Source organism: Micromonospora sp. CPCC 205554, from assembly GCF_036902745.1.
GTDB classification, from domain to species: Bacteria; Actinomycetota; Actinomycetes; order Mycobacteriales; family Micromonosporaceae; genus Micromonospora; species Micromonospora tulbaghiae.
Genome location: NZ_JBAKHP010000002.1, coordinates 56108 through 113778 on the forward strand (window position 1 = coordinate 56108; position 57671 = coordinate 113778).

The following is a 57671-nucleotide window of genomic DNA, read 5'->3' on the forward strand; positions in this document are numbered from 1 at the left end:
GCCGGTCGTGATGACCGACCTGGATCAGTCCCGGGTGGACAAGGGCGTCGGCTACGTGCACACCCAGATCGAGAAGGCCGTCAGCAAGGGCCGGATGGACAAGGGCACCGCGGCCAAGCTGTACGGCCTGGTGTCCGGCTCGGTCGACAAGTCCGTCTTCGCCGACGCCGACTTCGTCATCGAGGCCGTCTTCGAGGACCTGGGCGTCAAGAAGCAGGTCTGGGCCGAGCTGGAGAAGATCGTCAAGCCGGAGGCGGTGCTCGCCACCAACACCAGCTCGCTGTCCATCACCGAGATGGCCGCCGAGCTGGAGCACCCGGAGCGGGTGGTCGGCTTCCACTTCTTCAACCCGGTCGCGGTGCTGCCGCTGCTGGAGATCGTCCGTGGTGAGCGGACCGACGACGCCACGCTGGCCACCGCGTTCGCGGTCGGCAAGCAGCTCAAGAAGTCGTCGGTGCTGGTGAAGGACGCCCCCGCGTTCGTGGTGAACCGGCTGCTGACCCGCTTCCTCGGCACCGTGTTCGCCGCCGTCGACCAGGGAACCCCGCTGGACGTGGCGAACAGCGCGCTGGACCCGCTGGGCCTGCCGATGCGTCCGCTGGCGCTGCTGCAGCTCGTCGGCCCGGCCGTGGCGTACCACGTCGGCGGCACCCTGCACGAGGCGTTCCCGGACCGGTTCGGGGTCAGCGAGAACCTCAAGCGGATCGCCGACTCGGGCCAGCCGATCGTGGTCGACGACCAGATCAACGACGAGGTGGCGAAGCTGCTCGTGGTCGGTGACGAGCCGCTGACCGCCGAGCAGGTCCGGCAGAACGCGCTGGACGCGCTGGCGCAGGAGATCCGGCTCATGCTCGACGAGGGCGTCGTCGCCGAGGCGCAGGACATCGACCTGTGCATGATCCTGGGCGCCGGCTGGCCGTTCCACCTGGGCGGCGTCACGCCGTACCTGGACCGGACCGGCACCTCCGAGCGGGTGACCGGCAAGCGGTTCCTGCCGCGCGGCGTGGCAAGCCTGCGCTGACCGGCCGCGACGCATCGATCGCGGTGGTCGGGCTGTCCGTTCCGGACGGTCCGGCCACCGCGATCGGCGTCTGCGGCCCAGGTCACGGGTAGGTCGCAGTTTCCCGTCGTCGCCCTTGGGCGGGACAGCGGACCGTCGGTGGTGCTGGCTACGATCACGCGTCCAGTTTTCTCACAGGAGCTGCCTACATGTCCCAGCCGCCGTCCAGTCCCTACTCCGGCAACTACCCCTCCCCCCAGCAACAGCCCGGTGGCTACCAGCCGCCGCAGCAGCCGCAGTACGGCGGTGACTACCCGCAGACTCCGCAGCAGCCGCAGTACGGCAGCCAGCTCGGTGCGCCGGTCCCGCCGAAGAAGAAGTCCGGCGTCGGCAAGATCCTGCTGATCGTCCTCGCCGTGGTCCTGGTGCTCTGCGTCGGTGGCGGTGTCGCCGCCTACTTCGCCACGAAGGACACCGTCGACGAGGTGGTCACCGCCACCAAGACCCGCGTGGTCGAGCCGCAGACGCTCGGCGGCCGGGCGAAGGTCACCGACCCGCAGCTGCAGACCGCCGCGGCGCAGATGAAGTCCGAGCTCAGCAAGGACGTGCCGGACGCGACCAGCACCGTCGGCGCGTTCTACGGCGACCCGGCCAAGAAGGACCTGGTCATGATCGTCGCGGTGTCCGGCGTCATGGCGGACCCGAAGAAGGAGCTGGCCGACGCCACCGCGGCGGTCACCCCGGATCTGGCCACCAAGGACTTCAAGACGGTCGACGCGGGCCCGCTGGGCGGCGACGCGAAGTGCTCCGACGGCAAGGCGTCGGACGTGCCGGTGGCCGTCTGCATCTGGGCCGACCGGGGCAGCCTCGGCATGGTGGTGGTCTACTTCAAGTCCGCGGCCGAGCTCCAGTCGGAGTTCGTGACGATGCGCGGCGAGATCGAGAAGCAGGACTGACACCCGTCACGCACCGGGCCCCCGCCGTCACGGCGGGGGCCCGGTGTCGTTTCCGGATCAGGCGGCCGCGGCCCGTTCGGCGGGGCTCCGGCAGACGCAGAACTCGTTGCCCTCGGGGTCGGCCAGCACCACCCAGCCGGTCCCGTCCGGCCGGCGCCGGTCGGCCACCAGCGTGGCGCCCAGCTCACGCAGCCGCGCCACCTCCTCGTCCCGGGTGCCCTCGGCCGCGTGCAGGTCGAGATGGAACGCGCCCTTGCCGTGCCGCTCACCCACCTCGACGAACAGCAGGTCGGGGCCGTGCCCGCCGGGTGCGGCCAGGACCGCCTCCGGGTCGCCCGGGTGGTCGTCGTCGGCGAGCCGGCGGTCGAGCACGCGGGCCCACCACCCGGCCAGGGTGTACGGGTCGTCGGACTCGACGGTCACGCAGTGGATCTGTGCACTCACAGTGATTCCTCCTGGGGGGAGCGCGCCCCGGCACAGTGGGAACGTCAGCGGGGGACGCGGGGCGCGGGACGGTTCACGACGGACATCGACCACACCCCCTTCCACCTCTCGGGCTGACCCGATGATCATGCCATTGCCGGCCGGCCGGAACAAGCCGCCGGCCCGGCCCCGCGGATGCGGGACCGGGCCGGCGGGCACTGCCGGGTCACGGGCCGACGAAGACCGCCTTCGCGCGCCAGTCGACGCCGTCGACCGCCGGGCCGCTGCGTACCGTGAACGTGCCCGACGGAGCGCCGTTCACCCAGTCGGCGGCGGACAGGTCACCGGTGTTCCGGTTCACCTTGTAGAGCGTGGAACCGGCCACGAAGAGCGCGCCCGCGTCGGAGAACCCGCTCGCCCCGGACACGGAGAACCGGTCGGCGCCGACCACGCCGCTGTCCGGTGTGAACCAGCGCCAGAACAGGCCGTTCTGCCCGGTCAGCGAGTAGTAGAGCCGCCCGCCGGTGTAGAACATGCCGGTCACGTTCGGAATCTCGGCGTAGAAGCCGGTGGTCGCGCCGACGTACGTCTGCCCGGCCGGGCCGGAGTTGGTCACCACGGTGTCCCAGTACGGGTCGTGGTACGGGTCCACCAGTTCCGGCGTGCCGAACGTGGTGCCGTCGAACGTACGCCGGTACAGCGCGCCGTCGGCGCCGTAGAACAGCGTCCCGCCGACCCAGAACGCGCCACGCGCGCCCGCCCAGACGGTCCCGTCCGCGTCGGCCACCGGGTCCGGCGCGCCGACTGCGCTCTGCCCGTCGTACGAGCGCACCTGCACAGGCGAGCCGGCGCCGCTGGGCGGGGGCCCGGTCTTGACGATCTCGATGGCGTTCACCAGCGGGTTCTCCCGCACGTGGCGGAACTCGATGTCGATCGAGCCGTCGCTGACCACCGTGAACTCCCGCATGGTGCCCACGTTGTGCCCGGCGGTGGCGGAGAGGTCGAGGTCGTCGAGGACGACGGCGCCCTCCAGCGCGACGTCGAAGATCCGCGTTCCGGCGTTGGCGGTGCCCGCGTACCGGTTGGCCAGGTAGAGCCGCACGTGCACCTCGGTGCCGGTGGCCACCGGGAACTGCCAGGTCATCTCCGCCCCGCCGGACGGGTCGTAGCGCTCGTCGTTGTAGAGCGCGGCCGGGGTGCCGGCCGGCACCGTCGGGTCCACGGTGGGGGCGGTGGTGTAGCTGGACGTGCTGCTGCCGGTGTTGCGGTACGGGCTGGGGCTGGAGTTGGTGTCGGCCGCCCAGTCCGGCCCGCCGTCGGTGGCGGCGACGGCCGAGCCGCCCGCGTTCACCCGGTGCAGCACGTTCGTCGGCTGCGGCAGGCCGGCCTGGTACACGTTGCCGGGCAGCGTCGCCGTGGTGGTCGGGTGCGGGGCCTTGCCGCCGGCGAGCGGGAAGAACGCGATCCGCTCCCGGCGGTACTGGAAGTTGCCGATCCAGAGCGTGTCGCCGCCGATCCAGAGCCCGGACTCGGTGACGAGCATCTCGGACGCGCCGATGCCGCGCGGGTGCCGGCCCGGGTTCCAGGACAGCGGCAGGCCGTTGACCGGGTCGAGCGCGGCGATGCTGGCCCGGCCGACCGCACCGGCCCGGGCGTTGTCGGTGCCTGTGGTGTTGTTCAGCCAGCGGAGGTGACCGCCGACGTAGACCGCCTGCTCGCTGATGCCGACGGACAGGAACGTGTCGCCGCCGCTGTAGTCGACCCAGGTCGGCTGGAGAGCGGAGCCGGTCGCGCCGGCCTCCCAGCGGGCCGCGGTGTCGCAGAGCGTGCCGCTGTACGGGGCGCCGGTGGTGACCACCACGAAGTAGCTGTTGTCCGGGGAGAACGCGACGTCGCGGACGTACGAGTCGAACGACTGCCACTTGCAGCGCGGCGTGTACCGGGCGGTGTTCCAGTCCGCGACGGTGGCGGCGGTGGCGCCCAGGTCGAGCTTGACGATCTGGTCGTGCAGGACCCCGTCGGCCTTCTTGAAGTTGCCGATGACGACAAGCTGCGTGTTGTCCGGGGATACCGCCAGCTTCTCCGCGCCCACGCCGGCCTTCGCGCCGCTGACGCCGTCCCAGTTGTGGTTCTCGGTCAGCGTCGTGGTGAGGTAGCCGTCGACCGCGCCGGTGGTGGCGTTGAGCGAGGCGAGCCCGCCGCGCGGGTTGGGGTTGCCGGCCGTGGTGAAGATGCCGCCCACCAGCAGCCGGTCGCCGACCAGCGCGATGTCCTTGATCAGCCCGTTGAACGCCGGCGGCGCGAAGCTGGTGACGACAGCGCCGGTGGCGACGTCGAGCAGGGCCACCTTGCGCCGGGTCACGCCGTTGACGGTGTTGAACTTGCCGGCGACGAAGACGGTGCCCGCCGTGGGACCGCCGACGACGGCCGTCACCTCGTTGTCGAGCGTGGGCGCGAACGCGGTGTCCACCTGCCCGGTCGCCTTGTCGAAGGCGAGCAGGTAGTCACGGGGGATGTCGACGTCCGAGTTGCGGTTCTGCACCCGGGTGAATGAGCCGCCCGCGATGATCTTCGTACCGGCGTCGTGGATCGCGTCGACCGAGCCGTCCTGGACGTCGGGCGAGGCGGCGGAGGGGACGGTGTGGACCACTTTGTCGTGGCCGGGCGCGGCGTTGGCCGACGCGGGCGTGGCCGGGGAGAGTCCGGCGACGGTGAGGGCGCCGGCGGTGAGGACCGCGAGGAGACGGCGGCGGCGCGGGGCCGAGGGGTGGGTCACGGGCAGCTCCGGTGGGTGAGCAGGGTGAGGCGTCGCTGCGCTCACTCTCCGTTGATCCACGCCTCCGCGTCCAGCGGGAGCGGCGCATTCTGCCCGACCACCGGGCCGCCGCGGCCGACCACCGTCGGGTCCGGGCAGGACAGCCGAGGCCGCCCGCACGAAAAGGTGAGGTCGTCTCACCGCCTGGTCGGCGTGAGGTGGGCGGTCAGGTGGACGCCGGCGGGTCGGCCGACGGAAGCGTGACGGTCACCTCCAGGCCGCCGCCGGGCTGGGCGACCGCCTTGACCGTGCCGCCGTGCGCGTCGCTGACGGCCCGCACGATCGACAGGCCGAGACCGGAGCCGCGCGCGCCGGTGCGTTCCTGGCCGCCGCGCCGGAACGGCTCGAACAGCCCGGGTACGTCGGCCGGGGCGACCTCGAAGCCGGTGTTCCCCACCACCAGCCAGGACCGTTCCCCGTCGGTGCCGGTGCGGACCCAGATCCGGCCGTGCAGGTGGTTGTAGCGGACCGCGTTCTCCACCAGGTTGCCGGCGAGCCGGTCGAGCAGGCCGGGGTCACCGATCACCGGCGCCGGGCGCAGCGAGGTGTGCACCTTGAGGCCGATGCGCTCCACCTCCCGGGAGACCGCGGACAGCGCGTTCGCGGTGCCGATGGCGAGGTCCGACTCGGCGCGCCGGGCCAGCCGCCGGCCGGTCTGCGCCTCGCTGCGCGCCAGCACCAGCAGCGCGTCGACGAGGCCGTTGGCACGCTCCGAGGCGTCGCGCACCACGCCGGCCATGCGGCGGTACTCGGCCAGGTCGGCGTCGTCGTCGCTGAGCGTCACGTCGATTTCGGTACGCATCACCGCCAGCGGGGTCCGCAGCTCGTGCGAGGCGTTCGCGACGAACCGTTTCTGCGCCTCGAACGCGCCGCTGATCCGGTCGAGCATCGCGTCGAACGTCTCGGCCAGCTCGGCCACCTCGTCGTCGGCGCCGGACCAGCCGATCCGCTCGTCCAGCGTGGCCTCGCCCAGCCGGCGGGCGGTGGCGGTGACCTGGTGCAGCGGGCGCAGCGCCCGGCCGGCCACCAGGTACGCCCCGGCCACCCCGACCACGCTGATCGCCACCAGCGCGAGCAGCCCTTTGACCAGCAGTTCCTGTGACGCGGCGTCCACCAGTTGCCGCTGCCACTGCCCGGCGTCGAGCGAGCGCCCGTCGGTGAGCACCACAGTGGTGCCGGGCAGCAGTTCGTCGGTGGGGCGCAGCGCGTCGCGGACCAGCAGCCAGGCGAGCAGCACCAGGATCGCGCCGGCGCCGACCAGCAGCACGCCGTTGAGCAGGGTCAGCCGCAGCCGCAGCGTCGGCCGCACCCGGCGCGCGCTCCGCGCGTTCACTGCCGTACCCCGCCGATGCGGTAGCCCGCACCCACGACGGTGTCGATGAGCGGCGGGTCGCCGAGCTTCTTGCGCAGTGTCATCACGGTGACCCGGACGATCGTGGTGAACGGGTCGGTGTTGGCGTCCCAGACCCGCTCCAGCAGCTCTTCGCTGGACACCACCGCGCCGCGCGCCTTGAGCAGCTCGGCGAGCACGCCGAACTCCTTGTTGGTGAGGTCGAGCGGCACGCCGCCCCGGCTCACCACCCGGCGGGCCGGGTCGAGCACCAGATCGGCCACCTCCAGTACCGGCGGCGCGGCCGGGGTGGCGCGGCGGCCGAGTGCCTGCACCCGGGCCACCAGCTCGTCGAACGCGAACGGCTTGGCCAGGTAGTCGTCGGCACCGAGCTGCAACCCCTCGACCCGGTCGGCGACCGTGCCGCTGGCGGTCAGCATCAGCACCCGGGTCAGCGCGCCGGAGGCGGCCAGGTCGGCGCAGATCCGGTCGCCGTGCACGCCGGGCAGGTCGCGGTCGAGGATCACCACGTCGTAGCGGGTCACGAACGCCGCCTCGTGCCCGGCGTCGCCGTCGTAGGCCACGTCCACAGCCATCCCGCGCTTGCGCAGCCCCCGCGCGATCGCGTCGGCGAGGTTGCGCTCGTCCTCGACCACCAGTACCCGCATCCCGGCCTCCCGCCTCGTGACCCCTGACAACCTAGTGCGGCAGGCAAAACCCGCCGCCGGAGGAGGCGATCCTCGAGACGGCCCGCCGACGAGCGCATCACCGGGAAGCCCTCCTGGTGCGCACTCGCGCCACCCCACCCGACCCGGAACCCAGGACTGTGACGCTTCGTAACGTTGACGCGGATTCACGGCCGCGTCACGCACCGTGATGGGCGCTCGCTCGCCCGAACGGAACGACCGGCAGGCCACATCGTCCTGAACAGCGAAGACTCCGAACCCGCCTTCGCCGCGAAGATACCCCTCCGCGCCCTTTGCTCTGCACCCACATGCGCAGCGGTAGCCGTGGGTCACCGATGCGCCGAGGGCTGCAGAGCAAAGGGCGCGGGGGTGACCATGCCGCGGGCGCGCTGCGGCTACGCTCGGTGACGGCACGCCAGGTGGAGCGCCGTGTGCGGTGGCACGGTCCGCCGTTGCAGAAAACCTTCGGGTACGCGATGCTCGGCGGCGATGATCGACACGCGCAGCAGCCACTGGTCACGGCCGTGCCCGGGCGGGTTCCCGATGAGCGGCCGCGACATCGCGTACCACCGGTTCCGCTTCCCGGCGGACCGGGACCGGGGTCGTGCGGACGGGCTGCGCGCCGGGACGGACGGCCTGACGCCCGACGGCGATGCCGCCCGGGTCACGCACACCGACCCGCACTCCGGGACCACGGCCGAGTACGCCGCCGGCACCTGGACCTCCCCCGTGACGCCCGCCGGGTTCGCCCTCACCGAGCTGGTGCCCTCCTGGACCGCCGACACCCCGCCCGGCTGCTGGCTACGGGTCGAGCTGCGCGGCTGGGCCGACGGCACGGCCACCACCGGCTGGTACGAGCTGGGCCACTGGGCCGCCGACGAGAGTGCGGTGCATCGCGCCTCCGTACCCGGGCAGGAGGACGACCGGGCGCGGGTCGCCGCCGACACGCTGCGGGTGACCGGCGCGGCGGTGACCGGCTGGCAGGTCCGGGTGACCCTGCTCCGACGGCTCGACGCGCCCGCCGGCCCGGTACTGCGCACTGTGGGCGTCGTCGCCTCCACCGACCCGACGGGCGGCGCGGAGGCCACCGGCGCCGGAGATGCGGGCGCGTGGGGACGGGTGCTGGACGTGCCGCGGTACGCGCAGCGGCTGCACGCCGCCGGGGAGACCCGCTGGGGTGGCGGTGGCGACTCCTGGTGCAGCCCCACCTGTGTGTCGATGGTGCTCGACTTCTGGGGTGCCGGACCCGCCCCGGACCGGTACGCCTGGGTGGCGCCGCCCGGTCCGCGCCCGCAGGTGGTGCACGCCGCCCGGCACTGCTACGACCACGCCTTCGGCGGGCCGGGCAACTGGCCGTTCAACACGGCGTACGCGGCGACGCACGGAGTGGACGCCTTCGTCACCCGGCTGCGCTCGCTGGCCGAGGCGGAACGGTTCGTGGCCGCCGGCATCCCGCTGATCGTCTCGGCCGCGTTCACCGCCGGTCAGGTTCCCGGCCTGGACTACGACACCCGGGGACACCTCATGGTGCTGGCCGGCTTCACCGCCGACGGCGACCCGGTGCTCAACGACCCGTACGCGCCGGACGACGAGCGGGTCCGCCGCACCGTGCCGCGCGGACCGTTCGAGAGCGCCTGGCAGGCGGGCAGCGGTGGGATCGCGTACGTGCTGCGCCCGGAGTCGGCACCGCTGCCGCCACCTCCGGCGCAGGCCAACTGGTGATCAGCGGCCGACCGGCCAGATCGCCATGCCGCCGGTCGGGCGCAGGCACACCAGTTCGGTGCCCGTGTCCGCGCACTCGGACCAGGCGCCGGGCAGGATCCCCCGGATTCGTACCTGCCCGGCCGCCACGTCCAGCGCGCCGACGAGCGTCCGGTCCCCGGTGAGCGTGCGCAACCCGAGCAGCGGCCCGGCCGGGAGGTCGTTGCCGGAGACGCGCCAGCGCCCCAGCCGGGCCAGCACGCGGCCGGTCGGCGGGTCCAGCGCCGACAGTTCCAGCTCCTCCCCGACCCCGCGCTCGGCCGCGATGAGCCGGCCGCCGACCGGGCCCATCCCCAGCCAGCGCTCGTCCGACCAGGCCGGGCGGCCGGTGGCCGGGTCGAGGGCCTGCGCGCCGCCCACCTGGTCGCGCAGGCACACCATCCCGGCGCAGTCGGCGAACCAGAGCCCGGCCCGGGAGCCGACCGGCAGGCTCCACCGCTCGTCGAGCCGGTCCAGCCCGTATCCGGTGACGGTGCCGCGGGCGTCCTCGACCAGCAGGAGGTCGGCCACCACCTGCGCGTACCGGTAGGCGGCGCGATCGGCCGCGGGCGCCACCCGGCCGGTGTGCGCGACCGTGCCGGAGTCCGCGTCGTACACGGTCACCCGGCCCTGCGGAGTGACCAGCACGAGCTGCGTCACCCCGTGGGCGTCGTGGCGGTATCCCACCTCCTGCCCCGGCACGGGCAGCGTCCACCGCACCACGCCGGAGGCCGGGTCCACGGCCCGCACGGTGCCCGCACCGGGCGGGCGGGGATTCTCCAGCAGCAGCCCGCCGGACGCGGTCCGGACCGGGTAGCCGGGATGCCGCCAGCGCAGCGTGCCCGTCGCCGCGTCGAGCATGGCCGACACCGAGTCGCCGTCCCCGGCCGGGCTGCTCGTCACCAGTAGCCCTCCGCCCACGGCGGTGAGCCCGAGCACGTGGTCCCCGGCGGTCAGCGCGAACCGCCACGCCGGTTCCCCGACGGGCAGCCGGTACGCGGCGACCACCCGCCCACCCCGGCCGATCGCGCCCGGGCCGTCGGCCACCACCACCCGGTCGGGCAGGAGCACGAACGCCGCGCCCTGCGGGGCGGGCACCCGGATCGGCTCGGGCCGTCGCGGCGGCCCGGCGGCGGCGGTGACCACGAGCAGCACCAGGCAGCAGAGCAGCGCCGCCCGCGCCGTCCGGCCCGGCGGCCGGCGGGGCGGCGCGTCGGCCGGCTCGTCGGCGGACTCGCCGTGCCGCATCTCTCCCAGCTCGATCACCGGGCTCACGTCAGCCGCCGCACCATGTAGTCGCCGCCGGGCCGGCGGCAGACCAGAAGCGTCACGCCGGTGGTGCAGCCGGTGCCGGTGAGCGTGCCCCGGGCCGAGGGCGGATCACCGGACAGGTTCACCTCGGCCAGGAGTTGCCGTCCGCCGCCCAGCGGCCGTGTCGCCAGCAGCGGGCCGCCCGACTCGTGCTGCGGGACCAGGGTCCAGCCGCCGAGGTCGGCGATCAGCCGCCCGTCCTCCTGGTCGAGCACCGCCAGGCCGGCGTCCATGTCGGTGTCGGCGACGCCGACGAGCAGCCGACCGCCACCCGCCGCCGGCACGCCCGCCCACCGGTCCACGCTCCAGCGCACGACGCCGGTCGCCGGGTCGAGCGCGGTCATCCCGCCGGCCAGTCCGACGGCACAGAGCAGGACGCCGCAACTCTCGACGTGCCCGACGAGCTTCCGCGCGACGGTCCAGCGCGGCTGGAGCGTGTCCAGGTCGTACGCCTCGACGGCCCCGTCGCCGTCGCGGAACTCCAGCAGCAGGCCGCGGGCGATCTGCAACCGGCGCGGGCCGGGCCGTCGTACCGGGTACAGGTCGCGGGCCACGAGCCGCGCGCCGGTGCGCGCGTCCACGACCATCGTCTCCCCGGCCACCGGGGACAACACCATGCGTGCCGGCCCGGCCGGCTCGAAGTCGAACCCCAGCGAGCCCGTCAAAAGCTCCGTCCACAGCGTACGGCCGTCGGCCGGGTCCAGCCCCACGATCGACGTCGCGGTGTCGGAGGTGGCCGACTGCATCAGCAGCACCCGGCCCACCGCGAACGCGATTCCGGGCCGGCGCCAGGCGTCCGCGCCGGTGACCGCGTCGTACGTCACCGTCTGCCAGTCCGTGTCGTCGACGCTCCGGCCGGCCACGATCACCCGGCCGTCCTGCTCCCACACCGACACCGCGGTGCCCACGCCGGGCAGCGGCCTGCGCCACCGCTCCCGGTCACCCCGGTACGCGAGGAGTTCCCGCCCGCCGCCGGCGCCTGCGCGGTCCGGCCGCACCACGTACACCACGTCGCCGGAGACGAACACGGCCGACCCCGGCCCGCCGGGCAGCGTCCACTCCGCCGGGCGTCGTGGCGGCGTCGCGGCGGTGAGCGTGAGCAGCGCCACCAGCAGCACCACGAGAAGACGGAACGGCCGTCCGACGGCACGCGGGGGGCGGGGCGCCGGGCCGGGCGTCGCGTCGTCACGCAGCTCCCCCAGATCGATGAGGGTCACGACCATCCTCTCCCGCGCGCCGGGCCGCCGTCCGACCGTGACCGGCCGCGTGACGAACCGCCTGTACGATGGCGCGTCGTGGCCGTGCCCGTGGTGGACCCCTCGTTGAACCCCTCGTCCGTCGAGGCGGACGCCGTCGTGGCCGACCCGCCACGCCGCGCCCGGCGCCGGCCGGCCCGCGCCGACGTGCTGGCCATCGGAGCCTATGTGCTCCTCGGCGTTCTCGTCTGCCTCAACTACTGGGGCGACGTGGAGCACCGCGTCTCCTCGCACCTGCCCACCGACCACAGCTGGTTCGAGTGGCTGTTCGCCCACGGCGCGTACTCGGTGCAGCACCTGGAGAACCCGCTGTTCACCACCCGGCAGAACGCGCCGGACGGGGTGAACATGATGGCGAACACCTCGCTGCTCGGGGTGACGTTGCCGCTGGCGCCGCTGACGCTGCTGCTCGGTCCGCAGGTGATGTACGCGCTCTACCTGGGCGCCGCGCTGTCCGCGACCGCCGCCACGTCGTACTGGGTGCTGTCCCGGCACCTGGTCCGCTCCCGGGGCGCGGCGTTCGTCGGCGGCGCGTTCCTCGGTTTCGCGCCGGGCATCGTGCACCACGCCAACGGGCAGCCCAACTTCGTGTCGAACTTCCTGCTGCCGCTGATCGTGGCCCGGGTGCTGCGGCTGGGCGAGCCGGGCCGCTGGCGGCGCAACGGGCTGGCGCTCGGGCTGCTGGTCGCGTACCAGATCTTCATCAACGAGGAGATGCTGCTGCTGACCGCGCTGGCCTGCCTGGTCGTCGTGGTGGCGTACGCGGTGCAGCGGCCCCGCGCGGCCCGCGAGCGGGCCGGATCGTTCGTCGCCGCGCTCGGTCTCGGCGGCGGCCTGGCGCTGCTGCTGACCGCGTACCCGATCTGGTTCCAGTTCAACGGCCCGCAGTCCTACCGCGGTCTGCAGGGCGGCGTCTTCCACAACTGGGGCGAGGACCTGGTCGCCTTCGTCACGTTCGCCCGGGACACGATCGCCGGTGACGAGGCGGTGGAGAAGACCATCGGCCTGACCGAGCAGAACACCTGGTTCGGCTGGCCGCTGGTGCTGGTGGCGCTGGCCGCGCTGGTGCTGCTGGTCCGCCGCTCGGTGCCGGCCCGGATCCTGGCCGTGCTGGTGGTCGTGTTCACGATCGCCTCGATCGGCCCGGTCGTACGGTTCAACGGCGCGGAGACCGACATCGACGGGCCGTGGGCGTACGTGCCGGACGACCTGCCGCTGGTCGAGATGATGATGCCGACCCGGTTGAGCCTGGTCGTGGTGGCCGCCGTCGGTGTGCTGCTCGCCCTGGCGTGGGACGCGCTCGCCGGTGCCGGCCGCCCGCCGGTGCCCGCCCCCCGCTCCGGCGCCGACGACGGCGGGGACGACGCCGACGGCGAGTCGGCCGCGCGCGAGCGGCGCCGCCGGGTGCTGCGCCTGGCCGGGCTCGTCGCCATCGCCGCCGCCGTGGTGCCGCTGATCCCGCGTCCGCTGCCGGCCGAGCGGATCGACCCGCCGCCGCACTTCATCACCGCCGGCGGCTGGCGGCCGTACGTGCCGGAGGGCCGTACGCTCGTGCCGGTGCCGATCCCCAGCAACGTGCACGGGCTGCACACGCTGCGCTGGAGCGCGCTGACCGGCCAGGAGTTCCCGGTCCCGGGTGGCTACTTCATCGGCCCGAACGAGCGCGGCGAGGGCGTCTTCGGCGCCCCGAACCGCCCCACCAGCACGCTCGTTTACTCCACAATGGACGCCAACGAGGTGCCGGAGATCACCGACGAGAACCGCCGCCAGGCCGTGGACGACCTGCGCTTCTGGCGGGCCTCGGTGGTGGTGCTCGGAGCCGGCCCGCGCGAGGCGGTGCTGCGCGACCTGATGGCCGAGCTGCTCGGCCCGCCGCAGCGGGTGGACGACGTGTGGATCTGGGACGTCCGCGACCGGGTCTGAGCCCTCCGGTCACCCGACGAGCGGCCGGACGTCCCACAGGTATCCGCCGGGCACGTCCCGGCCGGGGCCGACCAGCGCGTCCACAGTGGCGCGTACCGGGTCGCCGGGTGACGAGTCGGCCTGCACCAGTGCCGCCGCCCGCCAGTGCCGCAGGTCGTCGACCGCCTGCCGGCGTTCCGTCTCGCCGACCGGCGGTACCCGGCCGGTCTCGGCGACCCGCCGCAGCAGCAGCGACGTGGGCCGGTCCGGCGCGCCCCAGCGGGCGGCCGGGTCGGTGGCCGACCGCGGGCCGATGAAGTAGCCGCCCGGTGCGTCGAACGCCAGCGCGGTGCGCGCCGACCAGAACATGGCGGGGCTGACCGCCGCCCCGGTCACCGGCGGCACCGGCACCAGCGTCCGGCCCGCCGGCACGTACTCCCGCCAGCCGCCGCCGGACACCACGGCCGGGACCGGCGGGACCGGCACCGTGCGGATCGGCGTCGGCGCCAGCGGCAGCAGCGCGGCGGCGACCGCGCCGGCCCACGGCGCCCAGATGCGCACGCCGCCGCGCCGGACCCGGTCCACTGCCAGCGCCAGCAGCACCCCGAGCACCGGTACGCAGACCAGCGCGAACCGCGCGGGCACCACCAGGTCCAGCAGCGGCACCCCGGCGAGCAGGCGGTACGGGCCGGGCAGCCCGGTGTCGTGCCGGTTCACCACCACCGGGGAACCCAGCGACAGCAGCGCGAACAGCAGCCCGCACGCGGCGAGCGCGCGCACCAGCGGGCGCTGCCACAGCCGCACCACCACGAGTACGGCCAGCAGCGGCAGGAACGGCCCGAAGAACGAGTTCTGCTCGGTCGGGTTCGGCGACAGCAGCCCGGCCCGGCGGGCGTCCCCGGCGACCGTCTGCCGGGCGGTGGTGGCGAACGAGACCACGTCCAGCCGGTAGCCCTCGGTGTGGAACGGCATCCCGCGGTAGTGGCCCGGACCGGCGAACTGGAACCACAGCGGGTACGCCAGCAGCACGCCCGCCACCAGTGCGCCGACGCCCAGCCGCCGGGCCACCACCGGCGCCAGGCGACGGGCGGCGGCCCGGTCGGCGAGCGCGTACGCCCCGGCGAACACCCCGGCGGCCAGCGCCAGGAAGACCAGCACCTCCTCGCCGAGGAACACCTGGTAGGCGACGGCCAGCCCGAGCAGCACGCCGTCGCGCCGGACCTGGTCGGTGGCCGGGCGGAACACCAGCGCGAGGATCACCGGCACCAGGAACTGGGCGGCCATGTGCAGGTGCGCCCCGGCCTGCGCCACCATGCCCGGGGCGAAGCCGCAGAACAGGCCGCCCACCGCGGCGGCGGCCCGGGAGCGGACCAGCCGGCGGGCGAGCAGCGCGTACCAGGCGGTGGCGGTGCCGGCGAGGCTGAGCGTCACGGCGACGAGGAAGGCCACCTGGGAGCCGAAGACGACGGTGACCGGGGTGAGCGGCACGCCCAGCCCGAGCACCGACGTGTTCGCCATCAGGTTCACCCCGTCCGGGGCGTTCAACGCGCCGCTCCAGAGCGGGTTCTCGCCGCCGGTGACGGCACGGGCGGCCCGGGCCAGCATCCACTCGAACAGCATCTGGTCGCCGGCCTGGTGGAACAGCCGTTCCGGCCGGCGCCACTGGCCGGTGGTGAGCAGGACGGCGAGACCGAGGTAGCCGGCCACGACCAGCACGTCGACCGGGCGGGGCCGACGACGGCGGGGCGCGGGGGCGGGAACCGCCGGTTCGGTCAGGCGGACCGGCTGGTCAGTTTCCGCACGTCCCACAGCCACACGTCCAGCTCCTGCCGTCCGGGGCCGACCAACTGCTCCACGGTGCGGCGCAGCGGCTCGGCGTTCTGCTCGTCGCGCGGCAGCACCACCACCGCCGCGTTCCAGTGCCGCAGCTCGTCCAGGTAGCGACGGCGCTGCCGATCGTCCAGCTTCGGCGTGCGGCCGGTGGACGATACCTCCCGCAGCATCTCGCCGATGCCGCTGGGCCGGCCGCCGAAGCGCCCGGGGTCGCCGGTGACGCCGTTGCGCGGCGCGAGGAAGTAGCCGCCGGGGATCTTGAAGTCGAGGTTGGTGCCGGCCGCCCAGCGCATCGGGTCGGTGTTGCCCATCGCGGGCACCGGCACGGAGACGAGCGTCTGCTCCGGCCCGACGTACTTGCGCCACCGGTCGGCGGTGATGAACTCCGGCACCGGCTCCCGCGTGGTGACCCGCAGCGGCATCGGCGCGATCGGCAGCAGCGCGAGGACCAGGCCCGCGGCGGTGAGCTTGCGGGCGGTCCGCCGGTCCACGCCGCGCAGCGCCCAGGCGCGCCGGACCGCGTACGCGAACAGGATCGCCACCGTCACGCCGGTGATCAGGCCGAAGCGGGTCGGCACCACGGCGTCGAGCAGCGGCAGCCGCACCAGCAGCTCCCACGGGCCGGTGGCGATCTCCCGGTCCCACCAGGAGATCCGCTCGCCGAGGGAGAGGACGGCGAAGAACAGCCCGGTGGCGGCGAGCGCGCGGACGATCACGTCCCGCCGCAGCCACACCACGATGCCCACGACCAGCAGCGACAGGCTCCAGCCGAAGAAGGCGTTCTCCTCCGAGTAGTTCGGCGCGAGGTTGACGTTGGCGCGTTCGTTGCCGCCGAACGTGGGCGAGCCGGGCGCGAAGAACGCGGCGATGTCGTTGCCGTAGTCGCGCACCGCGTCGCTGAGCCCGTGGTACGCCATCGGCCCGGCGAACTGCACCCACAGCGGGTACGCCAGCAGCGCCCCGGCCAGCGCCGCGCAGACCGCCAGCCCGGCGCCGAGTGGCCGCCAGGCGGTCGTCCACCGCTCGCGCTGCTGCACCACCACGGCGATCAGGAACACGCCCAGCGCGAGCGCGGTGAAGAGCAGGATCTCCTCGTTGATGAACGCCTGCGCGGTGACCAGCAGCGCCAGCAGCACGCCGTCGCGGACCGGCCGGGCCGACCGGGTCAGCACCAGCACCCGCCACACGATGAACGGCAGCAGGAACTGGCTGATGATGTTCGGGTGCCAGTTGGCGTGCGACAGCATGGCCGGCGAGAACCCGCAGAACCAGGCCGCCACGGCGGCGGCGGGGCGGTGCCGGATCAGGTGCCGGGACAGCACCCGGTACCAGGCGGCGGCGGTGCCGGCCAGTCCGAGCGTGACCAGCGTGACGAAGGAGACCGCCGGTCCGAACAGGAGGGTCACCGGCACCATCGGGATCCCCAGCGCCAGGATGGCGGTGTTCGCCATCAGGTTGACGCCGTCGGGGTAGTTGAACTGCTCGGTGAAGAACGGGAACTCGCCGTGCAGCACCACCCGTACCGAGTGGGCCAGGAAGAACTGCACCTGCGCCGGGTCGCTGCTGTAGAGCGCGGCCACCCGCCCGGCCGGGTCGACCCAGATGCCGCTGGTGACCCAGATCGCGGCGAGCAGGAATCCGCCGTACACGGTGAGGTCGATCCGGCGGCGGGTCCACCGCCACCGGCGCGCGCGCCGTGCGCCCGGCGTGGCCGGCGCCTCCGGCTCGGTCGGCGCTTCCGGCGTGGTCGGCGTTTCCGGCGTGGTCGTGGTCGCCCGCTCCGGCTCGGCGATGGTGACCGGTGGTGGGTCCAGGGTGACGGCGCGGTGGCCCGTCGGGGCGGCGGCGTCCGGCGTCGAGGCGCCGCGGGTCTCGGCAGGCGTCACAGTCGGCGGAGTCTACCGGAGCCGGATATTGGTACCCGAATCGCCCGTCACGTTCCGCAGTGGCCGATCGGCCGAAAGGGTGAGCCGGGCGCGGCCGGGTGACGGGTCGTCTCGTACCATGTGGGCTTCCGACCGACGACCGGCGAGGGGATCAGGGTGCTTTCAGCCCGCCGAGGCGCTACGACGGGCACCGCGCTGGCAGCTCTGCTGCTGGTCACGGTCGGTTGCGGACCGGTCGCCGAACGGCGGCCGGCGGACCTGCGGGTCGGCTACGACAGTCTGGACGGCACCCTCGCCGTGTGGCCGCCGCGCGGCAGCCTGGCCCGCGACGCCGACGCCACCGCCGCGATCACGACAGCGGTACGCGACTGGCGCTCCCCGGTGGACGACCGGGTGCACGTGCCCACGTCCGGCATCCTCTTCTCCGGTCAGGTCGCCGGGTCGGCGCTCGCGCTCGTCGCCGCCGACGTGCCCGGTGAGGCCGCCTCCTGGCTGCTGCAACTCGACCGGGACGGGCAGCGCTGGCGGGTGGTCCACGCCACCGAGTACACCGACCCCGGTTACCTGGTCTACTCCGACGTGCTGCCGGTGCGGGAGCCGGACGGCCGTCGCTACCTCACCTCGGCCCGCGTCGAGCGCCTGACCGGGCCCGACGGCAAGGTGCTCGGCAGCACCGACGGCGTCACCGACCCGGTCGCCGTACCGGCCTGCCGGGCCGTCGAACTGACCGCGACGCTGCGGCCCACGCCGTCGCTGCCGCGCGGCCGGGCCGCGGACCGCGTCCTCGATCTGGGTACGGCCACCGAAGCGCCCCGCTACCCCCTGGTACGCGACGAGACGGGCGCCGGCAAGCGCGCGCTGACCGGACTGGACACCTGCGTGCTGGCCGGTGAACGGGGTCCGTTCGGCAGCGTGCCGCGCCGCATCGGCGACCGCGAGGCGCCCCGCTCCGCGCCGGAGTCCTGGCCGATGGCGAAGATCGCGACGCGGTCGCTCGGTTCGGTGGCTCTCGGCGAGGGCGAGCCGGGCGAGTTGGAGCAGCTCAGCTGGGAGACGCCGGCCGGGACGATGACAGCGGTGGTCTACCGTCCGGCCGACGGCGGCACTCCGGTGGCCTCCCCCGCCGACCGGTCCACCACGCTTCAGGCGTACCACCTGCCGATGCCGGGCCGGCCGCTGGCGGTGCTGTCCTGGCGCACCCGGGACGCCTCGTTCTCCGCCCCGCCCGGCACGACCCGCCTGGTCGACCGTCCCGGCCTGGTGGTGGTCGAGCACACCGACCAGAGGCAGACGTTCAGCCTGGCCGGCACCGAGAAGACCTGGTACCGCTCACTCCCCACCCCCTGACCGGCGCTTCCTCGCCCCGCCGCCGCCCACCCCGTCGATCATGAACTTGACGGCGACAAACCGGACACGAACCACCGCCAACCTCATGATCACCCAACCGGCTCGGTGATCAAGGAGTTTGTGTCATCCGGGAGGCCCTCCACGCACCCGAACTCCTTGGTCAACAGGGCGGGCAGGGGCGGGGCGGGAGGTGCCGTCGGGGCGCCAACCGTGGCGCGTGTAGAACGCGCGGGCCCGGGTGTTGCGCTCCCACACCTCCAGTACGCCCAGGGCCAACCCTTCGCCCTCAAGGTGCCCCACGAACAGCGTGTGCAGCGCACTCCCCACGCCGAGGTGATCGCCGCCGCCCAGCCCTCCCGCTGCTCCCGGGCCAGCTCCGGAGTGAGGACCTCCCCGACCGGCAGCCCGCCGGCCCCGTAGTAGGCGACCCGCGCCCGGCTGTGCACCTCGACGATCCCCGGAAGATCCCCCAGCCCCGCCTCGCGCACCTCCACGAGCCCTCCCTCCACGTCAAGGCCCCTGACGATCTTGCGACTGCGGCCCCCCGCAATCGGGCGAAGCCGACATCAGGAGGGCCGCAAGTGCAAGATCAACCAGCGAAGCACGCCCGAGGCGCGCGCGGAGTGGTCAGCTCTGGGCTCGGGCTCCGTTCGTCGCCGGGTCGACCGGGGCGGCGTCCAGGCCGGAGATCCAGCCGGTGACGTCGCGCGCCACGTCCTGCGCGGTCAGCCCCAGGTCGCCCAGGATCTGCGCGCGGGTGCCGTGCGGGTGCCAGTCGGCCGGTACGCCGAGGTCCTTGACCGGTACGCGGACGTCCGCGTCGCGCATCGCCTGGGCCAGCGCGGAGCCGACGCCGCCGATGCGCACGCCGTCCTCGACCGTCACCACGAGCCGGTGACCGGCGGCCAGCTCGACCAGTTCGGCCGGCACCGGGCGCACCCAGCGCGGGTCGACGACTGTGACGCCGTACCCCTGCTCGGCGACCCGGGCGGCGACCTCGACGCCGAGACCGGCGAACGAGCCGACCGCGACCAGCAGCACGTCGGTACGCGCCGACTCGGCCAGCACGTCGACCGGGCCGACCCGGCGCACGGCGGGCAGGTCGGCGGCGACGGTGCCGGTCGGGAAGCGCAGGATGGTCGGGCCGTCGTCGACGGCGACCGCCTCGCGCAGCTCCTCGCGCAGCGTGGCCGAGTCGCGGGGTGCGGCGATCCGCAGGCCGGGCACCACGCCGAAGACCGACATGTCCCAGATGCCGTAGTGGCTGGGCCCGTCCGGGCCGGTGATGCCGGCCCGGTCCAGCACGAACGTGACCGGCAGCTTGTGCATCGCCACGTCCAGCAGCACCTGGTCGAACGCCCGGTTGAGGAACGTGGCGTAGACCGCGACCACCGGGTGCAGGCCGCCCATGGCCAGGCCGGCGGCGGAGGTGGCCGCGTGCTGCTCGGCGATGCCGACGTCGTACACCCGCTCGGGGTACTTGCGGGCGAGTGTGGCGATGCCGGTGGGCTCGGCCATGGCGGCGGTGATGCCGACCACGTCCGGGCGCTCGTCGGCGATCGCGACCAGCTCGTCGGCGAAGACGTTCGTCCACTTCACCGACGGCACGGCGAGCAGCTTGCCGGTCTCGGCGTCGAACGCGCCGGGGCCGTGCAGGCAGTCGGCCTCGTCGTCCTCGGCGGGACGGTAGCCGTAGCCCTTGCGGGTGACCGCGTGCACGATGACCGGGCCGCCGAAGTTCTTCGCGGCGCGCAGCGCCGCCTCGACCGCCGGCACGTCGTGGCCGTCGACCGGGCCGACGTACTTGATGCCGAGGTCCTCGAACATGGCCTGCGGGGCGACCGCGTCCTTGATGCCCTTCTTGACCGCGTGCAGCACCTCGTACATCGGCTTGCCGACGAACGGGGTGTTGCCCAGCGCGTCCTTGACCGTGTCGAGCACCTTCTCGTAGCCGGGGTTGAGCCGCAGCGACGACAGGTGGTCGGCGAGGCCGCCGATGGTCGGCGAGTAGGACCGGCCGTTGTCGTTGACCACGATGACCAGCGGGTTGCCGGCGGTGGCGATGTTGTTCAGCGCCTCCCAGCACATGCCGCCGGTGAGCGCGCCGTCGCCGACCACGGCGACCACGGAGCGCTTCTCGCCGCGCAGCGCGTACGCCTTGGCCAGGCCGTCGGCGTACGACAGGGCGGTGGAGGCGTGCGAGTTCTCGATCAGGTCGTGCTCGCTCTCCGCCTGGCTGGGGTAGCCGGAGAGGCCACCACGCTGGCGGAGCTTGTCGAAGCCCTCCTGCCGGCCGGTGAGGATCTTGTGCACGTACGCCTGGTGACCGGTGTCGAAGAGGAGCCGGTCACGCGGGGAGTCGAAGACCCGGTGCATCGCCAGGGTCAGCTCGACCACACCGAGGTTGGGGCCGACGTGCCCGCCGGTGCGGGAGACCTTGGCGATCAGGAAGTCACGGATCTCGGCGGCGAGGATGTCCAGCTGCTCGGCGGTCATCCGCTTCACGTCCTGCGGGCCGCGGACGGTGCCCAGCAGCCGACCGTGGTTGGCCGTGCCCTCTTCAACACTCATGACCGGAGAGTCTATCGGCCGCGGAACAGTCCGCAGCCCGGCCGTGCATCGACCCAGGTCAGGCGTCGACCACCAGCCGCCGGGGCGCGGGTGGGCGCGGCGCCGCGGCGGACGGGCCCGCAGGGGTCCAGGAGCCGAGCACGGCGGCCCGGGACGCCCCGGTCACCGAGGGCACCGCGCCCGGCAGCCCGTGCCAGGACAGCCAGCCCAGCAGCGCGAACGCGTACGCCTCCTTGGCCTGGGCGGGCACACCGAGCTCGTCGGTGGTGCGCAGCCGCCACCGCCCCTCGCCCAGCGCCGCCAGCCGCGCCCGGAGTGTGGGATTGCGCACTCCCCCGCCGGCGGCCACCACCTCGGTGACCCGGTGCCGGTCGCACGCGTCGGCCACCGTGCGGGCGGTCAGCTCGGTGAGCGTGGCCAGCACGTCGTCGGCGGCCACCGGCTCGCCGAGCGCGACAAGCGCCGCGTCCAGGTAGCCGCCGTGGAACAGTTCCTTACCAGTCGACTTGGGCGGCGGCGCGGCGTAGTACGGCTCGGCGAGCAGCCGGGCCAGCAGCGCCTCGTGCACCCGGCCGGCCGCGGCTCGCGCGCCGTCGACGTCGCAGGGCCGGTCCAGGAAGCGCCGGGCGGCGGCGTCCAGCAGCGCGTTGGCCGGGCCCACGTCGTACCCGAGGACGGGTGCTCCGGGCGCGACGACGGTGAGGTTCGCGATGCCGCCCAGGTTCAACGCGGCGCGGGGTGCAGCACCAGCGGCCGGGTCGAGCAGCAGCGCGTCGAACGCCGGGACCAGCGGCGCGCCCTGGCCGCCGGCCGCGACGTCCGCCGAGCGCAGGTCGTGCAGCACCGGTACGCCCACCCGGGCGGCCACCCGGGCCGGCGCGCCGAGCTGGAGCGTCCCGCGCACCCGGCCGTCCTCGACCCAGTGGAAGACCGTCTGACCGGGCGACACGACCGCGTCGGCCGCTCCCCCGGCCAGTTCGACGCCGACGGCCGCCGCCTCCGCGAACACCTCGCCGAGCCGGTTGTCCAGCCGGCAGACCGCCTCGATCGTGGTGGCCGCCGGGGGCAGCAGCGCGCCGATCCCGGCCCGCAGGTCGTCCGGGTACGCCAGCTCCCGGTGCCCGAGCGGCCGCAGCCGCAGCGTGTCGCCGTCGGCGGTGAACTCGGCCGCGACCACGTCCACACCGTCGTAGGACGTGCCCGACATCAGCCCGACGATCTTCATCGGGTCAGGCTAGCCAGGCAGGAACAGGCCCACCAGCTCCACGTGCTGGGTCATCGGGAACAGGTCGAAGCCCCGCAGCGCGGCCAGCCGCCAGCCCGCCTCGGTGAACGTGCGCACGTCCCGGGCGAACGCGGCCGGGTCGCAGGCCACGTACGCGACCGCACGCGGTCCGGCGGCCGCCACCGCACGGACCACCGGGGCGCCCGCGCCGGAGCGCGGCGGGTCGAGCACCACGAGGTCGACCGGGCCGGTGATCCGCCGCCGGGACAGCGCGGTCTCCACCCGCGCCGCCACCACCTCGACGCCGGCCAGGCCGGCCAGGTTCTCCCGGGCCGCGGCCACCCCGTCCGGCGCCGACTCGACGAGCGTCACCCGGGCGCCGCCGGCCCGTCCGGCGAGCGCGGCGGCGAACAGGCCGGCCCCGCCGTACAGGTCCCAGGCGGTCTCGCCGGGCCGCGGGTCGAGCAGGTCGAGGACCGCGCCGGTCAGCGCGTCCGCCGCCGCCGGGTGCACCTGCCAGAACCCGGAGGCGGGCAGCGTGAAGGACCGCCCGGCCGCCGTCTCCCGGACCCGCTGCGGCCCGCTCACGGCCGTCGGAACCCCGTCGGTGTACGCGACCACGGCGACGTCCCCGCCGGTGCTGGCGACCGTCTCCACCGCGTCGGCGTCCGGCCAGCGGGCGCCGGTGGGCGGGAGCACCGGCAGCTCCTGGATCTTCGGGTGCGCGATCAGGCACCGCTCGATCGGCACCACCTCGTGCGAGCGGTGCTTGAGCAGCCCCGCCCGGCCGGCCGCGTCGACCGCGTAGCGGACCCGGGCACGCCAGCCCAGCGGCCCGCCGGGCAGCGCCTCGACGCGTACGCCGAGCGCGTCGATCCGCTCCGCGGTGAGGCCGCCCAGCCGGGTGAGCTGCTCGCGCACCACTGCCAGTTTCCAGTCGAGCTGGGCGGCCGGGGCGACGTGCTGGAGGTCGCAGCCGCCGCACCGGCCCGGCCGGGCGTACGGGCAGGGCGGGGTGACCCGGTCCGGCGAGGCGTCCAGGATCTCCACCGCGTCGGCACGGGCGAAGCCCCGGTGCAGTTCGGTCACCTCGGCCACCACCCGCTCGCCGGGCAGCGCGTGCCGGACGAAGACCACCTGCCCGCCGGCCCGCGCCACACAGTGCCCGCCCGGCGCGACCGCGTCGACGGTCAGCTCGACCCGCTCGGCCTCCTCCAGCCCGGGCCGCTCCGCCGACGCGGCACCGGGACGATCTACGGCGCTCACTGCCGCTCCTCCCGATCGGCGGAGGGCGTGGACGCCACCGGCGGCGGCAGCGTGCTCTGCGGCGCCACCCGGGGGCCACGTGCCGGGCCGCGGCTGAGCGCGTCGTCCAGCCGGTCCAGGTTCTTGCTCGCGGTGGAGGCGAGCTGCCACGGCACGCTGGTCACCATAACGCCCGGCTCGAACAGCAGCCGGCCCTTGAGCCGCAGCGCGCTCTGGTTGTGCAACAGGTTCTCCCACCAGCGCCCCACCACGTACTCGGGAATGAAGACGGTGACCACGTCGCGCGGCGACTCCCGGCGCACCGACGCGACGAAGTTGAGGATCGGGCGGGTGATCTCCCGGTACGGGGAGTCGATCACGGTGAGCGGCACCGGCAGCTCGCGGCGCTCCCAGTCGGCCTGGAGGTCGCGGGTGTCCTGCTCGTCCACGTTCACGGTGACCGCGGTGAGCGTGTCCGGCCGGGTGGCCCGGGCGTACGCGACGGCCCGCAGCGTCGGCTTGTGCAGCTTGCTGACCAGCACGATGGCGTGGTTGCGGGCGGGCAGCACACCCCGCTGCTCGGTCGGCTCCAGCTCCTCGGCGATCCGGTCGTAGTGGCGGCGGATGCCGAGCATCACCACGTACATCACGGCCATCGCGACGATCGCGATCCAGGCGCCGAGCAGGAACTTGGTGGCCAGCACGATGATCAGCACGACGCCGGTCATGGCCATGCCGAACGTGTTGATCGCCCGGGAGCGGATCATCCGGCGGCGCGCCTCCGGGTCGCGTTCGCGGCGCAGGTGCCGGTTCCAGTGCCGGATCATGCCGGCCTGGGAGAGCGTGAACGAGACGAACACCCCGACGATGTAGAGCTGGATGAGCTTGGTCACCTCGGCCTGGAAGCCGACGATCAGCACCACCGCGAAGACGGCCAGGAAGAGGATGCCGTTGGAGAACGCCAGCCGGTCGCCGCGGGTGTGCAGCTGGCGGGGCAGGTAGCGGTCCTGCGCGAGGATCGAGCCGAGCACCGGGAAGCCGTTGAAGGCGGTGTTCGCGGCCAGGAACAGGATCAGCGCGGTCATCCCGGCGACCACGTAGAGCAGCACCGAGCCGCCGCCGAACACGGTCTCGCCGAGCTGGGTGGTGACCGTCTTCTGCACGTACCCGTCCGGGCCGGAGATGATCTGGGTGCGCGGGTCCTCGACGAACTGCAGGCCGGTGAGGCGGGCCAGCCAGATGATGCCGACCAGCATGGCCACCGCGATGCCGCCGAGCAGCAGCAGCGTCGTCGCCGCGTTCTTCGACTTCGGGCTCTTGAACGCCGGTACGCCGTTGGAGATCGCCTCCACGCCGGTGAGCGCGGCGCAGCCCGAGGAGAACGTGCGCAGCAGCAGGAACACCAGCGCGAACCCGGTGACGCTGTGCTCGGCCTGGATCTCCAGGCCGGCGCTCGGCGCGCGCAGGTCGTCGCCGAGCACGAAGACGCGGATCAGCCCGGTCAGCAGCATGCCGCCGATCACGATCACGAAGCCGTACGTGGGGATGGCGAAGGCGGTGCCCGACTCGCGCAGGCCGCGCAGGTTGATCGCGGTGAGCAGTACCACCGCGCTGACCGCGATGAGCACCTTGTGGGTGGCCACGAACGGCACCACCGAGCCGAGGTTCGCCACGCCGGAGGAGACCGAGACGGCGACGGTGAGCACGTAGTCGACGAGCAGCGCGCTCGCCACCGCGAGGCCGGCCTTGGGACCGAGGTTGACCGTCGCCACCTCGTAGTCGCCGCCGCCGGAGGGGTAGGCGTGCACGTTCTGCCGGTAGCTCGCCACCACCGTCAGCATGACCACGACGACCGCGAGCGCGACCCACGGCGAGAAGATGAACGCCGAGGCGCCGGCGATGGACAGCGTCAGGAGGATCTCGTCCGGGGCGTACGCCACGCTGGAGAGCGCGTCCGAGGCGAAGACCGGCAGCGCGATGCGCTTCGGCAGCAGCGTGTGCTGGAGGCGGTCGGACCGGAACGGTCGACCGAGGAGGAGTCGCTTCAGCAGCGAGGTGGGTCGGGCCACAACCGCCAAGCGTACGACCACCGGGTCCGGGGCGCGGGGGTGGTCGATCCGGCCCGCGTGCGGCCGCGCGGTACGGTTCGGTCCCCCGTCCGGTAGAGGGACGTGGCAGGCTCGCAGGCGACGGGTCGGCGGGCGGCGCCGTGGGAGGAGCGGACACCGTGCATGTGGTGATCATGGGCTGCGGCCGGGTCGGGTCGACCCTGGCCCACAGCCTGGAGTCGCGTGGGCACTCGGTGGCGGTGATCGACCAGGACGCGGACGCGTTCCGCCGTCTCGGGCCGGACTTCGCCGGCGTCACGGTCACCGGCGCGGGCTTCGACGGCGAGGTGCTGCGCCAGGCCGGCATCGAGCGGGCCGACGCGTTCGCGGCGGTGTCCAGCGGCGACAACTCCAACATCATCTCGGCCCGGCTGGCGCGGGAGACGTTCGGCGTGTCCCGGGTCGCCGCCCGCATCTACGACCAGCGCCGCGCCCAGGTCTACGAGCGGCTCGGCATCCCCACCGTGGCGACCGTCCGATGGACCGCCGACCGGATGCTGCGCCACCTGGTCCCCGAGGGCAACGTGGAGATCTTCCGCGACCCGACCAGCACCGTCTCGATCATCGAGGTGCCGGTGCACAAGGACTGGATCGGCCGGCCGCTGCGGCAGCTGGAGCAGGCCGTCGGCGCCCGGGTGGCCTACCTGAACCGGTTCGGGATCGGCACGCTGCCCACCGCCTCCACGGTGATCCAGGAGGGCGACCAGGTCTACATGCTGGTGACCGACGACATCAACGGCCCGGTCACGTCGGTGGCGGCGGCGCCGCCGGAAGGGGGGCACTGAGCCATGCGGATCGCCATCGCCGGCGCCGGCAACGTGGGCCGCTCGATCGCCCAGGAGCTGATCGACAACGGCCACCAGGTGATGCTGATCGAGCGCCAGCCGAAAATGCTGCGGCCCGACCGGGTGCCGGCCGCCGACTGGGTGCTCGCCGACGCCTGCGAGCTGGCCAGCCTGGAGGAGGCCGACGTGGCCGGGTGCGACGTGGTGGTGGCCGCCACCGGCGACGACAAGGTCAACCTGGTGGTGTCGCTGCTGGCCAAGACCGAGTTCGCGGTTCCCCGCGTGGTGGCCCGGGTCAACCGGGCGGAGAACGAGTGGCTGTTCACCGAGCAGTGGGGCGTGGACGTCGCGGTGAGCAAGCCGCGGGTGATGGCGGCGCTGGTCGAGGAGGCGGTCACAGTCGGCGACCTGGTCCGGCTGATGACGTTCCGCCAGGGCGAGGCGAACCTGGTCGAGATCACGCTGCCGCCGACCGCGCCCTACGTGGGCCAGCCGATCCACGCGGTGCCGATCCCCCGGGACGCGGCGCTGGTGGCGATCGTGCGCGGCAAGCGGGTGCTGGTGCCGACCCCGGACGACCCGATCGAGGCCGGCGACGAGCTGGTGTTCGTCTGTACCGCGGCGGTGGAGGACGACGTGCGCGCGGTGATCCTCGGTCCGGCCAGCGCGGACCGGCACCGGGACCGCGCCTGAGGCGGCGTCAGGAGCCGGGCAGCGGGGTGGGTGCGGCCTCCCGGGTGACCCGGCGCACCACCCACACCGTGATCAGCAGCAGCAGCGCGTACGGCGGGTAGCCCAGGGCGAGCCGGGCCACGCCGAGGGCGGTGTCCTGGTGGGCCAGGTAGAGCCCGGCCTGCACGCCGACCTTGGCCAGCCACACCACGCCCCAGAGCACGGTGAGCTGGGTGAAGGTGCGTACCAGCTTGGGGTCGTCGCGCCACTCGGAACGGCCCTTGGCCACCAGCACCGACCAGATCCAGCCGACCAGCGGCTGCCGGATCGCGGCCGACAGCAGCAACGCCAGGCCGTACCCGATGCCGTAGAGGATGCCCGGCAGGTAGAAGTCGCGCTCGTCGCCGGTGCGCAGTGCCAGCAGCGCGCCGATGCCGACGCCGAACAGCCCGTTCACCGCGTGCCGCACCGGCTTGCGCTGGGCCAGCCGAAGCCCGGCGATCAGCAGCGCCACCGCCACCGAGGCGTACACGGCGGGCCGCAGCTCACCGATCACGTTGGCGACCACGAAGACCACCACCGGGATGCTCGACTCGACCAGCCCGCGCCATCCGCCGAGCTGGTCGGCCATCTGCTCGGCGAGGCTGGGCAGCCGCTCCTCGTCCTGCGGGCCGAGGCCCGACGGGGTCTGCTGCTGTCCGGTCGTCACTTCGGCGACTCCAGCTCGTAGTACGGGTTGTAGATCACCTTGCGGTCGTCACGCACGGCCACCCGGCCGCGCGCGGTCAGGTGCCGGCCCGGCTCGATCCCGGCGATGTGCCGGCGGCCCAGCCAGACCAGTGTCACCACGTCGTTGCCGTCGTAGAGGTCGGCTTCCAGCGTGGGCAGGTTCGTGCGGGGCGTGTAGACGACGGTACGCAGCCGCCCGGCCACCGACACCACCTGACCCCGGTTGCACTGGTGGGTGGGCGTGCCGCCGGACTCGGCGCTCTCCCGGCGCAGCTCCTGCGCCTCGATCTCGGCCTCGCTCGCGGTGAGCCGGTGCAGGAGCCGCCGCAGCGACCCCCGGCTCTCGTCGGTCGTCATGACCTCCGCGTCACCCTCTCCACAGCGGGGCCCCGCGGGCGGCGGAACCGTCCCGCCAGCGTACGCGCAGTGGCCCGCCGGCGGGAGCGGCGTGGCGCGTACCGCCGCCCGGGACCGGACACGCCGCGGGCCCGGTGTCGGACGACGCCGGGCCCGGGCACGTGCGGATCAGACCTCCTGCGCGTCGGCGGCCTGCTGCTCGGCGACCTCGCGGGGCAGCCGCAGCGGCAGCGGCTCGCGCACCGGCTTGGCCTCCTGGCCGCGGTCGACGACCAGGCCGTCCAGGCAGGCCGCGAGCGGACCGGCGGCGGCCGGGTCGGCGGCGGCCGCGCCCTGGAAGACGCCGCGCACCATCCAGCGCGGGCCGTCGATGCCGACGAACCGCAGGTCGGTCGGCCCGTCCGGGGTGCGCACCCGGGCGCGCAGCTCGGGCCCGTGCTCCCCCTCGACCTCCTGGGCGGTCGCGCCGTCGCTGACCAGCGACTGGCGGATCTCCTCGCGCACCTCGTCCCAGATGCCCTCGGAACGGGGCGCGGCGAAGACGCCGAGCTGGAGCGCGTTCTGCCCGTGCACCAGCACCACCTGCTGGATCACGCCCTGCGGGTCGGCCTGGACCCGCACCTCGACGTCCGGCACCGCCGGGATCTGCAGGCTGCCCAGGTCGAGGCGAGGCGCGTCGGGGGCCTCGCTGACGTCGTACGGGCCGCGGTCCGGCGCCGACGGGGTCTCCTCGGCGTCGAGGACCCCATTGTCACGCGCCTCGTCGGCCCGCTTCCGGGAGAAGATCACTGCGCCCACCCTCCGCTGTTCACAATCACCCTGCCACCTCTTCGCTCTGCCCGCCGGACGGCGCCGGGACCAGCCCGGCGTGCCCGCCGGTGGACCCGTGCCCGCCCGTGCCACGCCGGGATCCGGGCAGCTCGGCCACCGGCCGGAACTCGGCCCGGGCGACCCGCTGGACCACGAGCTGCGCGATGCGGTCGCCCCGGCTGATCTTGGCTGGCGTGTCCCGATCGTGGTTGATCAGGTTGACCAGGATCTCACCCCGGTAGCCGGCGTCGACCGTACCGGGCGCGTTGAGCACCGTCACGCCGAGTCTGGCCGCAAGTCCGGATCGGGGGTGCACCAGCCCGACGTAGCCGTCCGGCAGCGCCACCGCCACGCCGGTGGGCACCAGGGCCCGGCCGCCGGGGGGCAGCTCGACGTCCGCGGCGGCCACCAGGTCCGCCCCGGCGTCGCCGGGATGGGCGTACGCCGGCAGTGGCAGCTCCGGGTCGAGCAGCCGTACGGGCACGGGTACGACGTCTGTCACGGTCATCCTCTTCCGTCCGGTCCTGCGGGGTGCCCCTGCCATCCTGCCGGTTGCCGGGCCGCTCCCGCGCCGTACCCTCGTCTGTGTGCGTCAGTCGTCATCTCCGGCCGCCCCGACGGCCACCGCCGCGCCGTACGCGGAGCGCCTCGGGCTGCCCTGGTGGGCGTGGCCGCTCGGGCTGGCCGCGGCCGGTCTGCTCGCGGTCGAGCTGTGGATGGGCGCGACCGGGGTGCGCGCCTGGCTGCCGTTCGTACTGCTGATCCCCGCCGCGGTGGCCGCCCTGTGGTGGCTGGGCCGGATCCGGGTCGAGGTGCGCGACGGCGAGCTGCGGGTGGACGACGCCCACCTGCCCGTGCGGTACGTCGCGGACGTGGTGCCGCTGGACGCGGCCGGCCGGCGCGAGGTGCTCGGCGTCGGCTCCGACCCGCTCGCCTTCGTGGTGCAGCGCCCGTGGATCGGGGGCGCGGTGCAGGTGGTGCTGGACGACCCGGCCGACCCGACGCCGTTCTGGGTGGTCAGCACGCGGCACCCGGTCCTGCTGGCGACCGCCCTGCTGGCCGCCCGCGACGCGGCCTGACGGTCCGGCGCGGCCCGGCCTCGGGCCGGTCCCGGCGCGGCCGGTCAGGACGGCGCCTCCGGCAGGGCACGCGCGGTACGCCGCAGGTCCTTGCGCAGTTGCTCGCCGAGCGCGCGGGTGGCCCGGCGGTTGAGGTAGCCGGCCACGGCGGCGCCGGTCAGGAACGGCCCGAGCGTGGTGAGGTTGCGCCCGAATCGGCGCATCAGGCTGTCCCGCAGCTCCCGGCGGGCGGCGGTGCCGAGCACCGCGCTCACCCCGACACCCGGCATCATCGGGTTGACTCCCCGCTGGGTGGCCCAGGACTGCACGAGCGCCACGGCACGGCCGGTGCCGCCGGCCGGCAGCGGCACCCGGTGGACCTCGTGCAGCTCGCCGATCAGCTTCAGCTCGATCGCCACCACGGCCACCGTCTCGGCGGCCAGCAGGACGGGCGCGGAGAGAAGCGTGGGCGTGACCGCCCACTCGACCGCGGCGACCCCGCCGCCCGCGGCGCCGACTCCGGCGGTGGCGCGGGACGCGTTGCGGACCAGCCGGTCGGCGAGCGCGTCGTCGTCCAGGCCGGGGAAGTGCCGCCGCAGGGTGGCGAGGTCGCGGATCGGCACGTGCGGGGCGACCTCGGCGACCGTGTCGGTCATCCAGCGCACCGCGGCACGGGGCTTGAACAGGTCGGTGATCCCACGGGCGCGGGCCTGCCCGACCAGCCGGGCCAGCAGTTGCCGCCGGCGGGCCGGCGCGATGTCGTCGGCGGTCAGGGCGGCGACGGTGGCGCCCAGCTCATCGGTGTCCGGGCCGGTCGGATCGGGCGTCGTGCCCGCGCCGGCCGGTCCCCTGTCCGGTCCTGCCGCCGTCACGTCCGGCCCGGTCGGTGCCGGCCTGGCCGCCGGAGCCGGGGTCCGGTCGGCGCCGGTCCCCTCGCTGCGCTCGCTCACCCGTCCGCCCTCCCGCTCCGCGCGGCGTGGCAGCCGCCCGTAACGAGTCAAGCAGCTATCGGCCGCGCGCGCACGGCGGCGGCTCGAACAGCGGCGGCCCCGTCGAGGAGGCCGCCGCTGGTGTCCCCGGCCGGGATCAGACGCACTCGCGGCAGATCAGGTCGCCGTTGCGCTCGACCGCCAGCTGGCTGCGGTGGTGGACCAGGAAGCAGCGGGCGCACCGGAACTCGTCCTGCTGCATCGGGAGGACCTTGACCGTGAGCTCCTCGTCGGCCAGATCGGCGCCGGGCAGCTCGAAGCTCTCGGCCACCTCGGCCTCGTCGACGTCCACGGCGCCCGACTGTGAGTCGACCCGCCGGGCCTTGAGCTCTTCCAGGCTGTCCTCGCCGAGGTCTACCTCGTCGCGACGCGGGGCGTCGTAGTCGGTGGCCATCGGTTTCACTCTCCAATATCGATATTGTCGCTGCCGGTTGTAACGCCGGACGACACCGTTTCGGTTCCCCTGACCGGCCACCATCTCTGTCGGGCACCCGACCCGACGAGCGGTGGGCCGGGCCCGCCGGTACGAAATGCCCCCGGTGAGCGCGGAACCTTACCCCCCCTGTGGGCGAGGCATGTATACCGCCCTCGCGGGAGAGATGTACGCCTCTGCGCCCGAAGTTGTTCCCAATGTGACTCAGGCGACACGAAGATAGGGGTAGTCCTACCGGTTCACCGCGTGGCGCGCCGGTATGTCGGACTGTTTCCACGCCTGAGCCGGACAAGCGTTAACCTCAGCGGCGTACTGGACGGCCGACCGGTCGCGGCCCGACCGCGTCGCCCGCCACCACCCAATCACTGTCCGGGGAGCGCCCAGGATGAGTTTTGCGCGAGTGCGGGCACTCGTTGTCGTCGGACTGCTGGCGGTCGTCGCCCTGGTCGTCGTGGTCGTCGCCGTGCTGAAGGACAGTCAGGGCACAGCCGGTACGGCGGCCGCCTGCCCGGACGGCTGGCCGCTGGTCGACCTGCGGCTACGGGAGCAGAAGGACGTCAAGATCAACGTCTACAACGCCACCGACGAGGCCGGCCGGGCCGGCAGCGTCGCGGACGACTTCCGCAACCGTAAGTTCCAGGTCAAGAAGGTCGGCAACGAGAAGAAGGCGTTCGACGGCGTGGCCCAGTTGCGGTTCGGGCCCAAGGCCGTGGGCTCGGCGCACCTGCTGCGCGCGTACTTCCTGAACGAGGCCAACCAGGATTTCGACGCGAACCGCAAGGACGACGTGGTCGACGTGGTCCTGGGCAACCAGTTCCAGCAGCTCGCCACCACCACCGAGGTCAACCAGTCGCTCGGCGACCTGGGCGCGCCGCAGGCGCCGCCCGAGACCTGCCCGATGCCGATCGAGAAGTAGGCGGCGGGCGCGACGACGACACAGGGCGGTCTCTCTCCGGGGAGGCCGCCCTGTCGCGTGTGCGCCGCCGTCACGGGCCGCCGGAGGCGTCCAGGTCGACCAGCCGGTCGTGCAGCGGCCCGTGCAGCGCCGGCGGCGCGGCGAGCACCAGGTCCGGGCCGGGCGGGCGGCCGGACAGGCCGGTCACCAGCAGCCCGGCCTCCCGGGCGACCAGCCCGCCGGCGGCCAGGTCCCAGTCGGCCAGACCCTTCTCGTAGTACGCGTCCACCCGCCCCTCGGCGGCCAGGCAGAGGTCGAGCGCGGCGGCGCCCATCCGGCGGATGTCCCGGATGTGCGGGATCAGCTCGGTCACGACCCGCGCCTGGTGTGCCCGGCGGCCGGCCTCGTAGCCGAACCCGGTGGCGACGAGCGCCTGCCCGAGGTCCGTCGCGGTGGAGCCGTGCAGCCGCTGCCCGTCGCGCCAGGCGCCGCCACCCAGCGTCGCGGTCCACTCCTCGCCGGTGACGACGTTGCGGACCACTCCGGCGACCACCTCGCCGGCCACCTCGGCGGCCAGCGAGACGGCGCAGTACGGCAGCCCGTACAGGTAGTTCACGGTTCCGTCGATCGGGTCGAGGATCCAGCGCACGCCGTCGGGGTCGGCGGGGCCGCTGTCGCCCGCGCCGTACTCCTCGCCCAGCACCGCGTCGCCGGGCCGCCGCTGCCGCAGCGCGGCGACCACCTGCCGTTCGACCGCCCGGTCGGCGGCGGTGACCACGTCGGTCACCGTGCTCTTGGTCGCGGCCACCGAGACGCCCTCGACCCGCATCCGGTACGCGGTGGCGGCGGCCTCCCGGGCCACGTCGACAGCGATCGTGAGCAACTCCCGCGCCGTGGGCGTCGAGGTGATCATGTCTCTCCCCTTCCGGCACGATCGGGACCGGCCGTCTCGTGCGCGGGTATCATCCTTACAAAGTCCACATCTGCGCCGAATCTGCGGTCCCGGACCGCAGGTCCGCCGTGCGGCGCGGGATGATCGCGGCAGACGGCGTTACAATTCACCCTGCCCACGCGCCACGGACCGCCAGCGACCGGACGGCCCGGGACACGGGGGTCCTCAACGACTCGCCCGGCGCGGCCGTCCCATGCTGCGCCGGACGACCCGGCCGTGCTCGCTCTTTCGCCTCCGGAAGGTCTTCGTGACAGATCCCCGCCAGACCGGCGCCGACGTTCGCTCGCTCACCGACACCCTGATCGCCCACGCGCAGAGCGCCGGCGGCCAGCTCACGTCGGCCCAGCTCGCGCGCACCGTCGAGTCCGCTGAGGTGACCCCGGCCCAGGCCAAGAAGATCCTCCGCGCGCTCTCCGAGGCGGGCGTGACGGTGGTGGTGGACGGCTCGGCGAGCACCCGCCGCCGCGTCGCCGCCGCCCGGTCCGCCACCCCGGCCTCCCGCGCCACCACCGCCAAGACCACCAAGAAGGCCGCCGCGCCCGCCCCAAAGCAGGCGCCCGCCGCCGACGAGTCGCCCGCCCCGGCCCCCCGGAAGGCGACCGCGCGCAAGGCCACCACCGCCGACGTGGCCAAGGCCGCGGCCCCGGCGAAGGCCACCAAGGCGACCCGCGCCACCAAGGCCACGGTGGCGGCGAAGACCGCCGCGGCCAAGCCGGCCAAGGCCGGTGGCAAGACCGAGGGCCCCGACGGTGAGATCGACCCGGAGGAGCTGGCCGCCGAGATCGAGGACGTGGTGGTCGAGGAGCCGGCCGAGCTGACCCAGGCCGCCGAGGCCGACGCGGCCAGCTCCGCCACCGACAACGACTTCGAGTGGGACGACGAGGAGTCCGAGGCGCTCAAGCAGGCGCGCCGGGACGCCGAGCTGACCGCCTCCGCCGACTCCGTGCGGGCGTACCTGAAGCAGATCGGCAAGGTGCCGCTGCTCAACGCCGAGCAGGAGGTCGAGCTGGCCAAGCGGATCGAGGCCGGCCTCTACGCCGCCGAGCGGCTGCGCGCCGCCGACGAGGGCGAGGAGAAGCTGGTCCGCGACCTGCAGCGCGACCTGATGTGGATCTCCCGGGACGGCGAGCGGGCCAAGAACCACCTGCTGGAGGCCAACCTCCGCCTGGTGGTCTCGCTGGCCAAGCGCTACACCGGTCGCGGCATGGCCTTCCTCGACCTGATCCAGGAGGGCAACCTGGGCCTCATCCGCGCCGTCGAGAAGTTCGACTACACCAAGGGCTACAAGTTCTCCACCTACGCCACCTGGTGGATCCGCCAGGCCATCACCCGCGCCATGGCCGACCAGGCCCGCACCATCCGCATCCCCGTGCACATGGTCGAGGTGATCAACAAGCTCGGCCGGATCCAGCGCGAGCTGCTCCAGGACCTGGGCCGCGAGCCCACCCCGGAGGAGCTGGCCAAGGAGATGGACATCACACCGGAGAAGGTGCTGGAGATCCAGCAGTACGCCCGGGAGCCCATCTCGCTGGACCAGACCATCGGCGACGAGGGTGACAGCCAGCTCGGCGACTTCATCGAGGACTCCGAGGCGGTCGTCGCGGTCGACGCGGTGTCGTTCTCGCTGCTCCAGGACCAGCTCCAGCAGGTCCTCCAGACGCTGTCCGAGCGTGAGGCGGGCGTGGTGCGCCTGCGTTTCGGCCTCACCGACGGCCAGCCGCGCACTCTGGACGAGATCGGCCAGGTGTACGGCGTGACCCGGGAACGCATCCGGCAGATCGAATCCAAGACCATGTCCAAGTTGCGGCACCCCTCGCGTTCCCAGGTGCTCCGCGACTACCTGGACTGACCGCGCACGTCAACAAATCGTGCCGGTTTGATCACCAGCCGTAGAACACTGATCGGTGACCGGTCGGTTGCCTGTTTGTGATCGTTGACGTGGCACCCTTGGTGCACGGCACACTGTCCTCCACGCCAGGTGTGACCTCGGTCCCCCGCGGGCACACAGGGAAGGCAGGGCCCGAGATGGGTGTTGCACGATAGGTGAGCAACCGAAGAGAGTGTTCATCGGTGACGACCAGAGGAGGAAGGCGATGACCCCGACCCTCACGCCGCCGCCCGAGACGGTGAGCCCCCCGGCCGCCGATGAACGGTGCGACCGCTGCAATGCTGCCGGCAAGCTCCGGATCACTCTGGCGGGTGGGAGCGAGCTGGTGTTCTGTGGGCACCACGCGAACAAGTACGCGGAGGATCTCGTGAAGATCACCGTGCGCTACGCGTCGGACCCGGAGTTCAGCTGGCGTGGCGCCGATCTGATGGCGAACTGAGGTCCGACAGGAAGTCCATAACCCGACATGACCGGCCGGAGGCACCCGCAAGGGGAGCCTCCGGCCGGTTTTTCGTGCCCGGCCGGCCCGTGCCCGGCCGACGCGTGCCCGGCCGGCCCGTCAGAGGGTCTGCACGGTGGCGATGCGCTCTTCGAGCTGCTCGATCGTGGCCTGCGCGCTGGGCGGGCCGCCGCAGATCCGGCGCAGCTCGGCATGGATCTTGCCGTGCGGCTGGCCGGTGTGATGGTGCCGGGCGGCCACCAGGGCGTTCAGCTGCCGCCGTAGCGCCACCCGGCGCTGGGCGGCACTCATCGGTGGGGGCGCCGCCGCCGGGGCCGCAGCGGCCGGCTCAGCGGTCCGCTGGGCGGCCCGGCGCTTCTGCGCGGCGAGCTGTTCGGCCTGCCGCTTGGTGAGCAGCAGCGAGACCTGGTCGGCGGTGAGCAACCCGGGCAGGCCGAGGTATTCCTCCTCCTCCGGCGTACCGGCCTGGGCGGCGGTGCCGAACGACGCCCCGTCGAAGATCACCTGATCCAGCTCGGCGGTCGCGGAGAGCGCGGCGAAACGCTTCTCCAGCTCCCCGCTCGCGCCGTCGTCGCGCTGGGCACGCTCCAGCAGGTCGTCGTCGAAGCCCTCGCGGTCCTTCGGCTTGCCGAGCACGTGGTCCCGCTCGGCCTCCATCTCGCTGGCGAGCCCGAGCAGGTGCGGCACGCTGGGCAGGAACACCGACGCGGTCTCGCCGGAGCGGCGGGCCCGGACGAACCGGCCGATCGCCTGCGCGAAGTACAGCGGGGTGCTGGCGCTCGTCGCGTACACGCCGACGGCGAGCCGGGGGATGTCGACGCCCTCGGACACCATCCGCACCGCGACCAGCCACCGTTGCCGGGAGGCGGCGAACGTCGCGATCCGGGCGGACGCGCCCTGGTCGTCGGAGAGCACCACGGCGGCCTTCTCACCGGTCACCTGCTCCAGCAGCTTCGCGTACGAGCGGGCCACCTGCTGGTCGCTGGCGATGACCAGGCCGCCCGCATCAGGCATGCCGTTGGCGCGCAGCACGCTCAGCCGGGCGTCGGCGGCGCGCAGCACCTGCGGCATCCAGTCGCCGGCCGGGTCCAGCGCGGTACGCCACGCCTGGGCGATCAGGTCCTGCGTCATCGGTTCGCCGAGGCGGGCGGCCAGCTCCTCGCCGGCGTTGGTGCGCCACCGGGTCTCCCCCGAGTACGCCAGGAACAGCACCGGCCGGACCACGCCGTCGCGCAGCGCGTCGGAGTAGCCGTAGACCGAGTCGGCGCGGGAGCGCAGCAGCCCGTCGCCGCCGCGCTCGTAGCTGACGAACGGGATCGGGTTGTCGTCGGAGCGGAACGGCGTACCGGTGAGCATCAGCCGGCGTACCGCGGGCTCGAACGCCGCCTTGACGCCGTCGCCCCAGGTACGGGAGTCGCCGGCGTGGTGGATCTCGTCGAGGATGACCAGCGTGCGGCGGGTCATGGTGCGGCGCCGGTGCACCTGCGGCGCCATGCCCACCTGGGCGTAGGTGACCACCGCGCCGTGGAAGTCGGCCGCGGAGTGCAGGTCGGCGTTGCGGAACGCGGCGTCGAGCTGGATGCCGACCCGGGCGGCGGCCTGCGCCCACTGGGTCTTCAGGTGCTCGGTCGGCGCGACCACGGTGACCGCCTCGACGCTGCCGTCGGCGAGCAGCTCGGCGGCGATGCGCAGCGCGAACGTGGTCTTACCGGCGCCGGGCGTGGCGACCGCGGTGAAGTCCTCGGTCCGGCGGCGCAGGTATTCCACGAGCGCCTTGCGTTGCCAGGCGCGCAGGGGCGGGAACGTGTCGAGCGCCGGCATCCGCGGTGGCACGCGTAGCTCCTCTCCGCCGCGGACGGCGGCGGGCCCGACCGGGGCCACGGGAGCCGCCGCCCATGAAAACGCCCTCGCGCATCCGGTGCCGCGAAGGCCGGTTCAGCATAACCAGCGCGGGCCGTACGCCCCACTCGACGCCACGCCTGTCACATCCGCCCACCCCGGCGCACGGCGGGTCAGGTCAGTGGTCCCCGGGTGCCGGTGCGCGGCGGCCGCATCGTCGCCACCGGGGCGGACCAGCGGCGGCGCAGCGCGATCAGGCGCAGCCCGAACACGAACAGCGCGGCGCCGGTGAGCGGCACGGCGGTGGCCTGTCCGCACGCCGACAGCAGCGCCACCGCGATCGAGCCGGCGAGCGCGGCGAGCGCGTAGATCTCGCGGCGCAGCACCACCGGGATCTCGCCGGTGAGCAGGTCGCGGCCCAGCCCACCACCGATCGCGGTGAGCATGCCGATCATGCAGGCGCCGACGGCCGGCACGGCGGCGTCGAGGGCCTTGAGCGTGCCGGTGACGGTGAACAGGCCGAGGCCGGCCGCGTCGAGCACCAGCACCGTGGTGCGCAGCCGGGCGAGTTGCGGGTGCAGCCAGAACACGGCGGTGGCGGTGACGGCAGCGGTGGCGGCGTAGCGCCAGTCGGCGAACGCCAGCGGGGGTACCTCGTCGATCGCCAGGTCGCGGAAGATGCCGCCGCCGAGCGCGGCGACCACGCCGACGAAGACCACCCCGAACAGGTCGAGCCGTTTCGCCACCGCCGCGGAGGCGCCGGAGGCGGCGAAGACCGCCACGCCGGTCAGATCGGCGAGCAGAAGGGCGGTGGAGGTGGTCACCGCCGCAGGTTACGTCCAGGGGCGGCGGAGCCGCCCGGGATCACTCGGCGTACGAGTCGTAGATCTCCTTGCACTTCGGGCACACCGGCGAGCCCGGCTTGGCCGCCTTGGTGACCGGGAACGTCTCGCCGCAGAGCGCGACCACGTAGGTGCCCATGACGGCACTCTCGGCGATCTTCTCCTTGCGGACGTAGTGGAACATCTCCGGACCAGTGTCCGCGTCCTTCAGCTCGGGACGCTCGAGAACCTCTGTGCTCACGACTACACCTCCGGCGTTCCAGTTTTGCAGGTCGGTCCGCCCCGGTCCACCTGGGCCCCGGCCGGAAGCGGCCCGTACGGTAACCGACGTGACCAATTTTCACATCAGTCTCGGTAGTGAGGTGGCCGACGCCCTGCGGGACGGCCGCCCGGTCGTGGCGTTGGAGAGCACGATCGTCTCGCACGGGCTGCCCCGGCCGGACAACCTGCGCGTGGCACGCGAGATCGAGCAGGCGGTACGGGACGCGGGGGCGGTGCCGGCCACCATCGGCATGGTCGCCGGTGAGCTGCGGGTCGGGCTGGACGACGACCAGCTCACCCGGCTCGCCACCGTCGACGGCGTGAGCAAGCTCTCGGTCCGCGACCTGGCCCCGGCGGCGGCCACCGGAGCCGACGGCGCCACCACCGTCGCGGCCACCAGCGCGGTCGCGGCGGCGGCCGGGATCGGCGTGTTCGCCACCGGCGGGCTCGGCGGCGTGCACCGCGAGGCGGCGCAGACCTTCGACGAGTCGGCCGACCTGGTCACGCTGGCCCGGACGCCGATCGCCGTGGTCTGCGCCGGGGTGAAGTCGATCCTGGACGTGGGGGCCACGCTGGAGCGGCTGGAAACGCTCGGGGTGGGCGTGGTCGGCTACCGCACCCGCCGCTTCCCCGGCTTCTACCTCACCGACGCGGGCTTCGACCTGGACTGGTCGGTCGAGTCGCCGGAGCAGGTGGCGGACGTGCTGGCCGCCCGCGCGGCGCACGGCGTGCACCACGGCGGACTGGTGGTGGCCAACCCGCTGCCCGCCGACGAGCAGCTCGACCCGGCGCTGCACGACCGCACGCTCGCCGAGGGGCTGGCGGCGCTGGCCCGCGAGGGCGTCACCGGCAAGGCGGTCACCCCGTTCCTGCTGTCGCACTTCCACGCCGCGACCGAGGGCGCGAGCCTGACCGTGAACGTCCGGATCATCCTGCGCAACGCCGACCTCGCGGCCCGGATCGCGGTCGCCGCGGCCACCACCCCATGAGCGCGACGCCGCGCATCGTCGTCGTCGGCGACGTGATCACCGACGTGCTCGCGGTGCTGTCCGGGCCGCTGGCGACCGGCTCGGACACCGCGGCCGGGATCCGGTTCAGCGGCGGCGGACAGGCGGCGAACACCGCGGCCTGGCTCGCCGGGCAGGGCGCGGCGGTGACGCTCGTCGCCGCCGTCGGTGACGACGAGACCGGCCGGGAGCGGGTGGCCGAGCTGACCCGGATCGGTGTCGAGTGCGCGGTGGAGCGGCACGAGGGCTACCCGACCGGCACCGTCATCGTGCTCGCCCACGACGGGGAGCGCACGATGATCAGTCAGCGGGGCGCGAACCTGCGGCTGACCGCCGGGCACGTGGACGCGGCGCTGGCCGCCGCGCCCGACGCCGGGCATCTGCACCTGTCCGCGTACACCCTGTTGGACGTCGGGTCGCGCGGCGCCGGCCTGCGCGCGCTGGCCACGGCCCGCGAGCGCGGGCTGACCGTCAGCGTCGACGCGGCGTCCGCGGCGCCGCTGCGGCGCGTCGGCGGGGCGTTCCTGACCTGGGTACGCGACGTCGACCTGCTGCTGGTCAACACGGACGAGGCGACGGTGCTGGCCGGCGGGCTGGACCCGGCGGCGCAGGCCCGGGCGCTGACCGCGGTGGCGCACCGGGTGGTGGTCAAGCGCGGCGCGGCGGGCGCGGTGTGGGTGGAGCGCGGCGGTGTGGTGGAGTTCGCGCCCGCGCCCGGGGTGGACGTGGTCGACGTGACCGGCGCCGGGGACGCGTTCGCGGCCGGGCTGCTCACCGCGTGGCTGGCCGGCGCCGACCCGCGTGCCGCGCTGGCGCGGGCCGGTGACCTGGGCGCGCTCGCCGTGACGACTGTGGGCGCCCGCCCGGCTCCCTGACGCCGGTGGCCGGTCCGGGCGGCGCTCCGCCCGGGCCGGTCAGGGCTCGGCGTCGATGATCTTGTGCGGGTTCTCCTCGGCGGTGAGGGCCGTGGGAGCGGGCTCCTCGCGGTGCCGGTTCTGGAACCGGTTCGCCAGGCGGTGCTCCTCCTTGGGCGGCCGGTCGTTCGCCAGCAGCACCGCCAGCCAGGGCACGAGCACCATGCCGAGCGCGCACAGCGGCAGCCAGAGCCAGAGCAGCGGGGCCTTCACGCCGACCAGGATCGCGCCGGCCACCAGACACGCGACCCGGATGGCCATCATCAGCACGTACCGCTTCTGCCGGCTGTTGAGCTGGTCGTCCTGGCTGCGCGGGGCGTCGGTGATCAGTATCGGCTGGTACGCCTGACGCTTCACCACGGACCTCCTACGAGGGGATAGGGCCCATCCTGTCACTCCGGACGGATGATCGGCGAAAATCGTGACAGCCCGGTGCGTGTTACGCGCGTGGTACGCTTCGCCCGTGGCCAACCGGTTCAGCTTCACCGACGAGGCGCTGGCGAACCTGCGGGTCTACGACGTCACACCCGGGGAAGTCTGGGAGGCCCTGCACAGCAACCGCCGGGTCATCCGCCACCTCGGGGACGACGTCATGGTGGTCTACGCCACCGACCACCGGGGCCGGCGGCTCGCCGTGCTGCTGGCCGAGGCCGACGGCACCGACAACGACTGGGACATCCTCTCCGCCCGCGAGCTGAGCGACGTCGAGGCCAAGCGCTACGACGAGGCGGTGCGGAACTCACGCCGACGAGGAGGCGGTCACTATGCACCGTGACGAGGCGACCAAGCGGTTCCACGCCGGAGGCGACGCGTTCGCCGACCTGATCGACGACACGTCACCGGCGCAGCTGCCCACCCCCGACACCGACGTGCCGATGGTCAGCCGGTCGGTGCGGCTCCCGCTGGAGACGTACGAGCGGGTCCGCGCCGCCGCCGACGCGCGCGGCATCGGGGTGACCACGCTGATGCGGCAGTGGATCGAGGCCGGCCTGGCCGACCTGGACGACTCCGCCACCGTCTCGCTGGCGGACGTACGCCGCGCGCTGGCGTCCCTGTCCCGCCCGACCGCCGCCTGACGGCTCACGCCTCGGGGCCGGCCTCGCCGAGCGTCTCCCGCCCGATCGGCGAGGCGGAGGGCTCCAGCGGGCGGCGCCAGGCGCGGCGGGCGTCGGCGAACGCGACCAGCGCCAGCACGAGAGCCACCGCGCCGAGCGCGAACATCGCCGGCACGGCCGCCAGCACGGGCAGGAGCAGCGCCAGGACCAGCAGCCCGCCCAGCCGGGGGCGGGACACCCGGCCGAAGATCTCGTACTCGAACCGGGACCGGGCGGCCAGGAACAGCGCCGGGCCGCCCACCACGAAGACCAGCCAGCTCGGCCGGGCCGTGTCGTACGGATGGGCGATGACCAGCTCGTAGCCGACCGCGGCGCTGAGCACCCCGAGCACCATGAACAGGTGGGTCTGCGACGCCGACTCGGCCAGTCGCCCCGGCGCGCCGGCCGTCCGCAACGCCTGCGCGAGCAGGTGACCCGCCCGGTAGAAGTAGATCCGCCAGAGCAACGCGGTGATCAGGAACGAGATCGCGAACGCCGCGGCGGCCTCGCCGGAGAACTCCTTCCCGCTGTACGTCACCCCGATGACCAGGATCGACTCGCCCAGCGCGATGAGGAAGATCTGCTGGTAGCGCTCCGCGAGATGTTCCCCGGTGACCAGCCACCCCCGGGTGCGCGACGCCCCGATCCAGGGCAGCGGCCAGCCCAGGAACGTGCCCAGGTGGTCCACCGCGATCGCCACGACCCACAGCGCCAGGCGCGGGCCGGGCATCAGCGCGCCGGCGAGCCACAGCGGGGCGCTGGCCACCGCCCAGGCGGCCAGCCGCACCGGGACCAGCCGCCGCGGGTGGGCGCGCAACGCCGCCGCGATCAGCAGCGGCCGGCCGACCATCACCACCACGTACGCGAGCGCGAACGGCAGGGCCCGCTCCTCCAGCGCTCGGGGCAGCGTCACGCCCAGCACCAGGCTGCCGAACATGGTGCCGACCACCACCACCTGGATGACGACGCGCTCCGGCTCGTACCGGCTGGTCACCCACGTGGTGATGATCCAGACCTGCCAGAGCACCAGGAACAGCAGCAGGGTGCGGCCGACGTCGGCGGCCACCGCGCCGACGGAGCCGTCGATGCCGTTGATCAGGCGCTGCGAGACCCGGGTCAGCGCGAACACGAAGACCAGGTCGAAGAAGAGCTCCAGGAACGTCGCCCGGCCGGGACTGGACGCGGTACGCAGCAGCGCCCCGCCCCGCTGCTCGGTCATCGTCCGCTCCCGTCCCCCGTCCTGGCGACCAACGACAGCGGCGGCGGGCCGGTTGCGGCGGCGGGCGGCGGATCAGCCCTTCGCGGCCTTCGCCTCCGCCTTCATCCGCTGCTTGAACTCGCGTACCCGGCGCAGCGACTCCGGATCGGTCACGTCCGCGACCGACCGGTGGGCGTCCGCGTCGCCGTAGTCACCGGCCGCCTCGCGCCAGCCGTCCGGGACGATCCCGAACCGCTTGCCGAGCAGCGCGACGAAGATCTGCGCCTTCTGCCGGCCGAACCCGGGCAGCTCACCCACCCGGCGCAGCAGTTCCCGGCCGTCGGTCACGTCCGACCAGAGCCGGGCCGGGTCGCCGTCGTAGCGCTCGACGAGCGCCCGGCACACCTCCTGCACGCGGGCCGCCATCGCCTTGGGGAACCGGTGCAGCGCGGGCGGACGGGCGAAGATCTCCACCAGCGCCTCCGGGTCGTACCCGGCAAGTTCCGCGGCGTCCGGCTCGTGGCCGAGCCGCTGCGCCAGCACGTACGGGGAGGAGAACGCCTTCTCCATCGGCACCTGCTGGTCCAGCACCATCCCGAGGAGCAGGGCCAGCGGGCTGCGCGCCAGCAGTTCGTTCGCCTGCGGGTCGATGGGCAGTGACAGCGTCATGGGGACCATAGTGCCGCCCCGCCCGCCCGGTACGGGCGCCGACTCCCCGACGACGTGACGCGGCCCGGCGGACCCTGGGAGGTCCACCGGGCCGCGGCCCACGGAGTGGTCAGGTCACCCGTGTCGTCAGTTGACGACGAAGAGCAGCCGGTTCGGCGAGCCCGAGCCCGGGCTGGTCACCTTGCCGGTGGTGGCGTTGCTGGTCAGGTAGCTGGCCACCTGGGCCGGGGTGTAGGAGGTGTTCGCGGACAGCACGAGCGCCGCCGCGCCGGCCACGTGCGGGGACGCCATCGACGTGCCGCTGATCGTGTTGGTCGAGGTGTCGCTCGTGCGCCACGCCGAGGTGATCGACGAGCCCGGAGCGAAGATGTCGACGCAGGAGCCGTAGTTGGAGTAGGAGGCACGGGCGTCGGTGCTGGTGGTGGCGCCCACCGTGATCGCCGCGCCGACCCGGGCGGGCGAGGAGTTGCACGCGTTGGCGCTGGAGTTGCCGGCCGCCAGCGCGTACGTGATGCCGGAGTTGATCGAGTTGGCCACCGCGTTGTCCAGCGTGGTGCTGGCGCCGCCGCCGAGGCTCATGTTCGCCACGGCCGGCTTCACCGCGTTCGAGGTGACCCAGTTGACGCCGCTGATCACGCCGGCGGTGGTGCCGCTGCCGGAGCAGTTGAGCACCTTGACGGCCACCAGGCGCACGCTCTTGGCCACGCCGTACTTGGTGCCGCCGACGGTGCCGGCGACGTGCGTGCCGTGGCCGTTGCAGTCGGTGTTGTTGGTGTCGACCGTGTTGGTGCCCCAGGTGGCCCGGCCGCCGAAGTCGCTGTGCGTGGTGCGGATGCCCGTGTCGATGATGTAGGCGCGCACGTTGCTGGCGGTGTTCGGGTAGGTGAAGGTGCTGTTCAGCGGCAGGTTGCGCTGGTCGATCCGGTCCAGACCCCAGGTGGCGCCGGTCTGGGTGCCCTGGGTGGTCATGACGCGGTCCTGCTCGACGTACGCGACGGCCGGGTCGGCGGCGAGCCGGCGCGCCTGGGCGGGCGTCATCTTCGCGCTGTAGCCGGTGAGAGCGGAGCTCCACACCGTGCCGACGTTGCCGCCGTAGCGCTTGGCCAGGCCGGCGGCCCGGTCCGGCACGGCGGTACGGGCGGCGAGGGTGTTCGCGGTGCCGACCGCGTCGCCCTTGAGCACGACCACGTAGCTGCCGCTGACGGCGTCGGCGGCACCGGCGTACCGAATCTCCCCGGTGGGTGCGGCGAGAGCGGGCGTGGAGGCGGCGGCGGCGAAGGCCGCGGCGGCGGCCGTGACGGCGAGCGCACGCAGCGCGCGCCGCCGGGGAAGGGACACGTCGGGCATCGTCTGGCTCCCTACCGGGCGGCCCGGTTTGTGGCCGGATCGCCCCATCGACGGATGTTGGCAGGAATGCTAGCCAGAGATCGATAAACATGAAAGAGATAGTTGCCGATAGATACGGTCGGCGTTATGGATTCGGCGGGTGCCGCGCCACGCCGGACGGCGCCCGGGGCAGGATGAGCACGTGGACCGTCACGACATGCTGCTCTCCCCCGCCGGGGTCGACGCGCTGCGCACCGCGCTGACGCTCGCCCGCTTCACCGCCAACGGGATCGCCGACCGCCTGGGCCCGCAGGCCACCGGCGCGGTGGCCCGCAACGACTACCGGGCCGCGCTGCGCGCCACCGAGGACCGGGACCGGCTGGCCACGCTGATCCGGGTCTTCATCTGCGACCAGACCGAGCCGGAGGCGGCGGTGGCCGCCGCGCTGGCCCCGCTCGCCGTGGACGAGGCGCTGGCCGGGGGCATCGTGGAGCGGCACGGCGACGGCCTGCGCGCCGGGGTCGACCTGGAGCCGTACGGGGACGACTGGTGGGTGCTCGCCGACGTGCCGGCCGCCGCGCGGCCCGGGCGCCCGCTGCACGCCGAGCACGTGCTGGGCATCGGCGGCGCCACCCAGACGCTGATCTCGGCCGCGGTACGCCCGACCGTGGACACCGCGCTCGACCTCGGCACCGGCTCCGGCGTCCAGGCGCTGCACCTGGGCACCCACGCCCGCCGGGTCACCGCCACCGACGTCTCCGAGCGGGCGCTGCGCTTCGCCGCCACCACCGCCGCGCTCAACGGGCAGGACTGGGAGCTGCTGCGCGGCGACATGGTCGCCCCGGTGGCCGGGCGCCGCTTCGACCTGGTGGTCAGCAACCCGCCCTTCGTGGTCGGCCCGGGCACCACCACGCACGTCTACCGGGACTCCGGCCGGGTCGGCGACGCGATCGGCGCGGAACTGGCCGCCGCCGCGCCGGACCTGCTCACCGAGGGCGGCACCATGCAGTACCTGGCCAACTGGGTGCACGTCACCGGCGAGGACTGGGCCGAGCGGGTCACCGGCTGGTTCGCCGGCACCGGCCTGGACGCCTGGGTGATCCAGCGCGAGGTGGCCGACCCGATGGCGTACGTGAACCTCTGGCTCACCGACGTCGGCGAGAGCGCCGACCCGCAGCGGATGGCGGCCTGGCTGGACTGGTTCGACGCGCACAAGGTGGAGGCGATCGGCTTCGGCATCGTCTCGCTGCGCCGCTCCGGCCACGACCAGCCGGTCGTCCGGGTGGAGGACCTGCGCCAGCGGGTCGAGCCACCGCTGGGCGACCGGATCGGCGAGTGGTTCGCCCGGCAGGACTGGCTGCGCGCCCGGGACACCGAGGGCCTGCTCGCCGCCCGCTACCGCGCCGCCGACGGCCTCCAGCTGCGGCAGGAGGCCACCATGGGCGACGACGGCTGGGCCGTCGACCGGCAGGTCCTGGCCATGCCGCGCGGGCTGCGCTGGTCGGAGGAGATCGACCCGCTGGTGCTCGCCCTGGTCGGCGGCGCCGACGGCCGCCTGCCGCTGCGCGACCAGCTCGCCCTGCTGGCCGCCGCGCACGACGTGGCACCGGACGAGCTGGCCGAGGCGGCCGGGCCGATCGTGGCGCACCTGGTCGAGCGCGGCATCGTCGAGCCGGTGACCGACTGATGCGGGCGGTAGTGCAGACCGTCGGCCGGGCCCGGGTGACAGTCGACGACGAGGTGACCGGTGAGATCGCCGACGGGCTGCTGGTGCTGCTCGGCGTCACCCACACCGACACCCCGCGGGTGGCCGCCACGATGGCCCGCAAGCTGCACGAGCTGCGGATCCTCGACGACGAGCGCAGCGCCGCCGACGTCGGGGCGCCGCTGCTCGTGGTCAGCCAGTTCACGCTCTACGGCGACGCCCGCAAGGGCCGGCGGCCGAGCTGGACCGCCGCCGCGCCCGCCGAGGTGGCCGAGCCCCTGGTGGACGCCGTGGTCGAGGAGCTGCGCGCGCGGGGCGCGAAGGTGGAGACCGGCCGCTTCCGCGCCCACATGCTGGTGGAGAGCGTCAACGTCGGTCCCCGAACCCTCGTGCTGGACCTCTGAGGATCAGAAGAACAGCCCTCGGCGGGACAGCGACTGACGCAGCCAGCCGTCGAGCTGGGCGGCCCAGTCCGTACGGTCCGCAGTCGCGTGGTCCACGGTGAACCGGCCGAACGCGTCGCGGCCCTCGGTGAACAGGCCACCCCGCTTGTCCAGCTCCAGCACCACGTGGACCTGGCGCGGATCGGTCACGAAGGTGACCTCCAGCTGGTTCATCGCGCCCGCGTACTGCGGCGCCGGGTAGAACTCGATCTCCTGGTAGAAGGGCAGCTGCTGGTGCAGGCCGTAGATGTGTCCACGCTCGACGTCGGCGCGCGCGAAGCGGAAGCCCAGCCGTAGCAGCGCCTCCAGCAGCCGCTCGTGGGCGGGCAGCGGGTGCACCGCGACCGGGTCCAGGTCGCCCTTGTCCATCGCCCGCGCCACCTCCAGCTCGGTACGCAGACCCATCGTCATGCCGTGCAGGTGCTGGCCGTACAGGTCCGTGAGCGGCGTCTCCCACGGCACCTGGAAGCGGAACGGCACGTCGTGCCGCTGCCCCGGCTCCAGCCGGAACGGGCCGGTCATCTGGGCCCGGCCGAACTCCTGGTTGACGTCGTACTCCGAATCGGAGCTCTCCACCTCGACCCGCGTGACCAGGCCGAGTGCGACGTAGCTCACGTCCACCGGGTGGTCGCCACCGACCACCTGGATCCGGCCCTCCAGAACGCCGCCCGGGCGGCAGTTCGGATTGGCCAGCACCGTCTCGACCGACGGTCCGCCCACACCCATCGCCTGCATGAGCCGCTTGAAGACCACCACGTTCTCCGATCATCAGTGTCGGGCCGGCTCCGACGGCCGGTCGGTGGCACGGTAACCGCGCCGGGCAAGCGGATGCCGGATTCTCGCGAGGATTCCTGTCGGGTCCCCGATCGCCTCACTCCCGTCTCACGCCCCGACCGCCAAGCTGTTTGTCATCGGCCACCACCGCGTGGGCGGCACGGGACCGGTAGGCACGTCGGACACGGGGAGAACAGAGATGACCCAGCAGATGATCGAGCACCAGGACATGGACGTCACCCTCACGGACCTCGACGCCACCGACGAGCGCGGCGTCTCCACCGACCTGGTCCGGGCGTACCTGAACGGCATCGGCCGCACCAAGCTGCTCACCGCGGCGCAGGAGGTCGAGCTGAGCAAGCGGATCGAGGCCGGCCTCTTCGCCGAGGAGAAGCTGGCCACCTGCACCCCCGTCTCCGCCGAGCTGCGCGCGGACCTGGCGCTGATCGCGGCCGAGGGCCGCGCCGCCAAGGACCACCTGCTGGAGGCGAACCTGCGGCTGGTGGTGAGCATCGCCAAGCGCTACACCGGTCGCGGCATGGCCTTCCTCGACCTGATCCAGGAGGGCAACCTCGGCCTCATCCGCGCCGTCGAGAAGTTCGACTACACCAAGGGCTACAAGTTCTCCACCTACGCCACCTGGTGGATCCGCCAGGCCATCACCCGCGCCATGGCCGACCAGGCCCGCACCATCCGCATCCCCGTGCACATGGTGGAGCAGGTCAACCGGATGGTCCGGGTACGCCGCGAGCTGTCGGTGACGCTGGGCCGCGAGCCCACCGTGAGCGAGGTGGCCGTGGCGCTGGAGATCCCGGAGTTCCAGGTGATCGAGCTGATCTCCTACGACCGGGAGCCGGTCAGCCTGGACCAGGCGGTCGGCGAGGACGGCGAGAGCGCGCTCGGCGACTTCGTCGCCGCCGTGGACCCGCGCGCCGAGCCGGGCGACGCCGCCACCAACGGCGAGCTGCGCAACGAGGTCCGCATCGTGCTGGCCACGCTGTCCCAGCGGGAGCAGGCGGTGATCCGGCTGCGCTTCGGCCTGGACGACGGCCGGCAGCGCACGCTGGACGAGGTCGGCCGCGAGTTCGGTCTGTCCCGGGAGCGGATCCGGCAAATCGAGAAGGTCACGCTGCTCAAGCTGCGCGACCCGGAGCGGGCGAACCGGCTGGAGGCGTACGCCTGCTGATCCACCCCTGCCCCGACAGGCCCCGGCGGTTCGCCGGGGCCTGTCGCGCGTCCGGTGCTTGACTCGGGCGAGGACCGCGTATAGAACCGACTGGTTACACAACCAGGAGGTTATGAACGTGTCCGCGGATCTGCTCGACGCCACCTTCGCCGCGCTCGCCGACCCCACCCGGCGGGCCATCCTCACCCGGCTGGCCGCCGGTGAGGCGACTGTCACCGAGCTGGCCGAGCCGTTCGCGATGAGCCAGCCCGCCGTCTCCAAGCACCTGAAGGTGCTCGAACGCGCCGGCCTGGTCACCCGGGGCCGGGACGCCCAGCGCCGCCCCTGCCGGCTCGACGCCCGGCCGCTGCGGGAGGCCGTCGCGTGGCTGGCGGACTACCGGGACTACTGGGCGGAGAGCTACGCGCGCCTGGACGAGGTGCTCGCCGAGCTGACCGCCGGGGAGCAGCGGTGACCGGCCTGGCCGTGACCCTGCACGGCGACCGGGAGATCCGGCTCAGCCGCGACTTCGCCGCCCCGCGCCACCTGGTGTTCGCCGCCTTCACCCGCCCCGAGCTGCTGGTCCGCTGGTGGGGGGCGCGGGGCTGGCATCTGGTCGAGTGCGAGGTGGACCTGCGGGTGGGCGGACGCTGGCGGTTCGTGTCCCGGGGACCGGACGGCGACCTGATGGCCCAGGGCGGCACGTACCGAGAGGTCGACCCGCCCGCGCGGCTGGTCTGCACCGAACTGTTCGACGACCAGTCCTATCCGGGCGAGACGCTGGTACGTCACGACTTCACCGGTTCGGCGGACCGGACCACTGTCGTCACCCACCTGCGGTACGCCACCGCGCAGGGCCGCGACACCGTCCTGCGCCATCCGATGACCCGCGGCCTGAGCGAGGCGTTCGACCGGCTCACGGCCGTGCTGCACAACGACTCGACGACAGGAGCGACAACGTGAACTGGACGCTGGAAGTGGTGGTCGTGCCGGTCTCCGACCTGGACCGGGCCAAGGAGTTCTACGCGAGGCAACTCGGCTTCGCCGTCGACCACGACACCGATCTGGGCGGCCCGGGGCGGATCGTCCAACTCACTCCCCCGGGCTCCGGCTGTTCGATCGTCCTCGGCCGGGGCGTCGTACCGGAGATGCCGCCGGGCTCCCTCAAGGGCCTGCAACTCGTCGTGCCCGACCTGGAGCGGGCGCGCGCCGAGCTGGTCGAGCGGGGCGTCGAGGTGAGCGAGATCCAGGTGATGGGTCAGAACCCCCGCCCGGTGCCGCACCCGCTGGACAACGTCGGCTTCGTGTTCTTCCGCGACCCGGACGGCAACGAGTGGGCGGTGCAGCAGATCTCCGCGCGCGGCTGAGGTCTACAACCTTCGCGGGCCGGTGTCCGGGCGGGCGGCCTCGGCGCCGGTGCGCACAGTGGCGTGCAGCACCGAGATGCCGTCCGGCCGGGCCAGCACCGGGTTGAGCGTGAGCGACCGCACCCGGGGCTGCTCGTCGGCGAGACGGCCGACCCGCACCAGCAGGTCGACCAGGGCCGCGCGGTCCACCGGCGCGGCCCCCCGGTGCCCGCGCAGCAGCGGCGCGGCCCGGGGCTCGTCGACCAGCTCGGCGGCGTCCCGGTCGGTGAGCGGGACCGCGCGCCAGGCCCGGTCGCCCAGCAGCTCGGTCGCCACGCCACCCAGCCCGAACCCGACCACCGGCCCGAACGCCGGATCCTCCACCAGCTCCACCACGCACGCCACGCCCGGCGCGACCATCGGCTGGACCAGCACCTCCGCGCCGAACACCGGGGCCATCTCGGCGTACGCGCGGCGCAGCGCGACGGCGTCGGCCAGGTCGAGGCGTACCGCGCCGAGGTCGAGGCGGTGCCGCAGCCCGGGGGCGGCGGCCTTGAGCGCCACCGGCCAGCCGAGCCGGTCGGCCGCCGCCAGCGCCTCGTCCGCGCTGCCGGCCGGCACCGACTCCACCACGCCGATCCCGTACGCGCGCAGCAACGCCGCCGCGTCGGCGCCGTCCGGCCGCAGCGCGGCGTGCCCCGCCGCCCGGTCCACGTCGGCCAGTTCCGGCAGCACACCGGCGGGCCGGCGCAGCCAGTCCGCGTACGCGGTCACCCGGCCCAGCGCGCGCACCGCCTCCTCCACGCTCGGGTACGCCGGCACCCCGGCCGGCACCAGCCCGGCCAGGAACGTCGCCACCACCGGCTTGCCGGTGACCCGCGCGTCGGGCAGCGCCGCCGCGAAGTCGGCCACCGGGTCGGCGAGCTGCCCCGGCAGCGGCGGCGCGAACACCGCCACCACGGCGTCCACCCGCTCGTCGGCGACCGCCTCGCCGAGCGCGGCGGCGTACGCGGCGGCCCCGGCGCTCGGCCCGACGTCCTGCGGGTAGCCGTCGGCGACGGTCAGTCCCTGGGCGGCGCAGGCGGTCGCGGCCAGCCCGGTCAGCGCCGACGAGTTACCCACCACCGCGACCCGACGCCCGGCCGGGAGCGGCTGGTGGGCCAGCAGCACGCCCACGTCGAGCAGTTCGGACACGGTGTCCACCCGGATCACCCCGGACTGGGCGAACAACGCGCTCACCGCCGCCGCGTCCAGCGCGGGCGCCTCCCCCACGCCCGGCGGCCGGGCCAGCGAGGCCAGCGCCACCACCGGCTTGCTGCGGCCGATGCGCCGGGCCAGCCGGGCGAACTTGCGCGGGTTGCCGAACGTCTCCAGGTAGAGCGTGATGACGTCGGTGGCCGGGTCGTCCTGCCAGTACTGGAGCAGGTCGTTGCCGGACACGTCGGCCCGGTTGCCGGCCGAGACGAAACTGGACAGCCCGAGCCCACGGCGGGACGCCTCGGCCAGCAGCGCCACCCCGAACGCGCCGGACTGGCTGAACACGCCGACCCGGCCCGCCGCGGGCAGCACCGGGGCGAGCGTGGCGTTGAGGCGTACCGCCGGGTCGGTGTTGGCGACGCCGAGGCAGTTCGGGCCGACCACCCGCATGCCGGCCAGGTGCGCGGCGCGGACCAGCGCGCGCTGCGCCGCCGCACCGGCCGGGCCGGACTCGGCGAACCCGGCCGAGATCACCACCAGGCCGTGCGCGCCCGCGCGGGCCGCGTCGCGGACCACGTCGGTCACCGCGTCCGGCGGGACCGCCACCACGGCGAGGTCGACGTCCTCGCCGGCGTCGGCCGCCGACGGGTACGCGGGCAGCCCCGCCACCGTCGCGGCGCTCGGGTGCACCGGCACGATCGCCCCGGCGAAGCCGCCGTCGCGCAGGTGCCCCAGCAGCGCCGCGCCGACGCCCTGGCCGGTGGTGCTCGCGCCGTACACGGCGATGCCGCGCGGCGCGAGCAGCCGGGCGATCGACCGCGCCTCGGTGCGGTGCTCCCGGCCGCGCTGCACCTCCAGGGTCGCCTCGGTGGGCGCGATCGGGAAGCTCAGGTGCACCACGCCGTCGGCGTACTGGCGCTGGACCTGGTAGCCGAAGTCGGCGAAGACCCGCAGCATCGCCCCGTTGGCCGGGAGCACCTCGGCGACGAAGTGCACGATGCCGTTGCGTCCGGCCGCGTCGGCCAGATGTTCCAGCAGCACCGAGCCGATGCCCCGGCCCTGGTAGGCGTCCTCGACCACGAACGCCACCTCGGCCTCGGGCGAGGAGGGGCCGAGCCGCTCGTACCGGCCGACGGCGACGATCCGCTCGCCGGCCAGCACCACGAACGCCTCCCGGTCGCGGTGGTCGACGTTGACGAAACGCTTCAGGTCGCGTTCCGGGATACGCGGGTACGGCGAGAAGTACCGCAGGTATCGGGTGCGCTCCGAGAAACGGCCGTGCATGGCCACGATCTCGGGCGCGTCCTCCGGACGGATCTGTCGCAGCTGGACGGTCGTACCGTCGCTGAGCAGCACGTCCAGCGGTTGTTCCACGGTGGTCACCGGTCGGTCCTCCCCTGCCGCCGGCTCAGTCGCGCGGATCGTGCGGATCGAGCCCGAGCAGCGGGAAGACGGCCTTGCGGGTGGCCGCGACGGCCCGGTCCACCGCGTTCGGCTCGCCGCTGGGCTGCCACGGCTGGTAGGACGGGTCCACGTCGTCGGTCATCCGCAACGGCACGTCGTGCCCGGGCCGCCGCCGCGCGGCCAGCTCCCGCCAGCCGGGCGGGGTCAGCGTGGCCGGGTCGACCGGCTCGCCGGTGGCGATCGCGAGCAGGTGGGTCCAGGCCCGGGGCACCACCTCGACCAGCGCGTACCCGCCGCCGCCGGTGGCGACCCAGCGGCCGTCGCACAGCTCGTCGGCGAGCGCCCGCAGCGCGCGGTAGGTGGCCCGCTGCCCGTCCACCGAGAGGTGCAGGTCGGCCAGCGGGTCCTTGCGGTGCCCGTCGGCGCCGCACTGGGTGACCAGCACCTGCGGCCGGAACGCGCGCAGCACCGACGGCACGATCGCGTGGAACGCCCGCTGCCAGCCGGCGTCGCCCACCCCCGGCGGCAGCGGCACGTTGACGGCGCTGCCCTCGGCGCCCGGGCCGCCGGTCTCGTCCGGGAAACCGGTGCCGGGGAACAGCGCGAGCGGCGTCTCGTGCAGGCTGATCGTGAGCACCCGCGGGTCGCGGTAGAAGATCTCCTGCACGCCGTCGCCGTGGTGCACGTCCACGTCGACGTACGCGATCCGCTCCGCGCCGAGGTCGAGCAGCCGCGCGATGGCCACGGCCGGGTCGTTGTAGACGCAGAACCCGGCGGCCCGGGCGGGCATCGCGTGGTGCAGCCCGCCGGCCACGCTCACCGCGCGCCGGGCCTCGCCGCGCCACACCGCCTCCGCGGCGGCCGTCGTGGCGCCGGCGATCAGCGCGCTCGCCTCGTGCATCCCGTCGAAGACCGGATTGTCCGACGTGCCCAGACCGAAGCCGGCGAACAGCGGGTCGCGCGGCGCGGACCGCACCGCGTCCAGGTAGGCCGGATCGTGTACGCGGGTGAGCAGCGCGTCGTCGGCCGGCTCGGGCTTGACCAGCCGCACGCCGGGCCGGTCCAGCACACCCAGCTCGCGGGCGAGCGCCATGGTCAGCTCGACCCGGACCGGGTCGAGGGGATGGTCGCCCATGTCGTAGGCGAGGAGACCCTCGTCCCACACCACCACCGTGTCGTCGGCCATGCGGCCATCGTCGCACGTGGCCCGGGGCGCGCCCACCAGTCGTGCGCTCACCGGCCGGACGTGCCGCCGGTCGCGACCGGACGGTCCGGGTCGGCCACCCACTCGCTCCACGAGCCGACGTACAACGCGGCGTCCGGACGACCGGCCAGGTGCAACGCGAGCACCGCCTGCGCGGCGGTCACCCCGGAGCCGCAGTACGCGCCGACCGGCGTGTCCGCGTCCACCCCGGCGGCGGCGAACCGCTCCCGCAGCGCCTCGGCGCCGGGGAACCGGCCCTGCGTGACGTACTCCGGGGCGGGCACGTTGACCGCGCCCGGCACGTGCCCGGCGACCGGGTCGACCGGCTCGTGCTCGCCCCGGTAGCGGGGCGCGGCCCGTACGTCGATCAGCACGCCGGGCCCGGCGGCGGCGAGCCGGGCGGCAGCGGCTGCGTCGAGCACCGGCAACGCGCCGGGCGCCACTGTCACGTCGCCGGGAGCCGGGGCGGGCACGCTCGTGTCGACCGGCAGGCCGGCGGCCGTCCAGGCCGGGAAGCCGCCGTGCAGCACCCGCACCTGCCGGTGCCCGGCCCAGCGCAGCGTCCACCAGGCGCGGGCGGCGGACATGCCGTCGCCGCCGTCGTACACCACGACGGGACGACCGGCGCGGACGCCCGCGGCCCGCAGCGCGGCCTGCAACGCCGCCGGGTCCGGGAGCGGGTGCCGGCCGGCGGCGCCGGGCGGCCCGCACAGCGCGGTGTCCAGGTCGACGAAGACGGCGCCGGGCAGGTGGCCGTCGGTGTAGTCGTCGCGTCCGGGCGGGCCGGTCAGCCGCCAGCGGACGTCGAGCAGGGTCGGCGGGTCGGCGTGATCGAGTTCGGCGGCGAGCCGGTCGGGCTCGACCAGCAGGTCTGCGGTGGCGGGCATGCGGCCCAGTCAACACCATTCGGCCCGCCACCTCCGGCTTCGCCTGCGTCGATGGTCGGTGGGAGCGGGTACCATCGGAGCCCAGGAGGCCGCAGACGTGAAGCACGACCTTGTTGACACCACCGAGATGTACCTGCGCACCATCCTCGAACTCGAGGAGGAGGGGGTGCCGCCGCTTCGTGCCCGCATCGCCGAGCGGCTGAAGCAGAGTGGTCCGACCGTCAGCCAGACCGTCGCCCGCATGGAGCGCGACGGCCTGCTCACCGTCGAGGGCGACCGGCACCTGACTCTCACGCCGCAGGGCCGCAACACCGCCGTGTCGGTGATGCGCAAGCACCGGCTGGCCGAGTTGCTGCTGGTGAACGTGATCGGGATGCCCTACGAGGAGGCCCACGAAGAGGCCTGCCGGTGGGAGCACGTGATGAGCGACGCGGTGGAGAAGCGGGTCTTCGACCTGCTCAACCGCCCGACCCGCTCGCCGTACGGCAACCCGATCCCGGGCCTGGCGGAGCTGGGCGACCCGGGCCAGACGCCTGCCGACGCTGTCGAGGGCGAGCGCAACCTGGCCTTCCCCGGCCTGTCCGGCCCGGTCGTGGTGCGGCGGATCTGCGAGAGCGTGCAGACCGACTCGGACGTGCTCCGGCAGTTGCACGCCGCCGGTGTCGACCCGGGCGCGACAGTGACTGTGGCGCAGGAACGCGACGCCGTCTCCATCGACCGCTCCGGCGACCGGGTTCGCCTTCCCCGCGAGGTGGCGTCCCGGGTGTTCGTCGCGGCCCGCTGACGCGGCTCCCGGCTAGAGCTGCCGGGTGTCGATCACCTTGGCCAGCGTGACCAGCTTGCCGGCCGTCTTGTCCGCCTCCGCCTTCGCGGTGCCGGCCGGGGCGGTCCAGCGCAGGGTGGCGAGCCGTCCCTCGGTGGCCAGCCAGCCGACCTCGGCGGCCGGTCCGGACTTCGCGGTCTTGGGCAGGGTGCGCCGGTAGGCGGCCTTGCCCAGCTTGCTGATCTTCGCCGCGCCACCCGGCTGCACGTCCAGGGCGAACGTGGCCGCGTCGATCGACGTCTCGGTCACCGACAGCGTCAGCTCCGGCAGCACCGCGCCGGCCGCACGGACCACGCAGGTGTGGGTGTCGCCCCGCTCGGTGGCCGCCGCCACGTCGAACGTGCCGCCGGTGTGCTCGGCGATCACCGCGAAGTCGAGGAGCCGGCACGCCCCGCCGGAGGACGCCGCCGCGACCGGAACCGGCGGGGGCGGGGCGGGCGGCCCGGCGTCGGTCGGCGCCTCCTCGGCGCAGCCGGCGGCGAGCAGGACGGCCGGGACGGCCAGCCAGATACGGGCACGCACGGGAGACCTCCGCGGTCGGCGGCGGGTCCGACCCGCCGGAGTTCCGTCGGACACCGTACGGCGTGCCCCAGCGGGGACGGAAGCCCCCTAATCGGCCACGTACGGACAGTGCCGGCAGCCTCGCCCGCAGCACGTGCCGCGCCGGGCCAGGAACCCGGCGCTGAGCACGAACAGCCCGGTCTCCGGGTCCAGGTAGCCGGCCTCCCCGGCGGCCAGGGCGGCGGCGTGCGCGGCGAGGATGCGCTCCCGCCCGGGGTGATCCGGCGACAGCCGCGACGGGTGCGGTTCGGTAAGCGGCCGTCCCGCCAGCTCGTCACGCACCGGTGAAGTCTACGGACGCCCCTGCCCGCCCTAGTTGCCGCCCGGGCCGCCGTCGGTCCCGAGGCGTTCCAGGTACGGCACGAACGCCTCGGGCCGCTCGAACATCGAACGGTGCCCGGCGCGCGGGATCACCAGACGGTCCTTGCGCGGCGCCTGGAGCTGCGCGTACCACTCGTCGAACAGGCGCAGCCGGCCCGGCACCTCCTGCGCGCCGTCCACGAAGTACGCCGGCACGGCGAGCTGCCGCACGTCACGCCGGAAGTCGATCTCCTGCAACCGGGGGTAGAGCACGTCCCAGCCGTCCAGGAAACCGAACAGGTGCACCTTCTCCAGCAGGCTGTATTCGGAGACGCCCAGGTTGCCGACGGTCCCGGTCTCGTCCTCGCTCGCGCCTTCCCGGTCGACCGGGAAGGCCCCGGCCTCGTTGGTCAGCAACGGCTCGTACGCCCAGACGTCGCGGTAGGGCGGCGGACCCTGCGCGGTCATCCGGTCCGCGAGCGCCGTCCGGCCGGTGCGGCGGGCCCAGGCCACGGTGTCGGCGTACTGGCTGCGGTCGGCCTCGCGCAGGCTCACCACCTGCCCGACGCCCACGTACGCGGCGAACAGTTCCGGGTGCTGTCGCACGGCGAGCAGGCCGGCGATGGTGCCGCCGGAGTGAGCGACCAGGTGGATCCGCTCCCGGCCCAGCCGTTCCCGCAGGTGCCGGGCCACCGCGACCAGGTCGTCCACCTCGTCGTCCAGGCGCCAGCCCGACGGGGCGCGGAACCCCGACCAGGAGCGTGGCCCGCCGGCACGGTCCCAGACGGCCACCACGAATCGGCGCTCCAACTCGGGCAGGTGGCGACGGACCGCGCCGATCTCCGAGCCGCCGGGCGGACCGGGCACCACGAGCAGCACCGGCGCGCTGCGGTCCGTACCCCGGATCAGCAGGCCCAGCTCGCGCCCGGACGAGTCGACGGTGTCGAAGCGGGCGATGCCGCCGGGGATCGGGTCGGTACGGCCCGGCACGGCCACGCCGACGGTGACGAGCGCGAGCAACGCGGCCAGCAGGCCGACGCCGACCCGGCC

General features: G+C 74.0%; 55 protein-coding genes (2 of these 55 running past the window's edge). 22 read left to right on the forward strand and 33 right to left on the reverse strand.

Features of this window, described 5'->3' with window-relative positions:
* Together V6U82_RS03305 and V6U82_RS03310 are read left to right on the forward strand one after the other, a co-directional pair.
* Positions 1-1021: the 3' portion of a 3-hydroxyacyl-CoA dehydrogenase NAD-binding domain-containing protein gene (locus V6U82_RS03305; protein ID WP_030274533.1), read on the forward strand. 1043 nt of this gene lie to the left of the window's left edge; the window shows 1021 of its 2064 coding nt (coding positions 1044-2064); the start codon falls outside the window, past its left edge; the stop codon is at positions 1019-1021.
* Positions 1022-1209: 188 nt separating this feature from the next.
* Positions 1210-1956, forward strand: coding sequence for a hypothetical protein (locus V6U82_RS03310; RefSeq protein WP_334459114.1), 747 nt, complete (start codon positions 1210-1212; stop codon positions 1954-1956).
* A 57-nt stretch (positions 1957-2013) separates the two neighbouring features.
* On the opposite strand, the gene V6U82_RS03315 is transcribed toward V6U82_RS03310, so the two are convergent.
* The 4 genes from V6U82_RS03315 to V6U82_RS03330 form a co-directional block, all read right to left on the reverse strand.
* Complete coding sequence (locus tag V6U82_RS03315; RefSeq protein WP_334459115.1) at positions 2014-2400, reverse strand: VOC family protein; 387 nt, start codon at positions 2398-2400, stop codon at positions 2014-2016.
* A gap of 205 nt (positions 2401-2605) precedes the next feature.
* Entirely contained in the window at positions 2606-5155 is a 2550-nt protein-coding gene (locus tag V6U82_RS03320) for a malectin domain-containing carbohydrate-binding protein (RefSeq protein WP_334459118.1), read from the reverse strand.
* A 205-nt stretch (positions 5156-5360) separates the two neighbouring features.
* Positions 5361-6527, reverse strand: coding sequence for a sensor histidine kinase (locus V6U82_RS03325; RefSeq protein WP_442933416.1), 1167 nt, complete (start codon positions 6525-6527; stop codon positions 5361-5363).
* Entirely contained in the window at positions 6524-7192 is a 669-nt protein-coding gene (locus tag V6U82_RS03330) for a response regulator transcription factor (protein WP_018788976.1), read from the reverse strand. The genes V6U82_RS03325 and V6U82_RS03330 overlap by 4 nt, the downstream gene beginning before the upstream one ends.
* A 561-nt stretch (positions 7193-7753) precedes the next feature.
* On the opposite strand from V6U82_RS03330, the gene V6U82_RS03335 reads away from it, so the two are divergent.
* On the forward strand, positions 7754-8932 hold the full coding sequence (locus V6U82_RS03335) for a peptidase C39 family protein (protein WP_334459122.1): 1179 nt from the start codon (positions 7754-7756) through the stop codon (positions 8930-8932).
* Here the strand turns inward: V6U82_RS03335 and V6U82_RS03340 are convergent, their stop codons facing one another.
* Complete coding sequence (locus V6U82_RS03340) at positions 8933-10216, reverse strand: outer membrane protein assembly factor BamB family protein (RefSeq protein WP_334459123.1); 1284 nt, start codon at positions 10214-10216, stop codon at positions 8933-8935.
* Between the two features lie 5 nt (positions 10217-10221).
* Complete coding sequence (locus V6U82_RS03345; RefSeq protein ID WP_334459124.1) at positions 10222-11478, reverse strand: outer membrane protein assembly factor BamB family protein; 1257 nt, start codon at positions 11476-11478, stop codon at positions 10222-10224.
* A gap of 93 nt (positions 11479-11571) precedes the next feature.
* Between V6U82_RS03345 and V6U82_RS03350 the strand changes: the two genes are divergently transcribed.
* Positions 11572-13440 (forward strand): hypothetical protein, encoded by a 1869-nt coding sequence (locus V6U82_RS03350; RefSeq protein WP_442933422.1) that lies wholly within the window; start codon positions 11572-11574, stop codon positions 13438-13440.
* A 9-nt stretch (positions 13441-13449) separates the two neighbouring features.
* On the opposite strand, the gene V6U82_RS03355 is transcribed toward V6U82_RS03350, so the two are convergent.
* A complete protein-coding gene (locus V6U82_RS03355) occupies positions 13450-15234 on the reverse strand; it encodes a hypothetical protein (protein WP_334459125.1) in 1785 nt (594 codons plus the stop codon).
* Complete coding sequence (locus V6U82_RS03360; protein WP_442933417.1) at positions 15192-17138, reverse strand: hypothetical protein; 1947 nt, start codon at positions 17136-17138, stop codon at positions 15192-15194. Before V6U82_RS03360 ends, V6U82_RS03355 begins: the two co-directional genes overlap by 43 nt.
* A gap of 156 nt (positions 17139-17294) precedes the next feature.
* Here V6U82_RS03360 and V6U82_RS03365 point away from each other — a divergent pair, with 156 nt between their 5' ends.
* Positions 17295-18485 (forward strand): hypothetical protein, encoded by a 1191-nt coding sequence (locus V6U82_RS03365; protein ID WP_128138061.1) that lies wholly within the window; start codon positions 17295-17297, stop codon positions 18483-18485.
* Between the two features lie 627 nt (positions 18486-19112).
* Here the strand turns inward: V6U82_RS03365 and dxs are convergent.
* From dxs to V6U82_RS03385, 4 genes are read right to left on the reverse strand one after another with little or no spacing between them, the layout of a single operon-like run.
* Positions 19113-21056: a 1-deoxy-D-xylulose-5-phosphate synthase gene (gene dxs / locus V6U82_RS03370; protein WP_334459126.1), complete on the reverse strand. Its 1944-nt coding sequence runs from the start codon at positions 21054-21056 to the stop codon at positions 19113-19115.
* A gap of 58 nt (positions 21057-21114) precedes the next feature.
* Positions 21115-22281, reverse strand: coding sequence for an anhydro-N-acetylmuramic acid kinase (locus tag V6U82_RS03375; protein WP_334459127.1), 1167 nt, complete (start codon positions 22279-22281; stop codon positions 21115-21117).
* Between the two features lie 9 nt (positions 22282-22290).
* Positions 22291-23547 carry a class I SAM-dependent RNA methyltransferase gene (locus tag V6U82_RS03380; RefSeq protein ID WP_334459128.1) on the reverse strand — a complete coding sequence of 419 codons (1257 nt, stop codon included), beginning with the start codon at positions 23545-23547 and terminating at the stop codon, positions 22291-22293.
* On the reverse strand, positions 23544-25595 hold the full coding sequence (locus V6U82_RS03385; RefSeq protein WP_334459129.1) for an APC family permease: 2052 nt from the start codon (positions 25593-25595) through the stop codon (positions 23544-23546). Before V6U82_RS03385 ends, V6U82_RS03380 begins: the two co-directional genes overlap by 4 nt.
* Positions 25596-25753: 158 nt before the next feature.
* On the opposite strand from V6U82_RS03385, the gene V6U82_RS03390 reads away from it, so the two are divergent.
* The gene (locus tag V6U82_RS03390; RefSeq protein ID WP_128138399.1) at positions 25754-26419 is read left to right on the forward strand and encodes a potassium channel family protein; all 666 of its coding nucleotides are present in this window, start codon (positions 25754-25756) and stop codon (positions 26417-26419) included.
* Between the two features lie 3 nt (positions 26420-26422).
* Positions 26423-27112 carry a potassium channel family protein gene (locus V6U82_RS03395; protein WP_262013542.1) on the forward strand — a complete coding sequence of 230 codons (690 nt, stop codon included), beginning with the start codon at positions 26423-26425 and terminating at the stop codon, positions 27110-27112.
* A gap of 7 nt (positions 27113-27119) precedes the next feature.
* Here the strand turns inward: V6U82_RS03395 and V6U82_RS03400 are convergent, their stop codons facing one another.
* The 4 genes from V6U82_RS03400 to dut form a co-directional block, all read right to left on the reverse strand.
* Positions 27120-27800: a DUF3159 domain-containing protein gene (locus V6U82_RS03400; protein WP_334459131.1), complete on the reverse strand. Its 681-nt coding sequence runs from the start codon at positions 27798-27800 to the stop codon at positions 27120-27122.
* Entirely contained in the window at positions 27797-28177 is a 381-nt protein-coding gene (locus tag V6U82_RS03405) for an OB-fold nucleic acid binding domain-containing protein (RefSeq protein ID WP_334459132.1), read from the reverse strand. Before V6U82_RS03405 ends, V6U82_RS03400 begins: the two co-directional genes overlap by 4 nt.
* 168 nt (positions 28178-28345) lie before the next feature.
* Positions 28346-28966 (reverse strand): DUF3710 domain-containing protein, encoded by a 621-nt coding sequence (locus V6U82_RS03410; protein WP_334459134.1) that lies wholly within the window; start codon positions 28964-28966, stop codon positions 28346-28348.
* A gap of 25 nt (positions 28967-28991) precedes the next feature.
* Positions 28992-29489: a dUTP diphosphatase gene (gene dut / locus V6U82_RS03415; RefSeq protein ID WP_199733147.1), complete on the reverse strand. Its 498-nt coding sequence runs from the start codon at positions 29487-29489 to the stop codon at positions 28992-28994.
* An 85-nt stretch (positions 29490-29574) separates the two neighbouring features.
* On the opposite strand from dut, the gene V6U82_RS03420 reads away from it, so the two are divergent.
* Complete coding sequence (locus V6U82_RS03420) at positions 29575-30066, forward strand: DUF3093 domain-containing protein (RefSeq protein WP_334459136.1); 492 nt, start codon at positions 29575-29577, stop codon at positions 30064-30066.
* A 44-nt stretch (positions 30067-30110) separates the two neighbouring features.
* Here the strand turns inward: V6U82_RS03420 and V6U82_RS03425 are convergent, their stop codons facing one another.
* Together V6U82_RS03425 and V6U82_RS03430 are read right to left on the reverse strand one after the other, a co-directional pair.
* Complete coding sequence (locus V6U82_RS03425; RefSeq protein ID WP_435121198.1) at positions 30111-30917, reverse strand: hypothetical protein; 807 nt, start codon at positions 30915-30917, stop codon at positions 30111-30113.
* A gap of 214 nt (positions 30918-31131) precedes the next feature.
* Complete coding sequence (locus V6U82_RS03430) at positions 31132-31428, reverse strand: DUF4193 domain-containing protein (protein WP_013284790.1); 297 nt, start codon at positions 31426-31428, stop codon at positions 31132-31134.
* 439 nt (positions 31429-31867) lie between these two features.
* On the opposite strand from V6U82_RS03430, the gene V6U82_RS03435 reads away from it, so the two are divergent.
* Positions 31868-32383, forward strand: a complete 516-nt coding sequence (locus V6U82_RS03435) for a LytR C-terminal domain-containing protein (protein WP_181726776.1) — start codon at positions 31868-31870, stop codon at positions 32381-32383.
* Between the two features lie 70 nt (positions 32384-32453).
* Here the strand turns inward: V6U82_RS03435 and V6U82_RS03440 are convergent, their stop codons facing one another.
* The gene (locus V6U82_RS03440) at positions 32454-33275 is read right to left on the reverse strand and encodes an inositol monophosphatase family protein (protein ID WP_334459146.1); all 822 of its coding nucleotides are present in this window, start codon (positions 33273-33275) and stop codon (positions 32454-32456) included.
* Positions 33276-33561: 286 nt separating this feature from the next.
* Here V6U82_RS03440 and V6U82_RS03445 point away from each other — a divergent pair, with 286 nt between their 5' ends.
* Positions 33562-35163, forward strand: coding sequence for an RNA polymerase sigma factor (locus V6U82_RS03445; protein WP_334459147.1), 1602 nt, complete (start codon positions 33562-33564; stop codon positions 35161-35163).
* Positions 35164-35407: 244 nt separating this feature from the next.
* Positions 35408-35641, forward strand: coding sequence for a DUF7455 domain-containing protein (locus tag V6U82_RS03450; protein WP_013284786.1), 234 nt, complete (start codon positions 35408-35410; stop codon positions 35639-35641).
* 120 nt (positions 35642-35761) lie between these two features.
* Here V6U82_RS03450 and V6U82_RS03455 read toward each other — a convergent pair whose 3' ends face one another.
* The 3 genes from V6U82_RS03455 to V6U82_RS03465 form a co-directional block, all read right to left on the reverse strand.
* Positions 35762-37483, reverse strand: coding sequence for a DEAD/DEAH box helicase (locus V6U82_RS03455; protein ID WP_334459654.1), 1722 nt, complete (start codon positions 37481-37483; stop codon positions 35762-35764).
* A gap of 191 nt (positions 37484-37674) precedes the next feature.
* A complete protein-coding gene (locus tag V6U82_RS03460; protein WP_194802997.1) occupies positions 37675-38325 on the reverse strand; it encodes a trimeric intracellular cation channel family protein in 651 nt (216 codons plus the stop codon).
* Positions 38326-38365: 40 nt separating this feature from the next.
* Positions 38366-38584 (reverse strand): DUF3039 domain-containing protein, encoded by a 219-nt coding sequence (locus V6U82_RS03465; protein WP_013284783.1) that lies wholly within the window; start codon positions 38582-38584, stop codon positions 38366-38368.
* A gap of 88 nt (positions 38585-38672) precedes the next feature.
* On the opposite strand from V6U82_RS03465, the gene V6U82_RS03470 reads away from it, so the two are divergent.
* Both V6U82_RS03470 and V6U82_RS03475 read left to right on the forward strand, forming a co-directional pair.
* Positions 38673-39593, forward strand: coding sequence for a pseudouridine-5'-phosphate glycosidase (locus tag V6U82_RS03470; protein ID WP_334459153.1), 921 nt, complete (start codon positions 38673-38675; stop codon positions 39591-39593).
* Complete coding sequence (locus V6U82_RS03475) at positions 39590-40486, forward strand: carbohydrate kinase family protein (protein WP_334459155.1); 897 nt, start codon at positions 39590-39592, stop codon at positions 40484-40486. Before V6U82_RS03470 ends, V6U82_RS03475 begins: the two co-directional genes overlap by 4 nt.
* Before the next feature lie 39 nt (positions 40487-40525).
* Here the strand turns inward: V6U82_RS03475 and V6U82_RS03480 are convergent, their stop codons facing one another.
* Entirely contained in the window at positions 40526-40882 is a 357-nt protein-coding gene (locus tag V6U82_RS03480) for a DUF3099 domain-containing protein (protein WP_128138725.1), read from the reverse strand.
* Positions 40883-40988: 106 nt separating this feature from the next.
* Here V6U82_RS03480 and V6U82_RS03485 point away from each other — a divergent pair, with 106 nt between their 5' ends.
* A complete protein-coding gene (locus tag V6U82_RS03485) occupies positions 40989-41300 on the forward strand; it encodes a hypothetical protein (RefSeq protein WP_258545365.1) in 312 nt (103 codons plus the stop codon).
* Positions 41290-41601, forward strand: a complete 312-nt coding sequence (locus V6U82_RS03490) for a hypothetical protein (RefSeq protein ID WP_013284778.1) — start codon at positions 41290-41292, stop codon at positions 41599-41601. The genes V6U82_RS03485 and V6U82_RS03490 overlap by 11 nt, the downstream gene beginning before the upstream one ends.
* Before the next feature lie 4 nt (positions 41602-41605).
* Here V6U82_RS03490 and V6U82_RS03495 read toward each other — a convergent pair whose 3' ends face one another.
* From V6U82_RS03495 to V6U82_RS03505, 3 genes are all read right to left on the reverse strand, one after another.
* Positions 41606-42838 (reverse strand): low temperature requirement protein A, encoded by a 1233-nt coding sequence (locus V6U82_RS03495; protein WP_334459157.1) that lies wholly within the window; start codon positions 42836-42838, stop codon positions 41606-41608.
* 72 nt (positions 42839-42910) lie between these two features.
* Entirely contained in the window at positions 42911-43495 is a 585-nt protein-coding gene (locus tag V6U82_RS03500) for an HhH-GPD-type base excision DNA repair protein (RefSeq protein ID WP_128138402.1), read from the reverse strand.
* 117 nt (positions 43496-43612) lie between these two features.
* On the reverse strand, positions 43613-44833 hold the full coding sequence (locus tag V6U82_RS03505; RefSeq protein ID WP_334459158.1) for a S8 family peptidase: 1221 nt from the start codon (positions 44831-44833) through the stop codon (positions 43613-43615).
* A 181-nt stretch (positions 44834-45014) separates the two neighbouring features.
* Between V6U82_RS03505 and V6U82_RS03510 the strand changes: the two genes are divergently transcribed.
* Both V6U82_RS03510 and dtd read left to right on the forward strand, forming a co-directional pair.
* Positions 45015-46499: a DUF7782 domain-containing protein gene (locus V6U82_RS03510; RefSeq protein ID WP_334459159.1), complete on the forward strand. Its 1485-nt coding sequence runs from the start codon at positions 45015-45017 to the stop codon at positions 46497-46499.
* The gene (gene dtd / locus V6U82_RS03515) at positions 46499-46921 is read left to right on the forward strand and encodes a D-aminoacyl-tRNA deacylase (RefSeq protein WP_334459160.1); all 423 of its coding nucleotides are present in this window, start codon (positions 46499-46501) and stop codon (positions 46919-46921) included. The genes V6U82_RS03510 and dtd overlap by 1 nt, the downstream gene beginning before the upstream one ends.
* 3 nt (positions 46922-46924) lie before the next feature.
* Here dtd and V6U82_RS03520 read toward each other — a convergent pair whose 3' ends face one another.
* The gene (locus tag V6U82_RS03520) at positions 46925-47713 is read right to left on the reverse strand and encodes a sporulation protein (protein ID WP_121684305.1); all 789 of its coding nucleotides are present in this window, start codon (positions 47711-47713) and stop codon (positions 46925-46927) included.
* A gap of 220 nt (positions 47714-47933) precedes the next feature.
* Between V6U82_RS03520 and sigB the strand changes: the two genes are divergently transcribed.
* From sigB to V6U82_RS03540, 4 genes are all read left to right on the forward strand, one after another.
* On the forward strand, positions 47934-48920 hold the full coding sequence (sigB, locus tag V6U82_RS03525; RefSeq protein WP_120571035.1) for an RNA polymerase sigma factor SigB: 987 nt from the start codon (positions 47934-47936) through the stop codon (positions 48918-48920).
* Between the two features lie 112 nt (positions 48921-49032).
* Positions 49033-49374, forward strand: coding sequence for an ArsR/SmtB family transcription factor (locus tag V6U82_RS03530; RefSeq protein ID WP_209310246.1), 342 nt, complete (start codon positions 49033-49035; stop codon positions 49372-49374).
* Positions 49371-49862, forward strand: coding sequence for an SRPBCC family protein (locus V6U82_RS03535; RefSeq protein WP_334459164.1), 492 nt, complete (start codon positions 49371-49373; stop codon positions 49860-49862). Before V6U82_RS03530 ends, V6U82_RS03535 begins: the two co-directional genes overlap by 4 nt.
* On the forward strand, positions 49859-50266 hold the full coding sequence (locus V6U82_RS03540; RefSeq protein WP_334459165.1) for a VOC family protein: 408 nt from the start codon (positions 49859-49861) through the stop codon (positions 50264-50266). The genes V6U82_RS03535 and V6U82_RS03540 overlap by 4 nt, the downstream gene beginning before the upstream one ends.
* A 3-nt stretch (positions 50267-50269) precedes the next feature.
* Here the strand turns inward: V6U82_RS03540 and V6U82_RS03545 are convergent, their stop codons facing one another.
* From V6U82_RS03545 to V6U82_RS03555, 3 genes are read right to left on the reverse strand one after another with little or no spacing between them, the layout of a single operon-like run.
* Positions 50270-52825: a bifunctional acetate--CoA ligase family protein/GNAT family N-acetyltransferase gene (locus V6U82_RS03545; RefSeq protein ID WP_334459167.1), complete on the reverse strand. Its 2556-nt coding sequence runs from the start codon at positions 52823-52825 to the stop codon at positions 50270-50272.
* Positions 52826-52850: 25 nt separating this feature from the next.
* The gene (locus V6U82_RS03550) at positions 52851-54032 is read right to left on the reverse strand and encodes an acetoin utilization protein AcuC (RefSeq protein WP_334459168.1); all 1182 of its coding nucleotides are present in this window, start codon (positions 54030-54032) and stop codon (positions 52851-52853) included.
* Positions 54033-54079: 47 nt separating this feature from the next.
* Positions 54080-54937 carry a sulfurtransferase gene (locus tag V6U82_RS03555; protein WP_334459169.1) on the reverse strand — a complete coding sequence of 286 codons (858 nt, stop codon included), beginning with the start codon at positions 54935-54937 and terminating at the stop codon, positions 54080-54082.
* 97 nt (positions 54938-55034) lie between these two features.
* Here V6U82_RS03555 and V6U82_RS03560 point away from each other — a divergent pair, with 97 nt between their 5' ends.
* Positions 55035-55721 carry a metal-dependent transcriptional regulator gene (locus tag V6U82_RS03560; protein ID WP_026268035.1) on the forward strand — a complete coding sequence of 229 codons (687 nt, stop codon included), beginning with the start codon at positions 55035-55037 and terminating at the stop codon, positions 55719-55721.
* Between the two features lie 12 nt (positions 55722-55733).
* On the opposite strand, the gene V6U82_RS03565 is transcribed toward V6U82_RS03560, so the two are convergent.
* From V6U82_RS03565 to V6U82_RS03575, 3 genes are all read right to left on the reverse strand, one after another.
* Positions 55734-56282, reverse strand: coding sequence for a hypothetical protein (locus tag V6U82_RS03565; RefSeq protein ID WP_184977133.1), 549 nt, complete (start codon positions 56280-56282; stop codon positions 55734-55736).
* A gap of 87 nt (positions 56283-56369) precedes the next feature.
* A complete protein-coding gene (locus tag V6U82_RS03570; protein ID WP_071096262.1) occupies positions 56370-56603 on the reverse strand; it encodes a DUF5522 domain-containing protein in 234 nt (77 codons plus the stop codon).
* 30 nt (positions 56604-56633) lie between these two features.
* Positions 56634-57671, reverse strand: the 3' portion of a protein-coding gene (locus V6U82_RS03575; protein ID WP_334459174.1) for an alpha/beta hydrolase. It continues 405 nt past the right edge of the window; the window shows 1038 of its 1443 coding nt (coding positions 406-1443); its start codon lies beyond the right edge, outside the window — the gene reads right to left on this strand; its stop codon occupies positions 56634-56636.

Bases quoted from the DNA above. Each gene is read 5' to 3' on its own strand.
- V6U82_RS03395 (WP_262013542.1), top strand. From the start codon at position 26,423: ATGCGGATCGCCATCGCCGGCGCCGGCAACGTGGGCCGCTCGATCGCC.
- V6U82_RS03405 (WP_334459132.1), bottom strand. From the start codon at position 28,177: ATGACGACCGACGAGAGCCGGGGGTCGCTGCGGCGGCTCCTGCACCGG.
- V6U82_RS03330 (WP_018788976.1), bottom strand. From the start codon at position 7,192: ATGCGGGTACTGGTGGTCGAGGACGAGCGCAACCTCGCCGACGCGATC.
- V6U82_RS03550 (WP_334459168.1), bottom strand. From the start codon at position 54,032: ATGGCCGACGACACGGTGGTGGTGTGGGACGAGGGTCTCCTCGCCTAC.
- sigB (WP_120571035.1), top strand. From the start codon at position 47,934: ATGACCCAGCAGATGATCGAGCACCAGGACATGGACGTCACCCTCACG.
- V6U82_RS03430 (WP_013284790.1), bottom strand. From the start codon at position 31,428: ATGGCCACCGACTACGACGCCCCGCGTCGCGACGAGGTAGACCTCGGC.
- V6U82_RS03530 (WP_209310246.1), top strand. From the start codon at position 49,033: ATGAACGTGTCCGCGGATCTGCTCGACGCCACCTTCGCCGCGCTCGCC.
- V6U82_RS03555 (WP_334459169.1), bottom strand. From the start codon at position 54,937: ATGCCCGCCACCGCAGACCTGCTGGTCGAGCCCGACCGGCTCGCCGCC.
- V6U82_RS03500 (WP_128138402.1), bottom strand. From the start codon at position 43,495: ATGGTCCCCATGACGCTGTCACTGCCCATCGACCCGCAGGCGAACGAA.
- V6U82_RS03450 (WP_013284786.1), top strand. From the start codon at position 35,408: ATGACCCCGACCCTCACGCCGCCGCCCGAGACGGTGAGCCCCCCGGCC.
- V6U82_RS03505 (WP_334459158.1), bottom strand. From the start codon at position 44,833: ATGCCCGACGTGTCCCTTCCCCGGCGGCGCGCGCTGCGTGCGCTCGCC.
- V6U82_RS03475 (WP_334459155.1), top strand. From the start codon at position 39,590: ATGAGCGCGACGCCGCGCATCGTCGTCGTCGGCGACGTGATCACCGAC.
- V6U82_RS03495 (WP_334459157.1), bottom strand. From the start codon at position 42,838: ATGACCGAGCAGCGGGGCGGGGCGCTGCTGCGTACCGCGTCCAGTCCC.
- V6U82_RS03455 (WP_334459654.1), bottom strand. From the start codon at position 37,483: ATGCCGGCGCTCGACACGTTCCCGCCCCTGCGCGCCTGGCAACGCAAG.
- dtd (WP_334459160.1), top strand. From the start codon at position 46,499: ATGCGGGCGGTAGTGCAGACCGTCGGCCGGGCCCGGGTGACAGTCGAC.
- V6U82_RS03440 (WP_334459146.1), bottom strand. From the start codon at position 33,275: ATGATCACCTCGACGCCCACGGCGCGGGAGTTGCTCACGATCGCTGTC.
- V6U82_RS03490 (WP_013284778.1), top strand. From the start codon at position 41,290: ATGCACCGTGACGAGGCGACCAAGCGGTTCCACGCCGGAGGCGACGCG.
- V6U82_RS03375 (WP_334459127.1), bottom strand. From the start codon at position 22,281: ATGAAGATCGTCGGGCTGATGTCGGGCACGTCCTACGACGGTGTGGAC.
- V6U82_RS03310 (WP_334459114.1), top strand. From the start codon at position 1,210: ATGTCCCAGCCGCCGTCCAGTCCCTACTCCGGCAACTACCCCTCCCCC.
- dxs (WP_334459126.1), bottom strand. From the start codon at position 21,056: ATGAGTGTTGAAGAGGGCACGGCCAACCACGGTCGGCTGCTGGGCACC.
- V6U82_RS03335 (WP_334459122.1), top strand. From the start codon at position 7,754: ATGAGCGGCCGCGACATCGCGTACCACCGGTTCCGCTTCCCGGCGGAC.